49 protein-coding genes (1 of these 49 only partly in view) are annotated in these 57,671 nt (G+C 45.5%); 23 read left to right on the forward strand and 26 right to left on the reverse strand.

The features are described from left to right. A protein-coding gene (locus F0265_RS07695; protein WP_019276064.1) for a MurR/RpiR family transcriptional regulator crosses the window boundary here: on the forward strand, window positions 1-133 show its 3' end. 722 nt of this gene lie to the left of the window's left edge; 133 of the gene's 855 nt are visible here — the last part of the coding sequence; its start codon lies beyond the left edge, outside the window; the stop codon is at window positions 131-133. 36 nt (window positions 134-169) lie between these two features. On the opposite strand, the gene F0265_RS07700 is transcribed toward F0265_RS07695, so the two are convergent. After that, window positions 170-1,417, reverse strand: a complete 1,248-nt coding sequence (locus tag F0265_RS07700; protein WP_171748446.1) for an iron-containing alcohol dehydrogenase — start codon at window positions 1,415-1,417, stop codon at window positions 170-172. A 278-nt stretch (window positions 1,418-1,695) separates the two neighbouring features. On the opposite strand from F0265_RS07700, the gene F0265_RS07705 reads away from it, so the two are divergent. Both F0265_RS07705 and F0265_RS07710 read left to right on the forward strand, forming a co-directional pair. Then, complete coding sequence (locus F0265_RS07705; RefSeq protein WP_065740392.1) at window positions 1,696-1,962, forward strand: GrxA family glutaredoxin; 267 nt, start codon at window positions 1,696-1,698, stop codon at window positions 1,960-1,962. A 189-nt stretch (window positions 1,963-2,151) separates the two neighbouring features. Continuing rightward, a complete protein-coding gene (locus F0265_RS07710) occupies window positions 2,152-3,834 on the forward strand; it encodes an aspartate:alanine antiporter (RefSeq protein WP_019276062.1) in 1,683 nt (560 codons plus the stop codon). Window positions 3,835-3,893: 59 nt separating this feature from the next. Here the strand turns inward: F0265_RS07710 and F0265_RS07715 are convergent, their stop codons facing one another. The 4 genes from F0265_RS07715 to F0265_RS07730 form a co-directional block, all read right to left on the reverse strand. Continuing rightward, window positions 3,894-4,571, reverse strand: a complete 678-nt coding sequence (locus tag F0265_RS07715; RefSeq protein ID WP_065740393.1) for an ABC transporter permease — start codon at window positions 4,569-4,571, stop codon at window positions 3,894-3,896. Window positions 4,572-4,574: 3 nt separating this feature from the next. After that, on the reverse strand, window positions 4,575-5,315 hold the full coding sequence (locus F0265_RS07720; protein WP_171748447.1) for an ABC transporter permease: 741 nt from the start codon (window positions 5,313-5,315) through the stop codon (window positions 4,575-4,577). A gap of 124 nt (window positions 5,316-5,439) precedes the next feature. Then, complete coding sequence (locus F0265_RS07725) at window positions 5,440-6,210, reverse strand: ABC transporter substrate-binding protein (protein WP_171748448.1); 771 nt, start codon at window positions 6,208-6,210, stop codon at window positions 5,440-5,442. A 69-nt stretch (window positions 6,211-6,279) separates the two neighbouring features. Continuing rightward, complete coding sequence (locus F0265_RS07730) at window positions 6,280-7,050, reverse strand: ABC transporter ATP-binding protein (RefSeq protein WP_006959044.1); 771 nt, start codon at window positions 7,048-7,050, stop codon at window positions 6,280-6,282. Window positions 7,051-7,727: 677 nt separating this feature from the next. Here F0265_RS07730 and F0265_RS07735 point away from each other — a divergent pair. The 3 genes from F0265_RS07735 to F0265_RS07745 all read left to right on the forward strand — a co-directional run bounded on the left by F0265_RS07735 (window position 7,728) and on the right by F0265_RS07745 (window position 13,023). Beyond that, on the forward strand, window positions 7,728-9,275 hold the full coding sequence (locus F0265_RS07735; RefSeq protein ID WP_171748449.1) for a DUF3360 family protein: 1,548 nt from the start codon (window positions 7,728-7,730) through the stop codon (window positions 9,273-9,275). Window positions 9,276-9,574: 299 nt separating this feature from the next. Continuing rightward, window positions 9,575-11,851, forward strand: coding sequence for a formate C-acetyltransferase (pflB, locus tag F0265_RS07740; protein ID WP_171748450.1), 2,277 nt, complete (start codon window positions 9,575-9,577; stop codon window positions 11,849-11,851). 170 nt (window positions 11,852-12,021) lie between these two features. After that, window positions 12,022-13,023, forward strand: a complete 1,002-nt coding sequence (locus F0265_RS07745) for a lipid A deacylase LpxR family protein (RefSeq protein ID WP_171748451.1) — start codon at window positions 12,022-12,024, stop codon at window positions 13,021-13,023. Here F0265_RS07745 and F0265_RS07750 read toward each other — a convergent pair. Then, a complete protein-coding gene (locus F0265_RS07750; RefSeq protein ID WP_171748452.1) occupies window positions 13,020-14,900 on the reverse strand; it encodes a methyl-accepting chemotaxis protein in 1,881 nt (626 codons plus the stop codon). The genes F0265_RS07745 and F0265_RS07750 overlap by 4 nt on opposite strands. Before the next feature lie 226 nt (window positions 14,901-15,126). Here F0265_RS07750 and pflA point away from each other — a divergent pair, with 226 nt between their 5' ends. The 3 genes from pflA to F0265_RS07765 all read left to right on the forward strand — a co-directional run bounded on the left by pflA (window position 15,127) and on the right by F0265_RS07765 (window position 17,228). Continuing rightward, entirely contained in the window at window positions 15,127-15,867 is a 741-nt protein-coding gene (pflA, locus tag F0265_RS07755; protein WP_029236135.1) for a pyruvate formate lyase 1-activating protein, read from the forward strand. A gap of 93 nt (window positions 15,868-15,960) precedes the next feature. After that, window positions 15,961-16,602: an energy-coupling factor ABC transporter permease gene (locus tag F0265_RS07760; protein ID WP_229630103.1), complete on the forward strand. Its 642-nt coding sequence runs from the start codon at window positions 15,961-15,963 to the stop codon at window positions 16,600-16,602. A gap of 125 nt (window positions 16,603-16,727) precedes the next feature. Next, window positions 16,728-17,228 carry a YfbU family protein gene (locus tag F0265_RS07765; protein ID WP_171748453.1) on the forward strand — a complete coding sequence of 167 codons (501 nt, stop codon included), beginning with the start codon at window positions 16,728-16,730 and terminating at the stop codon, window positions 17,226-17,228. A 64-nt stretch (window positions 17,229-17,292) separates the two neighbouring features. On the opposite strand, the gene F0265_RS07770 is transcribed toward F0265_RS07765, so the two are convergent. After that, window positions 17,293-18,030 (reverse strand): MipA/OmpV family protein, encoded by a 738-nt coding sequence (locus tag F0265_RS07770; protein WP_171748763.1) that lies wholly within the window; start codon window positions 18,028-18,030, stop codon window positions 17,293-17,295. 368 nt (window positions 18,031-18,398) lie between these two features. Between F0265_RS07770 and F0265_RS07775 the strand changes: the two genes are divergently transcribed. The 3 genes from F0265_RS07775 (at window position 18,399) to F0265_RS07785 (ending at window position 23,290) form a co-directional block, all read left to right on the forward strand. Then, a complete protein-coding gene (locus F0265_RS07775) occupies window positions 18,399-20,333 on the forward strand; it encodes a PrkA family serine protein kinase (RefSeq protein WP_006959053.1) in 1,935 nt (644 codons plus the stop codon). 136 nt (window positions 20,334-20,469) lie between these two features. Further along, the gene (locus F0265_RS07780; protein WP_006959054.1) at window positions 20,470-21,741 is read left to right on the forward strand and encodes a YeaH/YhbH family protein; all 1,272 of its coding nucleotides are present in this window, start codon (window positions 20,470-20,472) and stop codon (window positions 21,739-21,741) included. A gap of 10 nt (window positions 21,742-21,751) precedes the next feature. Next, window positions 21,752-23,290, forward strand: a complete 1,539-nt coding sequence (locus F0265_RS07785; protein WP_006959055.1) for a SpoVR family protein — start codon at window positions 21,752-21,754, stop codon at window positions 23,288-23,290. A 30-nt stretch (window positions 23,291-23,320) separates the two neighbouring features. Here the strand turns inward: F0265_RS07785 and kdsB are convergent, their stop codons facing one another. From kdsB to F0265_RS07810, 6 genes are read right to left on the reverse strand one after another with little or no spacing between them, the layout of a single operon-like run. Beyond that, window positions 23,321-24,073, reverse strand: a complete 753-nt coding sequence (gene kdsB / locus F0265_RS07790; protein WP_171748454.1) for a 3-deoxy-manno-octulosonate cytidylyltransferase — start codon at window positions 24,071-24,073, stop codon at window positions 23,321-23,323. Next, window positions 24,073-24,252 carry a Trm112 family protein gene (locus F0265_RS07795; RefSeq protein ID WP_006075338.1) on the reverse strand — a complete coding sequence of 60 codons (180 nt, stop codon included), beginning with the start codon at window positions 24,250-24,252 and terminating at the stop codon, window positions 24,073-24,075. The genes kdsB and F0265_RS07795 overlap by 1 nt, the downstream gene beginning before the upstream one ends. Next, window positions 24,233-25,240, reverse strand: a complete 1,008-nt coding sequence (gene lpxK, locus F0265_RS07800) for a tetraacyldisaccharide 4'-kinase (RefSeq protein ID WP_171748455.1) — start codon at window positions 25,238-25,240, stop codon at window positions 24,233-24,235. The genes F0265_RS07795 and lpxK overlap by 20 nt, the downstream gene beginning before the upstream one ends. Before the next feature lie 3 nt (window positions 25,241-25,243). After that, window positions 25,244-26,992 (reverse strand): lipid A ABC transporter ATP-binding protein/permease MsbA, encoded by a 1,749-nt coding sequence (gene msbA, locus F0265_RS07805; protein ID WP_065740399.1) that lies wholly within the window; start codon window positions 26,990-26,992, stop codon window positions 25,244-25,246. Between the two features lie 31 nt (window positions 26,993-27,023). Beyond that, the gene (locus F0265_RS24585) at window positions 27,024-27,380 is read right to left on the reverse strand and encodes a hypothetical protein (RefSeq protein WP_253809374.1); all 357 of its coding nucleotides are present in this window, start codon (window positions 27,378-27,380) and stop codon (window positions 27,024-27,026) included. Between the two features lie 18 nt (window positions 27,381-27,398). Further along, entirely contained in the window at window positions 27,399-29,261 is a 1,863-nt protein-coding gene (locus F0265_RS07810) for a DNA internalization-related competence protein ComEC/Rec2 (protein WP_345775862.1), read from the reverse strand. An 8-nt stretch (window positions 29,262-29,269) separates the two neighbouring features. On the opposite strand from F0265_RS07810, the gene F0265_RS07815 reads away from it, so the two are divergent. Then, window positions 29,270-29,800 carry a DUF2062 domain-containing protein gene (locus tag F0265_RS07815; RefSeq protein WP_006959060.1) on the forward strand — a complete coding sequence of 177 codons (531 nt, stop codon included), beginning with the start codon at window positions 29,270-29,272 and terminating at the stop codon, window positions 29,798-29,800. Window positions 29,801-29,909: 109 nt separating this feature from the next. On the opposite strand, the gene lolE is transcribed toward F0265_RS07815, so the two are convergent. Genes lolE through lolC form a run of 3 tightly spaced genes read right to left on the reverse strand, consistent with a single transcriptional unit; the run spans window position 29,910 to window position 33,043 of the window. Next, window positions 29,910-31,154 carry a lipoprotein-releasing ABC transporter permease subunit LolE gene (gene lolE / locus F0265_RS07820; protein ID WP_171748456.1) on the reverse strand — a complete coding sequence of 415 codons (1,245 nt, stop codon included), beginning with the start codon at window positions 31,152-31,154 and terminating at the stop codon, window positions 29,910-29,912. Window position 31,155: 1 nt separating this feature from the next. Further along, window positions 31,156-31,842, reverse strand: a complete 687-nt coding sequence (gene lolD / locus F0265_RS07825; RefSeq protein WP_171340285.1) for a lipoprotein-releasing ABC transporter ATP-binding protein LolD — start codon at window positions 31,840-31,842, stop codon at window positions 31,156-31,158. Then, a complete protein-coding gene (gene lolC / locus F0265_RS07830; RefSeq protein ID WP_064488376.1) occupies window positions 31,835-33,043 on the reverse strand; it encodes a lipoprotein-releasing ABC transporter permease subunit LolC in 1,209 nt (402 codons plus the stop codon). The genes lolD and lolC overlap by 8 nt, the downstream gene beginning before the upstream one ends. Before the next feature lie 165 nt (window positions 33,044-33,208). Here lolC and F0265_RS07835 point away from each other — a divergent pair, with 165 nt between their 5' ends. The 5 genes from F0265_RS07835 to F0265_RS07855 all read left to right on the forward strand — a co-directional run bounded on the left by F0265_RS07835 (window position 33,209) and on the right by F0265_RS07855 (window position 39,127). After that, window positions 33,209-33,778, forward strand: coding sequence for a PilZ domain-containing protein (locus F0265_RS07835; protein ID WP_171748457.1), 570 nt, complete (start codon window positions 33,209-33,211; stop codon window positions 33,776-33,778). Window positions 33,779-33,784: 6 nt separating this feature from the next. Further along, entirely contained in the window at window positions 33,785-37,246 is a 3,462-nt protein-coding gene (gene mfd / locus F0265_RS07840; RefSeq protein ID WP_171748458.1) for a transcription-repair coupling factor, read from the forward strand. 55 nt (window positions 37,247-37,301) lie between these two features. Further along, complete coding sequence (locus tag F0265_RS07845) at window positions 37,302-38,075, forward strand: peptidoglycan binding protein CsiV (protein WP_171748459.1); 774 nt, start codon at window positions 37,302-37,304, stop codon at window positions 38,073-38,075. 59 nt (window positions 38,076-38,134) lie between these two features. Continuing rightward, entirely contained in the window at window positions 38,135-38,683 is a 549-nt protein-coding gene (locus tag F0265_RS07850; protein ID WP_171748460.1) for a GNAT family N-acetyltransferase, read from the forward strand. Between the two features lie 126 nt (window positions 38,684-38,809). Continuing rightward, a complete protein-coding gene (locus F0265_RS07855) occupies window positions 38,810-39,127 on the forward strand; it encodes a hypothetical protein (RefSeq protein WP_171748461.1) in 318 nt (105 codons plus the stop codon). 71 nt (window positions 39,128-39,198) lie between these two features. On the opposite strand, the gene F0265_RS07860 is transcribed toward F0265_RS07855, so the two are convergent. The 7 genes from F0265_RS07860 to hinT all read right to left on the reverse strand — a co-directional run bounded on the left by F0265_RS07860 (window position 39,199) and on the right by hinT (window position 45,315). Beyond that, window positions 39,199-40,488, reverse strand: coding sequence for an FAD-dependent oxidoreductase (locus F0265_RS07860; protein WP_171748462.1), 1,290 nt, complete (start codon window positions 40,486-40,488; stop codon window positions 39,199-39,201). A gap of 409 nt (window positions 40,489-40,897) precedes the next feature. Then, the gene (ycfP, locus tag F0265_RS07865) at window positions 40,898-41,440 is read right to left on the reverse strand and encodes an alpha/beta hydrolase YcfP (RefSeq protein ID WP_171748463.1); all 543 of its coding nucleotides are present in this window, start codon (window positions 41,438-41,440) and stop codon (window positions 40,898-40,900) included. A gap of 99 nt (window positions 41,441-41,539) precedes the next feature. Continuing rightward, the gene (locus F0265_RS07870) at window positions 41,540-42,394 is read right to left on the reverse strand and encodes a phosphotransferase (RefSeq protein WP_171748464.1); all 855 of its coding nucleotides are present in this window, start codon (window positions 42,392-42,394) and stop codon (window positions 41,540-41,542) included. Between the two features lie 18 nt (window positions 42,395-42,412). Beyond that, the gene (gene lpoB / locus F0265_RS07875; protein ID WP_006959073.1) at window positions 42,413-43,003 is read right to left on the reverse strand and encodes a penicillin-binding protein activator LpoB; all 591 of its coding nucleotides are present in this window, start codon (window positions 43,001-43,003) and stop codon (window positions 42,413-42,415) included. A 73-nt stretch (window positions 43,004-43,076) separates the two neighbouring features. Continuing rightward, entirely contained in the window at window positions 43,077-43,466 is a 390-nt protein-coding gene (locus F0265_RS07880) for a YcfL family protein (RefSeq protein ID WP_171748465.1), read from the reverse strand. After that, window positions 43,463-44,857 carry a hypothetical protein gene (locus tag F0265_RS07885; RefSeq protein WP_171748466.1) on the reverse strand — a complete coding sequence of 465 codons (1,395 nt, stop codon included), beginning with the start codon at window positions 44,855-44,857 and terminating at the stop codon, window positions 43,463-43,465. The genes F0265_RS07880 and F0265_RS07885 overlap by 4 nt, the downstream gene beginning before the upstream one ends. Window positions 44,858-44,964: 107 nt before the next feature. Beyond that, complete coding sequence (gene hinT / locus F0265_RS07890) at window positions 44,965-45,315, reverse strand: purine nucleoside phosphoramidase (RefSeq protein WP_171748467.1); 351 nt, start codon at window positions 45,313-45,315, stop codon at window positions 44,965-44,967. A 224-nt stretch (window positions 45,316-45,539) separates the two neighbouring features. On the opposite strand from hinT, the gene F0265_RS07895 reads away from it, so the two are divergent. Continuing rightward, a complete protein-coding gene (locus F0265_RS07895) occupies window positions 45,540-47,531 on the forward strand; it encodes a methyl-accepting chemotaxis protein (RefSeq protein WP_171748468.1) in 1,992 nt (663 codons plus the stop codon). Window positions 47,532-47,678: 147 nt separating this feature from the next. Further along, window positions 47,679-48,848 carry a DUF1887 family protein gene (locus F0265_RS07900; protein ID WP_171748469.1) on the forward strand — a complete coding sequence of 390 codons (1,170 nt, stop codon included), beginning with the start codon at window positions 47,679-47,681 and terminating at the stop codon, window positions 48,846-48,848. Window positions 48,849-48,914: 66 nt separating this feature from the next. On the opposite strand, the gene fadR is transcribed toward F0265_RS07900, so the two are convergent. Beyond that, window positions 48,915-49,754 carry a fatty acid metabolism transcriptional regulator FadR gene (gene fadR, locus F0265_RS07905; protein WP_171748470.1) on the reverse strand — a complete coding sequence of 280 codons (840 nt, stop codon included), beginning with the start codon at window positions 49,752-49,754 and terminating at the stop codon, window positions 48,915-48,917. 694 nt (window positions 49,755-50,448) lie between these two features. On the opposite strand from fadR, the gene nhaB reads away from it, so the two are divergent. Continuing rightward, on the forward strand, window positions 50,449-52,038 hold the full coding sequence (nhaB, locus tag F0265_RS07910; RefSeq protein WP_171748471.1) for a Na(+)/H(+) antiporter NhaB: 1,590 nt from the start codon (window positions 50,449-50,451) through the stop codon (window positions 52,036-52,038). 94 nt (window positions 52,039-52,132) lie between these two features. Beyond that, on the forward strand, window positions 52,133-52,654 hold the full coding sequence (gene dsbB, locus F0265_RS07915; RefSeq protein WP_171748472.1) for a disulfide bond formation protein DsbB: 522 nt from the start codon (window positions 52,133-52,135) through the stop codon (window positions 52,652-52,654). Window positions 52,655-52,734: 80 nt separating this feature from the next. On the opposite strand, the gene F0265_RS07920 is transcribed toward dsbB, so the two are convergent. Then, window positions 52,735-55,662: a DNA translocase FtsK 4TM domain-containing protein gene (locus tag F0265_RS07920; RefSeq protein ID WP_171748473.1), complete on the reverse strand. Its 2,928-nt coding sequence runs from the start codon at window positions 55,660-55,662 to the stop codon at window positions 52,735-52,737. Between the two features lie 192 nt (window positions 55,663-55,854). Then, a complete protein-coding gene (lrp, locus tag F0265_RS07925) occupies window positions 55,855-56,349 on the reverse strand; it encodes a leucine-responsive transcriptional regulator Lrp (RefSeq protein WP_006959094.1) in 495 nt (164 codons plus the stop codon). Window positions 56,350-56,505: 156 nt separating this feature from the next. Here lrp and ald point away from each other — a divergent pair, with 156 nt between their 5' ends. Next, complete coding sequence (gene ald, locus F0265_RS07930) at window positions 56,506-57,630, forward strand: alanine dehydrogenase (protein WP_006959097.1); 1,125 nt, start codon at window positions 56,506-56,508, stop codon at window positions 57,628-57,630. Window positions 57,631-57,671: the final 41 nt, after the last annotated feature.

Below are 57,671 nucleotides of genomic sequence, written 5' to 3' on the forward strand. Positions count from 1 at the left end.
TGTACAAATGACCGTGATTGACGTGTTAGCTACTGGCTTTACACTTCGCCGAGGTTCTGGCTTTAGAGAAAACCTCAAACGCGTCAAAGATGCGTTGAAAGACTCTCGGTACGATAAGCTGTCCCAGTTTTAAAAAGGAGCGCATTAGCGCTCCTTTTTGTTTCTCGGTTTAAGAATTCTGCAATCGGACTTCTACATCACTCAGACCACTGTTCACCACCCGAGCACTTGACTGCTCACTTGAGTCTTCCGCAACACAATCATCATTACAATTGCATACCTGTTGAAGAATATAAGTTAATCTCTGCTTGGTAAGTGGCAAGGGATTTCCTTTAATTGCCACAGATTTAAGTGCATCCTCCGCAACAACATCAAAAGACGTACTACACACGCCAAACTGGCTCAACGTGGGCAAAGAGAGTTTATCAAGCATCATGTTGGCCCACAGCACCCCATCTTCCCGTTTAGCATTCACTCTGCCCGTCAGCAAAATCGCCATCTTCTTGTAACGAGCTAATACATCATGCCTTTCTGCATCCTGTGCTGCTTTTATGTTTTCCATCATCACATGGGGCGCAAGCCTCGCTGCAATCACACTATGGGGAGCTTCCAGCTTGCCACCCAAAGCAGAAGCCAACCCATGCGCTGCGCCAAGTTTGGCATTAGTGCTAGCCATTCCCCCCAGCATAGCGACAAACGAGAGATCAGAACGTGCTTGCGGTTTATCTTCAAGGCACCCGGATAAAATCGAAGCACTCAGCCTGCGAAGTCCTTCTTCACATATCATATCGGTTAGTGGGTTTGGGTCACCACAAACATAGGCTTCCATTAAACGAGTAAAAGTCTCCATTGCTCCACGGCCTGATTTGTAAGAGTCGGTCCCATAGGTCAATGTCGGATCAACAATGGCCACATCCGCCAGCATCTCAGGGCTACGTAAACTCACTTTAACTTTGTCCTGCCCTGAGCGCAGGACAGCGTTACGAGTTACCTCAGAGCCAGTGCTAGCTGTCGTCGGAATAGCGATAAAAGGGATCGGTTTAGCCTTTAATGGCACATTCCGCCCGACAACTTCCACATAGTCATACACGTCACCTTGGTTAGGAATGATCGCCGCTAAAGCTTTCCCCATATCTAAAACACTTCCGCCCCCCATTGCAACAACCATATCTGGTTTGAATTTCCGCCCCACTAAAGCGGTTTCTTCAATCATAACGATGTTGGGTTCACCACAAACGGAAACATGTTGATAGCGCATCCCCTGTGACTTGATGTAGTCGACAACCATCTCGACTCTTTCTAGACTTTGGCCCGAGACAAGCAACACGCTGTAACCGTATTGGTTAAGAATAGAAAGAGATGACTGTAAGGCACCTTCACCAAAGACAATTCGGGTGGAGGTCATAAACTGGAACATAGCCGAACACTCCTTGCTAATGACTTTCAATAGAGTGCCCTGAAGAGAAAGGAATTAAATTGACACAGTGCAATTTGTGACGATTAACCTCATAGAAAATAAGACTTTCGCGAGCAACTCCACGAGTTAATTATGTCGCTTATTTGGCAAAATTGTATAGATTACGTGCAAAAATCATTCAATAGATTTTACCTATCAAACCAAGAGGTAATTGCGACTTTATTTCCGACTTTGATTCGGGCATAGTTGCACGTAACAAAATAAAGGAGAAAGACAATATGTTCGTAGTTATCTTTGGTCGCCCAGCTTGCCCATTCTGTGTACGCGCAAAAGAGCACGCAGAAACACTAAAAGCAAAGCGTGACGACTTCAACTACCGTTACGTTGATATCCACGCAGAAGGTATCTCAAAAGCTGACCTTGAAAAAACAGTAGGTAAGCCAGTTGAAACTGTTCCTCAAATCTTCGTAGATCAGGAGCACATCGGTGGCTGTGATGACTTCGAAGCATACGCGAAAGAGCACCTAGGTCTTTTCGACGAGTAATCGTTCCGAATTGAAAAAAAGCCGCTGTAATAAGCGGCTTTTTTTTACTTTAAATTAAATCAATATTGTGAATTCGCAGCCCAAGTCAGCTAATAGTAAATTATAAAATTTTTCACTTATCATTTTGCAATATTCAGATACAATTCGCACACTTAACTTATCCTCTGGCACTGACATAAGAGCTGCCCCGTGAACATCGACGTTGTAAATTTGCTTGAGCAAAACCCCATCCTCCTCATTTTTGTAGTTCTCGCTATTGGTTTAGCTATCGGAAAAATTCGCTTTGGAAATCTGCAGCTTGGCAATTCAATAGGTGTTTTACTTACCTCCCTCATCATGGGTCATCTAGGCTTTACGTTTAATGCCGATGCTTTAACCATTGGGTTTATGCTCTTCATTTACTGTGTTGGTATCGAGGCAGGGCCAAACTTCTTCGGCATTTTCTTCAGAGATGGTAAACACTACTTCATCCTAAGCATGGTGGTGCTTGCGACCGCTGTATGTATCACCTATTTCGCTAGCCACAGCATGGGATTAGATTTTGGCTTGTCGGCAGGGATGATGGCAGGAGCGTTAACAGCAACCCCTGTTTTGGTGGGTGCGCAAGATGCGCTCAACTCCGGCTTAGCCACAACTCCACGTGGTATGGATTTTTCGCAGGTCATTGAGAACCTGTCCGTTGGTTACGCCATGGCGTATCTGATTGGCTTGATCAGTATGATCACATTCGCCAAGCTGCTACCAAAACTTCAAAAGCAAAATCTATCCGACTCTGCTCAGCAAATTGCTCAAGAGCGTGGTTTAGGCAGTACTGGGCAACGAAAGGTGTATTTACCGATCATCCGAGCTTACCGCGTCGGTCAGGAGTTGATCGACTGGATTGACGGTAAGAACCTAAGAGAACTCGGTATTTACCGACAAACTGGCTGTTATATTGAGCGTATTCGTCGAAACGGCATCCTCGCCCACCCAGACGGTGATGCTATTCTCCAAGAAGGTGATGAGATTGCACTGGTTGGCTTCCCAGATAGTCATGCGCGACTAGACCCTAGTTTTAGGAACGGCAAAGAGGTCTTCGATCGTAATCTACTGGATTTGCGTATTGTCGAAGAAGAGATCGTCGTAAAAAGTGATTCCATCGCAGGCAAACGCCTGTCAGATCTGAACCTGTCCGAATATGGCTGTTTTCTTAACCGTGTAGTACGCGCGCAGATAGAAATGCCGATGGATTTAGACATCGTCCTAGCTAAAGGTGATGTGCTGCAAGTGAGTGGTGAGAAGAGTCGCGTTCATGGCTTAGCAGAAAAAATCGGCTTCATCTCCATTCACAGTCAGATGGCAGATCTGTTGGCTTTCTGTAGCTTCTTCATCCTCGGCATCATGTTTGGCCTTATCACCATGACCTTTGGCCAGGTTTCGTTTGGCTTAGGTAACGCGGTTGGCCTTCTACTATCTGGTATCACACTAGGCTTCTTACGAGCTAACCACCCGACTTTTGGCTATGTTCCTCAGGGGGCGCTGAATATGGTCAAAGATTTAGGCTTGATGTTCTTTATGGTCGGTATTGGCCTAAGTGCTGGCGGTAAGATGTTTGAGCACTTAGCGCAGGTTGGCCCACAAGTTATTGGTCTGTCATTCCTGGTGAGTGTAGTTCCTGTCGCACTTGCTTACCTTGTGGGTGCTTATATTTTGAAAATGAACCGAGCACTGCTGTTTGGTGCCATTATCGGTGCTCGAACCTGTGCACCAGCGATGGATATCGTTAACGATTATGCCAAGTCAACCATTCCGGCACTGGGTTATGCGGGCACTTACGCTATCGCGAATATTCTGATGACACTCGCGGGGACAGTTTTGATAATCCTCAGTTGATGAGTTCCAGATGCAAAAAAGGCTTCCAATCGGAAGCCTTTTTAGATTTTGAACCACGCTTAGCTCAGCGGTCTCAAGTACGCTAGGAATCGCTTCTCAGCTAACTTGAAGCACCAGAGAATCATAAACGTCAGTGCCATGTAGAACAGGCCTGCTGTGAGGAAAGATTCGAACGGCGCGTAATAGCGAGAGTTCACCAAGCGTGCTGCACCTGTCAGGTCAACAATTGTAACGATACCTGCAACGGCACTACCGTGAAGCATGAAGATCACTTCGTTACTGTAAGCAGGTAATGCGCGGCGTAATGCACTTGGCAAAATGATACGGCGGTAGGTCATAAATGTTCCCATACCATACGCTTTCGCAGCTTCTACTTCACCTTTTGGTAAGCCGTTTATCGCTCCGCGGATAATTTCTGCTGTATACGCTGATGTGTTAAGCACAAACGCCACAAGCGCACAGAACCAAGCATTCTCCCACAACGTATCTTTAACCGGGAAGAACTGATCCATACCGTAGTAAATTAGATAGAGCTGAACCAGCAACGGTGTACCACGGAAGAAGTAGATAAATGCCCAGCTCGGTCCGTTAATAAAGTAATTCGTACTATTGCGCGCCACACCAAGAGGAATCGCGACACACAAGCCAATAATCAGCGCTAAGCCCACCAGCCATGCCGTCGTCCACAAGCCATCAAGATAAATTGGCAAACTTTCGATAATCAGTGAAAAGTCCATTTCTTACCTCGCATGAATACTGAATTTGCGTTCGACTAGCTTGAGTAAGCCCGTTGAGACACTGGTGAAGAAAAGGAAAATGATCGCAACAGCCATGTAGAAAGTGAATGGCATTTTCGTTGAGCCTGCGGCAAGCGAACTCATACGTACCATATCTTCCAGACCAATAATCGAAACCAGTGCGGTTGTCTTAAGCAGCACCAACCAATTGTTACCAAAACCAGGCAGCGCGTGGCGAATCATCTGCGGCAATAATATGCGTCGGAATGCTAGTACTGGGCTCATGCCATAAGCTTTTGCTGCTTCTAGCTCGCCCTTATCTACAGCCATAATCGCACCACGGAACGTTTCCGCCATGTACGCACCGAAAATGAAACCGATGGTCAAAACACCTGCAACAAATGGGCTCACATCGATGTAATCCGGCAGATAAGATGTCCATTCATGATTTGGGTCACTTGAAGTAAACCACTCATTCAATGATTCATTAATGGCATACAAGCTGTTGTTGAGAAGAATTTGTCCGCCGAAGAAAATCAGCATCATTAAAACTAAATCGGGGATACCACGAATCACTGTGGTGTAAAGCGTTGCAATTGCGCGTGCCCAGCGGTATGGCGCCATTTTTGCCAATGCGCCCAGCATGCCTAAAACCATCGCAAGTAGCAGTGAAAGTAGCGCTACTTCTATGGTCACTATGGCCCCTTTAAATATAGAGGCTTCGTATCCTTGTAAATCCAGCATAGGTGAGTTCCTGATCCCTAGACTCAAAGCTCGCTTACTGACTTAATAGCAATCAACAAGCCTTAGATATAATTCGACCGCTGGCTACTTCTAGGAACTAGAACCAGCGGTCGCTTTCCGATGATTACTGACCGTAAACGTCGTAGTTGAAGTACTTAGCAGCAATCTCTTGGTAAACACCTTTCTCACGTAGAGATAGGATTGCAGCATCTAGCTTCTTAGTAAGATCTTTATCTTGCTTACGTACTGCGATACCAAAACCTTCACCGAACCATTTTGGATCAGTTAGCGACGGGCCAACAAATTCGTAAGCTTCACCGCCAGCTTTATTTAGCACGCCTTCTTCAAGTGCAGATGCGTCACCAAGTACAGCTGCCACACGACCGTTTGCTAGGTCAAGGTATGCTTCGTCAAAAGAACCGTAACGTACGATTTCAACTTTGTCACCGTAGTTATCAGTTAGGTACTTATCGTGAGTTGTTGCACGTTGAACCGCGATTTTTTGACCATCTAGGTTGTCAAAATCTAGACCTGCGCCTTTTTTCGCGATGAACTTGTTAGGGATCAGAGCGTATTTGCCTGTGAAATCAACTTTCTTCTTACGCTCTTCAGTGATAGACATCGCTGCGATGATAGCATCGTATTTACGCGCTAGTAGAGAAGGAATAATGCCATCCCAGTCTTGTGCAACAATCTTACACTTAACCTGCATTTCCTTACATAGAGCACTCGCCATGTCTACGTCGAAACCTTTAAGAGAACCATCAGCTTCTGTCCAGCTAAATGGAGGATATGCCCCTTCAATACCAAAACGAACTGTCTTCCAATCTTTCGCTTGAGCTACACCTGTTGCTGCCGTAGCAGCCAATGCTGCAACTACTAACCACTTTTTCATTTCCATACTCCTGTGATTGTGATTTTTGTCTTATATTGTGTCTGTCTTTTGCCTGCTGTAAGTGCAAGCTTAGTAAATTGATGAGATGAACTGCTGTAAGCGTTCTGAATCCGGGTTAGTGAAGAGCTTAGCAGGGTCTCCCTGCTCTTCCACTAGACCTTGGTGCAAGAACATGACGTGGTTAGAAACATCGCGTGCAAACGCCATTTCGTGCGTTACAACCAGCATGGTTCGACCTTCTTCCGCCAGATCTCGCATTACACCTAACACCTCACCAACCAATTCTGGGTCAAGTGCTGAGGTAGGTTCATCGAATAGCATAACTTCAGGATCGACAGCCAATGCACGTGCAATCGCCGCGCGTTGCTGCTGTCCGCCAGATAAGTGACCTGGGTAGTAGTCTTTACGCTCGTAAAGGCCGACTTTTTTGAGTAGCAGTTCAGCGTTTTCCAAAGCCTGAGCTTTTGGTACGCCTAGTACATGCACGGGTGCTTCAATGACATTTTCAAGTACTGTCATGTGTGACCAGAGATTAAAACCTTGGAATACCATGGCAAGTCTCGAACGGATACGCTGTACTTGTTTTTCGTTGGCAGGAACAGCCTCACCTTGGCGATTGTTTTTCATTTGGATCAACTCACCGTTGACCCAAATTTCACCTTCGGTAGGCGTTTCAAGAAGGTTGATACATCTTAGGAAGGTACTTTTACCTGAACCTGATGAACCAATAATGGAGATAACATCTCCTTTGTGTGCCTCAAGCGAGATACCTTTAAGGACTTCATTTTGCCCGAATGTTTTGTGCAGTTCCTTTATGTCCAGCGCTGGTACATCATTCATGCGCTAATACTCCCTGTCTTTATTATAATTGCCGACTTAATAAACGGCTTTTCCGCCGGCTAATTGCTGGGTTCCACCCACATTTCGCTACAAACTAGCACTCCCCAGACCAACATGCAACAAATTATTAACCTTCATATTAGGGATATATAGCCACTTTATATGAGTAAACATTCAATTTATAGAGTAATTCGCTCCATAATACGCATAAATCATTTTAATAAACATATTATCTACCGAAGTGATAAATTAACATTTTTATAAAAACCAGATCTATCTCAACAATTCTCTCAATAATGAAAATTCAGGTGCTCTTTCCTCTCTATTCCTAAGTCATAAAACTCACAATGTGAAAATAGTTTTCACTTTATATTTCAATAACTCACTAATACGGCCTTAGCTGTGTAGTTTTCTTTCACATTCCTTCATAAAGTGATCTAAATCAATCACCCCTTAGGGTTAGCACGTTACACTCGCGTCAAAGATAAAAGCCTCAATAAGCGAATTTTTGTCTTTTCTAAACGCCTGAGTTAAGCACGTGACGCACACGCTACAGGCCAATAGTTCAAGGACCCAAATGCAGGACGCTAAGTCAGGTTTTTACAAGATCGTCCACTAAACAATAACTACGGGCGACTCTTAGAAGAATCATTAACTTTTTAGAATATGAGGAATCTATGTCAGACGCAGTCAACAAACCGCACTCTGATTCGGATATCGAAAACAAGAGCTATCGAGAGCTGCATCGCCCAGCTTCCGAATTTGAAAGCCGTTCAGATTATCTAGATCATGAACTTCAGATCATGAAGCCTCGTCGCTTCGGTTTAAACTTACCTGGTCGTGACTTCCGCTTTGAACTCGAAGATTTAGTCCCTGCGCTAGCAGGAACTATCGGCATTATCGCGATGTACTCCGCGGTAATGATGTCTTGGGCAGAAGGCCTGACCGCCGCTTGGGACCACATTAATCTAGGCAAAGACTTCGCCATTGAGGTGGCACGTGTAGAAATGCTCATCCCTGCCCTTCTGTTCTGTGTATTGGCGTCTGGTTTCGTCAACCCGAAAGCAAACCTCGCAGGCAACCACGGGCCAATGATCCCTCTTATCGGTACCATCGCATTAGCTGGCGCGCACCCTCTTGCATTGGCTATCCTGATCGGTGTTTTCGGTTTACTACTGAGCTTTCTTAAAGGTGGCTCCAAGTTAGTTAACCTTACATCGGAAGGCACCGCAGGTGGATTGCTGATATTCCTTGGCCTGACAGGCACCATGAGCCAGATAAACTCTATCCAGGCTTGGGCGGTAGGCCTGCAATCAGACACGGTTGCGGCTGGCAGCATGGGCTATGTTGGCCTGATTGTCTTGGCCGTAACCATCGCTCTTTATGCGTTCTTGGCAAAAGTAAACAAACGTTGGCTTGCTATTCCCGTTTGTGCATTTACAGGCTTAGCGATTGCACTCGTGCTTGGCGCAGGCTTCGACATCAAGTTCGTCACAGAAACTGGCTTGCCGAACCTAAACCCAGTTTACTGGTGGGGTAGTACCGAAGAAGGTTGGATGCTTGGGCTACCAAACATGGAGCACTTCATTGCGTCACTACCTTTCGCCATTCTGGCTGTCGCTATGTGGTCTCCTGATTTCTTAGGTCATCGTATCTTCCAAGAACTGAACTACCCTAAGAAGACAGAAAAAGTACTGATGGATGTAGATGACACCATGACCATGTGTTCTGTTCGTCAGATGGTTGGTACAGCCGTGGGTGGCGGTAATATTACGTCATCTTGGGGCACTTACATGATCCCAGCTGCGATTGCGAAACGTCCTATCCCAGGCGGTGCAATCCTTCTTGGCCTGTTAGTGATGATCATTGCAATTCTTGGCTTCCCGATGGACATCGCAGTATGGCCACCCGTGATGCGTGTAGCATTGCTTGTTGGTGTATCGCTGCCTCTACTTGAAGCTGGTATGCAGATGGTCAAAGACTCGAAAGATTCCCAAGCCGCAGGTATTTGTATCTTTGGTTCAGCTGTCGTTAACCCAGTATTGGCTTGGGCATTGACTATGCTTCTGGATAACAATGGCTTGATTGGTGATAAAGAACGTGCAGCTCGCTTGTCTTTCGTCGATAAAATCGTCATTCCAGTGGGCGTGCTTGTAATCTGTCTGATTGCTATGCTGGCAGTCGGTATGCTTGAAGGCCAATACGGCATTAAAGCCTGGCTATAGAAATTCAAAAAATTTGAGGGTGGCAAGCTATGCCACCCTCTTTTTATCGACTTTTTTGAGGATTTATTGATTTAGTTTAAGGTTTGCAATTTTTTTTTAGTTTAACCTTGAAACCAAGTTAATAAGAAACCATGTAAAAGTTAGTGACAATATTTATAGTTTAAAACGCACACAATGATCGATTTTAGAGACTATACATATTGTTATTCATAAAGAGTGTACCGCTCCTGTAAAGGAAAACTAACTAGCTCAATGGTTAGAAAGGTACGTGTTTTTTCTACTAAAAAGGTAGGTATGTCATGGCAGAGCAATTTGCTAAAGCTTGGGAAGGTTTTGCTGAAGGTGACTGGCAAAACGAAGTAAACGTTCGTGATTTCATTCAAAAGAACTATGCACCTTATGAAGGCGACGAATCTTTCCTTGTTTCTGAAGGTACTGAAGCAACAAATAAGCTTTGGGAAAAGGTAATGGAAGGTATTAAACAGGAAAACGCGACTCACGCACCTGTTGATTTTGATACTTCAGTTATCTCTACCATCACTGCTCACGATGCAGGCTACATCAACAAAGATCTGGAAACGATCGTTGGTCTTCAAACTGACGCCCCACTAAAACGCGCTATCATCCCTAACGGTGGTATTCGTATGGTGGAAGGTTCTTGTAAGGTTTACGGTCGTGAGCTTGATCCTAAGATCAAAGAAATCTACACAGATTACCGTAAAACACACAACGCGGGTGTTTTCGATATCTACACTCCAGACATCCTAAAATGTCGTAAATCTGGTGTTCTGACTGGTCTTCCAGATGCATACGGTCGTGGTCGTATCATTGGTGACTACCGTCGTGTAGCTCTATACGGTATCGACTTCCTAATTAAAGACAAGCTAGCTCAATTCGCTTCTCTACAAGAGAAATTTGAGAATGGCGAAGATCTTCAAATGACTATGCAGCTTCGCGAAGAAATCGCTGAGCAGCACCGTGCACTTGGCCAAATGAAAGTGATGGCTGAGAAATACGGTTGTGACATCTCTCGTCCAGCTGAAACTGCACAAGAAGCTATCCAGTGGACTTACTTTGGCTACCTAGCGGCTGTTAAGTCTCAAAACGGCGCGGCTATGTCTCTAGGTCGTACTTCTACGTTTCTAGATATCTTCATCGAGCGTGATATTGCTGCAGGTAGGATCACTGAAGAACAAGCTCAGGAAATGATCGACCACTTCGTAATGAAACTACGTATGGTTCGTTTCCTACGTACTCCTGAGTACGATGACCTATTCTCTGGCGACCCAATTTGGGCAACAGAATCTATGGGTGGTATGGGTCTTGACGGTCGTACGCTAGTTACTCGTACTAACTTCCGTTTCCTAAACTCTCTATACACTATGGGTCCTTCTCCAGAGCCGAACATCACTGTTCTATGGTCTGAGCAACTACCTGAAGGCTTCAAGAAGTTCTGTGCGAAAGTATCTATCGATACTTCTTCAATCCAGTACGAAAATGACGATCTAATGCGCCCAGACATGGAGTCAGACGACTACGCAATCGCTTGTTGTGTATCTCCAATGGTTGTTGGTAAGCAAATGCAGTTCTTCGGTGCTCGTGCTAACCTTGCGAAAACTATGCTTTATGCAATCAACGGTGGTGTTGATGAGAAGCTGAAGATGCAAGTTGGTCCAGAAATGCCTAAGATCACTTCAGAAGTACTAGACTTCGACGAAGTGTGGAACAACCTAGACCACTTCATGGATTGGCTAGCGAAGCAGTATGTTGCTGCCCTAAACAGCATCCACTTCATGCACGACAAGTACTCTTATGAGTCTGCGCTTATGGCTCTGCATGATCGTGACGTTTACCGTACTATGGCTTGTGGCATTGCCGGTCTATCTATCGCAGCAGACTCACTATCTGCAATTAAACATGCGAAAGTGAAGCCAATCCGTGACGAAGATGGTGTTGCAGTCGACTTCGAAATCGAGGGCGATTACCCTAAATTTGGTAACAACGATGCTCGCGTAGATGACATTGCTTGTGAACTGGTAGAAGTGTTCATGAACAAGATCCGTAAGCTTAAGACTTACCGCGATGCAGTTCCTACTCAGTCTATCCTTACTATTACATCTAACGTTGTATACGGTAAGAAAACAGGTAACACGCCAGACGGTCGTCGCGCAGGTGCTCCGTTTGCTCCAGGTGCAAACCCAATGCACGGCCGTGATGAAAAAGGTGCGGTAGCCTCTCTGACGTCTGTTGGTAAACTGCCGTTTGCTCACGCGAAAGATGGTATTTCTTACACCTTCTCTATCGTGCCAAACGCACTGGGTAAAGAAGAGACTTCACAGCGTGCTAACCTTGCTGGTCTGATGGATGGTTACTTCCATCACGAAGCAGGTATCGAAGGTGGTCAGCACCTAAACGTGAACGTACTTAACCGCGATACTCTAGAAGACGCTGTTAAGCACCCTGAAAAATACCCACAGCTAACTATTCGTGTTTCTGGTTACGCTGTACGCTTTAACTCTTTAACTGCAGAACAGCAACAAGACGTTATCGCACGTACTTTCACCGAATCACTATAAATTTGGTTGATTGACTCTAAAGCCCCGCTTAATTAAGCGGGGCTTTTTTATTGCGAAGCAAATCAAAAGTTAGACTCAAGCCACATTTATATTTCAATTTTCTTTCTTTCCTCTCTGATGAATACGATATGGAGTAATATCTAGGCTCCATTCAGAAATGATGTATTGAAATGAACCTATTACGCACTCTTCCTTTGATACTGTTGGCCTCAAGTGCTTTAGCTTCCGAGCGCTCAACCGTATCGTTTTCAATTGATAATGATGGCGTATTTGGTGTCGATCAGGATTATACCAACGGACTGTTTCTCACCTATACCTCGGGCGCTGTTACACCCAATTGGTTGACTAACCCCATGAGCTTATCATTCTGGGGCGGCGCCTCTCTGGACAAGTACGAATTTACACTTGGCCACAAAATGTATACACCGTCAGACATTAATGCCACCACACCAATGGTAAATGACCGACCTTATGCTGGTTATCTCCATGCTGAATTTAACTACATCAGCCTTCATCCTCAGCAAGCGCAACGTTTCAATCTTACACTAGGTACGACAGGTGAAAGCTCACTCGCGGATCAAGCACAAGATATTGTTCACGGAATTACAGGATCTGATGAACCTCGCGGTTGGGCATATCAGGTTGATGACGAGTTTGTTGGTAGCCTTGGTTACCTTAGCCACTTCAATCTTTGGCGTGAACGCGCCATCGCAAATACAGACTGGGAGATTTCAAACGTTTCCGAAGTGAACGCTGGTAATTTCCGCAGTGATGTATCAACAGGCTTCATGTTCCGTTGGGGAACGGACTTAGCGGGAAGCATGGGAGCGGCAAACATTGATAATGAAAACCCATTCCGCGCAGGTATGCTAGGGGCTTCACAAGGTGGTTGGTTTATATTTGGTGGTATTGAAGCTCGCTACCGCTTTAACGACATCACAATTGAAGGCGACCGCTCCGGCGTGGTCGACTACGCTAATCGCAACGGTGAAAACCCAAGTATCTATGATGTAACACTAGAAGAAAAACAAGCCAGCGCGGTGGCTGGCTTTGCTTGGTATAACGAGCATTTTGGTGCAACCGTTACGGCGACAGCGAAAACTCCTGACTATAAAGAAGCGAAAGATTCAATGTACGGCACAGGTGGCCTCGCATTGTATGCTTTCTTCTAAATCGTAAACCTCTGGCAGTCGCTATTAAGGCTGCCAGCTCTCTGCTCCACCACCTGACTGACAGAGCGCAGTTGTTCATTGTTTTCTTCCAGCTCTTTCATCGCACTTGAAATTTGAGTCATGCTGTCTGCCATTGATTGACTGGTCGTTGCTAATTCTTTAATGGACGCAAAGATGACGTCTGTCTGGTGCGAAGCTTCATCGGCTTTTTCTGTAATGGTGCGTAGTGCTTGCATCGCCTCGTGGCCTTTTTCCTGCCCCGTTCGCATCGACGTTTCAGATTGACCAATGTACTGGATAACTTCAGCACTTTCTTTTTTCATTGTGTCTATGGTTTCAGAAATTTCGGCGACCGCATCAACGGTTCTTACCGCCAAACTACGAACTTCATCTGCCACGACGGCAAACCCACGCCCTTGCTCACCAGCACGCGCAGCTTCTATTGCCGCATTCAAAGCCAGAAGGTTGGTTTGCTCTGCAATGCCGTTGATAATGTCCATAACCGAATCGACTTTGGAAGACGCTTCTTCCAACTGCTGAATATGTCCAGCCGCGGATGTGAGTATCGAACCGACCTCTTCAAGCGAGCCAATCGCAGCTCCAATGATTTGTGCCCCTCTCTCTGCCGAGTCAGTCGAAGAACGACTGATTTCTGACACGAATTCCAGTGAATTAGACACCTCTTGTGTCGTCACACTTACCTCTTCTGTAGCAGATGCCAATAATTGAGTCTGCCCCAGTACTTCAGACTGGTGATGAGCCAGCATATCTAGGCCTTGGTTAAGTTCAACTGCATTGCCAGACAATGCCTGCCCGCTGGATTGCACACCAGAGACCAGCTCACCCAAGTTTTCACAGCTTTCATTTATACTGATTGCCAGTTGGTTAAACTCATCATTGGGGTTCTTAGTCAAAGCCATCCGTTTCGACAAATCACCTGCCGAGACATTGTGCAAAATCTCACGAGTCTTGGTCAGAGATCGAGATAAGGAAGTGCTCTGCATGATGAAAATAGCTATGGTGAAAACGGCAAGAATGATGCAAGCGACTAAGATGGACCATAATGTTTGCTCAGAGGACTTTTCTGCAGACAGCTGGTACTGAGAACTGATACCGCCTAATTCACTTGTGACGGCTGCAATCAATTGAGTCAATTGCATCTTGGTTGAAATTAGCTGCTGCTCGACACTGCCTAATTGTTTGGAAAGCTCACTCACTCGGACGAATGTCGCTTTGTATTGCTCTATCTCTTTCTCATACAAATCCAACATGGCGTAAACATTGGACATGCTTTCAAATGCACCCATGGCACGATTGAACAGCTTTAGGTTTTCTTCGTTCGGTTGTAGTAAGTAGTTTTGTTGTGACTTAACCATCGCTTGGAAATCTGAGTTGAGCGTTACCATCCCAGTTTCAGCAATTTTCTGCTCGATAATATTGGCAAGCTTTTTCAACTCCCCTAGCTTGCCTTCATCGATATTAAAACCAAGTTCTTGCTTGAGCTCTAACCAAGGATTAGCTGCAGCTTGGAAGTCTCCTATACTTTGTTCCAGTTCGTTGGCATAGCTCTTTAGGTTCAGTACATTGAGGAAAGCGACATCATTGTTAACGGCTTCAACAATATCGCTAATATCTTGTTTTGCTTTCGCAACCTGAGCGCCCTCTAGATTATCCAGCTCACTACTTAAGGTAAGAATTTTACTTTGGGTCTGATAGATTGAAATGGAGCCAGAAGAAATATCACCACTGGAATGATACTGCTCACTCATTTGAGTAAGCCTAGAGGAGGTAAACACTGCGAGTATGACAAACCCTATTGTCAGTACAATTAAAAACAGTGTGACTTTCTGTTTTTGCGATAGCGCAAGCATATCCATAAGAAATCCTTAAACATCAATCGGATGCAACTAAAACTTGCCTAGCCTGTTTGTTTATTAATTATTATAAAAACCACATTTGGCAACATTTTTATAACATACATTTTAGTCTATGTGCGCTTTTTTTATTAGTCAGTAAAATCTTGATGATAAAAACCTGAAATGCTATTTAAACCCTACTTTTTGTAATAAAATAACGAACAAATCACTAATTAGAGATGAGCACATGTCAGCAACCGGTCGTATCCATTCTTTCGAGTCCTGTGGAACAGTTGATGGCCCAGGAATTCGTTTTATTGTCTTTATGCAGGGATGTTTAATGCGATGCATGTATTGCCACAATCGCGATACATGGGACACTCATGGTGGTAAGGAAGTCACGGTTGAAGAGATCATTAACGAAGCGAAGAGCTATCGTCACTTTATGAATGCATCTGGTGGTGGTGTTACTTGCTCAGGTGGTGAAGCGATGTTACAGCCTGAATTTGTCCGCGACTTTTTCCGCTCCGCCAAAGCAGAAGGAATCCACACCTGCCTCGATACTAATGGCTATATTCGTAAGCATACTGAAGTCATAGATGAAGTACTTGAAGCCACAGATCTAGTCATGCTGGATCTAAAGCACATGAAAGACGAAGTGCACCACGACTTTATTGGCGTTTCCAATCGACGCACCTTAGACTTTGCCCGCTACTTGCACCGTATCGGCCAAAAAACATGGATTCGCTACGTCGTAGTACCTGGTTATACTGATGATGAAGAAGCCGCACATATGCTTGGTGAGTTCATCAAAGACATGGACAACATTGAAAAGCTCGAACTTTTGCCATACCACAAGTTAGGAGCCCACAAATGGGAAGCACTAGGGTTGGATTATCCACTAGAAGGCGTTAACCCGCCGTCCAAAGAGACCATGGACAATATCGTTTCAATCCTTGAGCAGTATCACTCAAACGTAAAATATTGATACCATCTACTAAACATTTCATAAAAAATACCAACCAGATCGCGGTTGGTATTTTTTTAAGAGGTCATTTTGCTACTTCCCGAACTCTTCGCATTGTTTTTCATACTGCTCTCAGTAAATTTTATCTGGAAGGATGTATTTCGCGTATTGCTTCCGAAACTCTCCGATGAAAGAGGATTTCAGCACCTGACATTTGCCGTAATCTTTGCACTGTTCGCTTTGTGGTCAGCACAAGCAGGGGTGAAGGAAGGTTTATCAATCCATTTTCTGGCATTGACGTCCTTAACATTAATGTATGGCTGGCGAAGCGCTTACGCCATCTCAATCGTCGTTGCGCTGCTACTGGCCATCTTTGGACAATTAGCATTTAGCGAGTTACCTGAATACATCTTATTTTCTTGCTTACTCCCAATATCAATCAGCTACTTAGTCTTTCTGGTAAGTTATCAATACTTACCGAGAAACATCTTTGTGTTCATCTTCGTTGCTGGATTTTTCAATGGAGCCTTCACAGGTAGTGCTCACCTTATTATCAACTCTGTCTATCATGTCGTTCAAGGCACTCACGACTGGGAAACCATATTCGACAATTATATGGTTTTTGTTCCTCTTCTAGCGTTCCCAGAAGGTCTGCTCAATGGAATGACGATGGCAATGTTTGCGGTATTCAAACCGGAGTGGTTACGTGTTTTCTCCGACCGCGATTACATCTATAACCACTACCATAAAAAGTGACCATTTAAACTGAAATTTCTTTACATTTTTCATAATAAACATGTGTTGAGATCATGTTTCAGTGCGTACTGAAAAGATAACCTAAGCACATTAAAGATGTATTAGATTATTTTAGTGAGGCCACCATGGAAATGACCAACGCTCAGCGCTTGATCCTATCTAACCAGTACTACTTGATGTCTCAGATGGACCCGGAAAACGCGGCGAAATACAGTCGTTTACAGACTATCGTTGAACGCGGTTATGGACTTCAGATGCGTGAATTGGACAAAGAATTTGGCTGTCTGAAAGAGGCAGAATGTCGTGAGATCATTGATATCATGGAAATGTTCCATGCCATGCAAGAATCAACCAAAATGCTATCCGAAGCAGAGCAAGTCGATGTAGATCAACGCCGCCTGATGTTCTTGGGTTTTGACATTGCAACAGAAGCCCAACACGTTAACTACGTACAATTCCTAATCGATTCTGAAGGTTTATACCCACAATTTGATAAAGGCGACCACCATTTCAACGCCCAGATGCCAATGCTGGAAAAATACCGCCGCATGCTAACCACTTGGCGTAACTGCCCTCGTCAATACCATCTGTGCAACAACGAGTTAAAACAGATATTCAATGCCTAATCACAACGCATACATAAAAGGGTTGCTCATGAGCAACCCTTTTTATTATTCGCACATTAACTCACTAAAATACGTAAGCAATACCGATGTTGGCAGACGTTGTCACACCACTTTCAATAAGCGGACTGCTCTCAATCGACCCTTCTAAATTGGTATAACGAACCCCACCTGTTACGCGTACACTCGGCGTAATGTGTAAATAAGCAGAAGCACTAATAAAATACTGGCCATCCCAATCTGCTTCAAATGCACTAAAATTCGGGTCATAAGCCTGCGCTCGTGCCGCTTCTGCTGCGCTTACACCGTATAAGTGGTCATTGATTTTGTCACTGTTGTACGCATACCCAATCGAAGGAGTAATCCCCCAACCTTTCTGACGAAAAGGCAATCGCCAAGCGGCTTCAGCGTATAGGCCATTATGCGTACCACCTAAATCCGTACCGGCTGTAGCCTCCAGTACACCCGCTAGAGTGATCAACTGGTAACTAATCCCTCCTAAAACGGTCGCTTTACGTTCATCCATCTGTTGGATAGCGCGATTATCAGAATCACTCGGTTTTAACGTTCTTGAATCGTAAGCGGCACGAAAGATAATGTTTTGAGGCGAACCAGCAGGAAATAGACGATAGCCAGCACTAAAGCCACGTAAGAATAAATGCTCACCTTCATAACCCACTAGAGGGATCACGGTTTCATTAGACGGCGTATCTTTATACACAGCAGGAGAGTAGGAAGCCGCAACACCTAAAGACCACTGAGAGATTTTTGCGTGGGCAAGTGGCGCAGCCAAAAGAGCGGTCATCGCTGCGAACTTAAGCCAAGGAGTTTTCAATTTTTACACCTGATTGATTATGGAGCTTACTTCTGGGTGCCATTATATGGAATGATATACAGCAAAACAACACCCTCTTGAGTGAATAATCACCTGTTTTAACAAGCAATAACTATACCAATAGGAAAACATATTCACACTGCAGATATTAACTTATTTGCATTTAACGGAGCTCAAATTCTGCTTACGAGTAACAAGTGGTCAAACATCACAATTTGCAAATAAACACATATTTTTTAAGCAAAATTCTAAAAACCAACTAGTCTTTAATAGGAAAGGATTTGTTTTTTCTATGCGGGTTGATTGTCTATAAAGACAGGTTCAGAGGGGAATTCATTATGAGTATTTTCGACCATTACCAAGCGCGCTACGAAGCTGCCAAGGATGAAGAATTATCTTTACAGGAATTCTTGACGCTATGTAAAGATGATAAAAGTGCTTACGCTAATGCCGCAGAGCGTCTACTGATGGCTATCGGCGAACCAGAGCTAATCGATACTGCGCAAGATCCATGCTTAAGCCGAATTTTTTCAAATCGGGTCATTTCCCGGTATGAAACCTTCAAAGACTTCTATGGCATGGAAGAAGCGATTGAACAAATCGTTTCTTACCTAAAACATGCCGCACAAGGCTTAGAAGAACGTAAACAGATTCTTTATTTGCTCGGCCCTGTAGGTGGTGGTAAATCCTCCCTTGCAGAGAAGCTCAAAGCGCTGATGCAGCAAGTGCCTATTTATGTGCTTTCAGCAGACGGCGAACGAAGCCCAGTAAACGACCATCCGTTCTGCTTGTTCGATGTCGGTGAAGACGGCGAACTGCTAAAACGTGAGTATGGCATCGAAAAACGCTATTTGCGTTCGATTATGTCACCATGGGCGGCTAAGCGTCTCCATGAGTTTGGTGGCGATATCACTAAGTTTAAAGTTGTGAAAGTGCGTCCTTCTATTTTGGATCAGGTCGCAGTGGCGAAAACGGAGCCGGGTGACGAAAACAACCAAGATATTTCATCACTGGTCGGTAAAGTCGATATTCGTCAACTTGAGCATTATTCTCAGGATGACCCGGATGCGTACAGCTACTCAGGTGCTCTGTGTCGTGCTAACCAAGGTTTGATGGAATTCGTAGAGATGTTCAAAGCACCGATCAAAGTGCTTCACCCTCTACTAACTGCGACTCAGGAAGGCAACTACAACGGTACCGAAGGCCTATCAGCCTTGCCTTTCGACGGCATGATACTGGCGCACTCGAATGAGTCAGAGTGGCAAACTTTCCGCAATAACAAGAACAACGAAGCATTCCTTGACCGTGTTTACATCGTCAAAGTGCCTTACTGTCTGCGCGTTGCGGAAGAAGTGAAGATCTACCAGAAACTGTTGGATCACTCTGAACTGGCGAAAGCTCCGTGCTCTCCTAGTACGCTCGAGTTGTTGTCGCAGTTCAGTATTCTTTCTCGACTAAAAGAGCCTGAAAACTCATCTATCTTCTCCAAGATGCGTGTTTACGACGGTGAAACCCTGAAAGATACTGACCCTAAAGCGAAGAGTTACCAAGAGTATCGAGATTTCGCAGGTGTCGATGAAGGCATGTCAGGCCTATCAACACGTTTCGCGTTTAAGATCCTGTCTCGAGTCTTCAACTTCGATCAAACCGAAGTCGCAGCGAACCCAGTTCATCTGTTCTACGTTATTGAGCAGCAAATCGAACGTGAGCAGTTCCCTCAGGAAACCGCTGAGAAATATTTGGAATTCTTGAAAGGCTATCTGGTTCCACGCTACGTCGAGTTCATCGGAAAAGAAATTCAAACCGCTTACCTCGAGTCTTACTCTGAATACGGACAAAACATCTTTGACCGTTACGTCACTTATGCTGATTTCTGGATTCAGGATCAGGAGTATCGTGACCCAGAGACAGGCCAGCTATTCGACCGTTCTGCGTTAAATAACGAGCTTGAGAAAATCGAAAAAACAGCAGGCATTAGTAACCCTAAAGATTTCCGTAATGAGATTGTGAACTTTGTTCTTCGTGCTCGTGCTAACAACAATGGACAAAACCCAGTTTGGACTAGCTATGAGAAGCTTCGCACTGTGATTGAGAAGAAAATGTTCTCAAATACGGAAGAACTATTACCCGTTATCTCCTTCAATGCGAAAACCTCTTCTGAAGACCAGAAGAAACACGACGACTTTGTCGCTCGTATGATGGAGAAAGGCTATACCGAGAAACAAGTCCGCTTGCTATCGGAATGGTATTTACGCGTACGTAAATCATCTTAATAGCTGAGACAACCTTCCTCTGAACGAGAGAGGAGAGCCAATGAAGTACCTGCCGGAGCAAATTCTCTGGCAGGTTATTGGATGCGAACAAGATGCATGCGCTTGATAAGTGCATGTACCAAAAGAGGGGTGACTCATGGCGCAATTTATTGACCGACGACTGAACGGAAAAAATAAGAGCGCGGTAAACCGCCAGCGTTTCTTACGTCGTCATAAAGAACAAATCAAAGAATCTGTCGCAGACGCAGTCAATCGCCGTTCAATCACGAATACCGAAACAGGCGAAGATGTCGCGATTCCTCATAAAGACATCAAAGAACCTATCTTTCACCAAGGCAAAGGAGGCGTAAAAGAGCGCGTCCACCCTGGTAACGATCAGTTCATTACTGGCGATAAAATCGAGCGCCCTAAAGGTGGTGGTCAAGGCGGTGGCTCCGGTGAAGGCGACGCGAGCCCAGATGGCGAAGGTCAGGATGAATTCGTTTTCCAGATTTCAAAAGATGAGTATCTGGATATTCTGTTCGAAGATTTGGAGCTACCAAATCTAGAGAAAAACCAAATCAATAAAATTACAGAGTGGAAGACTCACCGTGCGGGTTATCAAACCGCTGGTGTGCCTGCCAACATCGCGATTGTAAAATCCCTCCAGCAATCTCTTGCGCGTCGAACGGCAATGACCGCAGGTAAAAAGCGTATGTTGAGAGAGCTGGAAGAAGAACTCGATCAAGTGAAAATGAGCGAACCCGCTCAACTACTGGAAGAAAAAAGACTCAAGAAGGAAATTAAAGATCTCAGACGAAAAATCGACACCGTCCCTTTCATTGATACCTTTGACTTAAGATTTAAAAACTACGAACGCCGCCCTATTCCATCCAGCCAAGCTGTAATGTTTTGTCTGATGGATGTATCAGGCTCAATGGACCAAGCAACCAAAGATATCGCCAAGCGTTTCTACGTACTGCTCTATTTATTCTTGACCCGTACTTATGAAAACGTTGATGTCGTATTCATTCGCCACCACACTCAGGCAAAAGAAGTCGATGAGCATGAGTTTTTCTACTCTCAAGAAACAGGTGGCACAATAGTTTCAAGCGCCTTAAAACTAATGAAGGAAATCGTTGAAGATCGTTATCCTGTCGGTGAGTGGAACATTTATGCCGCACAAGCTTCCGATGGCGATAACTGGGCCGACGACTCTCCACGTTGTCGTGAGTTGCTTACCAAAAACCTATTACCAAATTGTCAGTACTACTCCTACATCGAAATCACGCGACGCTCTCACCAAACCTTGTGGCATGAGTACGAGAAACTGGAAGGTGCCTTCGACAACTTTGCAATGAAGAATATTCGCAGCGTTGAAGACATATTCCCAGTATTCCGAGAGCTCTTCAGAAAAGAAACTGCTTAGGGAGGCCACTATGACAACAAAAACCAAAAAGCCAACCAAGAAAAAGACACTGCCAGATGGCCCAGATTGGACATTTGATCTGCTCGAACGCTATCACGTTGAGATCAAGCGTGTTGCAGAACATTATCGATTAGATACCTATCCCAATCAGATCGAAGTCATTACTTCTGAACAGATGATGGATGCCTACTCAAGTATTGGTATGCCAATCAATTACAATCACTGGTCATTTGGTAAAAAATTTATCCAAACCGAGCAAGGTTACAAGCACGGCCAAATGGGCCTAGCCTACGAGATCGTGATCAATTCCGATCCTTGTATCGCGTATCTGATGGAAGAAAATACGGTCACCATGCAAGCATTGGTAATGGCGCATGCCTGTTACGGCCACAATTCATTTTTTAAAGGCAATTACCTATTCCAAACTTGGACTGATGCCAGCTCTATCATCGACTATCTATTGTTTGCCAAAAAGTACATTGCGGATTGTGAGCAAAAGTACGGCGTGAAAGAAGTTGAAGAGCTTCTCGATTCCTGTCATGCCTTAATGAACTTCGGCGTAGACCGATATAAACGCCCAGAGAAAATCTCTATCGCGGAAGAAAAGATGCGTCAGGAAGAACGCGAAGCTTATCTCCAATCCCAAGTGAACGATCTATGGAGAACCGTCCCTAAAGGTAAAGTCGAACAGGAAGAATCCAAGATTCGCTTCCCTTCTGAACCTCAGGAAAACATCTTATATTTCATTGAAAAACACGCGCCGCTGCTAGAGTCATGGCAACGAGAGATCGTACGTATCGTTCGCAAAATCAGCCAATACTTCTACCCTCAGAAACAAACTCAGGTAATGAATGAAGGTTGGGCTACATTCTGGCATTACACCATCCTTAACCATATGTACGATGAAGGATTGGTGACAGAACGCTTCATTCTCGAGTTCCTACATAGCCATACGAGCGTTGTCGCGCAGCCTGCGTACAACAGCCCTTATTTCAGCGGAATCAACCCTTATGCGCTAGGGTTCGCGATGTTCCGTGATATTCGCAGAATTTGTGAAGAACCTACAGATGAGGACAAAGAGTGGTTCCCAGAACTAGCGGGAACCGATTGGTTAGAAGCCGTTCATTTTGCAATGAAGAACTTTAAAGATGAAAGCTTCATCAGCCAGTATCTATCTCCTAAGCTAATGCGCGATTTTAAACTCTTCGCAATTACTGACGACGACAGAAAGAACTACATCGAAGTCACCGCGATTCACAATGATCTGGGTTACCGAGAAATCAGAGAGAAGCTCGCCGGCCAGTACAACCTCAGCAGTTTAGAGCCTAATATTCAGGTCTTTAATGTAGATGTACGAGGCGATCGATCACTGACTCTTCAATATGTTCCGCATGATCGTATTCCACTTGATGATAGCTACGACGAAGTATTAAAGCACATGTATCGACTATGGGGGTTTGACGTCATCTTAGAAGAAGTTAAAGAGTCAGGGCGACGTGAAATTCTCGGGACTTGCCCAAAACGCAACGATTATGATGGAAAGATATAGCAACAAAAAAGGCCCTAACGGGCCTTTTCTTTATTGATTAGCAATGAGCTTCCTCACTACCTCTAAATCTTCTGGTGTATCAACGCCTGCAGGTGGAGCTTGCTTAGCCACCTCGACATGAATTTTCTCGCCATACCACAAGACTCGAAGCTGCTCTAGACTCTCAATTTTCTCTAGAGCAGTTGGTTCCCAGTTGATATAGGTATTGATGAACCCTGCTCGATAAGCATAGATACCGATGTGACGCATCAGAGGTTGAGCAATCACCTTACCGCCATTAGCAAAATTATCTCGATCCCACGGGATAGTCGCACGACTAAAGTACATCGCATAACCATCTTTATCTGTCAGAACTTTCACGGCATTCGGGTTGAAGACTTCATCTTCATGGGAAATTTCAACCGCTAACGTTGCCAAAGGAGCTTGGCTGTTCGCTAGATTATTTGCAACTTGTGTGATAATGGCTGGCGGAATCAGTGGCTCATCGCCCTGTACATTCACGATCACATGATCATCCGGAATGTTCATGACTTTCACAACTTCAGCTAAACGCTCAGTTCCTGACTCATGCTCAGAAGATGTCATGCACACCACCCCACCGAATGCTTGTACCGCACTTTCAACTCGCGCATCGTCGGTCGCAACGATAACTTTTTCAGCACCAGCCTGCAATGATTGCTCGTAGACCCACTGAATCATTGGTTTACCACCAATATCAGCTAATGGCTTACCCGGTAGACGTGTGGATTCATAGCGTGCAGGTATAACGACGGTAAATGCCATTATCGCCCCTCTTCCATGCTCATTTGGCGTGCTTCAGGCTCCAATAGGACCGGAATACCTTCTTTAATCGGGTAAGCGAGACGATCCAACTTGCAAATCAGCTCTTGTTTATCTTTGTCGAACGTAAGCTTACCTTTGCATACCGGGCAAGCCACAATCTCAAGCAGTCGATGGTCCATACTTTTCTTTAACCTCTTTAATCTTAGTTAAAATGCGCGTCTCATCTTGGGGACTAAAGCTAGCAGTCACTGGAAGATACCACCAGTTTTCTTCTGCGTAACTGGCACATTTTACTGCATCTTTTTCTGTCATGATCAGATGTTGCCCGCTGCTAGCCAAGGTTTGCAACTCTGATGGTTCAAAATCTTTATGATCGGAAAAACCTTGGGTAACGACAGGGCTCGCACCAAGACTTTCCAATGTGTGAAAAAACCTTGGTGGGTGGCCAATACCGGCCATCGCCACCAGCTGTTCAAGCTGACTGACAGGGGCTTTCTCTCTGGTTTTTAGGTTCACTGCCAAACTCGGTGTTAGAGTCATGGCGGCTTCATTCTCGTGAGCTTTTCCACCATTAGTGATAACGAAATCGACTTCGCTCAACCGTTCGGTTGTCTCACGCAGAGGCCCAAGTGGTATCAACTGTTCACTGCCAAAGCGGCGGTTACCGTCCACCACTACGATTTCAATGTCTCTTTGTAACGCATAGTGCTGTAGGCCATCATCTGTAATGACAATATCAACGCCAAGAGGCAGTAAAGCTTTGACAGCATCACTTCGTACCGGAGATACCGCTACAGGTGCTGCTGTACGTTTGAAAATCAACTTGGGTTCATCACCACAATGCTTGGTCGGTGTTTGTTCTTCAACAATGAGTGGATAGCTCGGCGCTTTAGCACCATATCCACGAGACACCACCCCAGGTTTGTAACCCATGGATTGTAATTGCTCCACCAGCCAAATAACGACGGGAGTCTTGCCGTTGCCACCAGCGGTAATGTTGCCAACAACAACAACAGGAACTGGTGCTTTGTAACTGGCTTTATTCCCAGACACAAATGCTTGGCGCCTCGAACGACTGATAACTCCAAATACTAAACTGAGTGGCCATAACAATGGCCACAAAAAATAGCGTAGGGGATGGTTTTCAAACCAGATTTTTTCAATCACGGTTTAAGCACCAAACTGTATCCGGTGAAGCTGTGCGTAGGCGCCATCTTTTTCAATCAAAGTGCTATGGTCACCGCGCTCAACGATTTCACCTTCATCAACGACCAAAATCTCGTCAGCGCTTTCAATCGTTGACAGCCTGTGTGCGATAACAAGTACCGTTTTATTTTTCTGCAATTCATCCAACGCAGATTGAATCGCTTTTTCAGATTCAGTATCAAGTGCAGATGTTGCTTCATCCAAGATCAACACTGGCGCGTCACGTAACAAAGCGCGCGCGATAGCGATTCGCTGACGCTGACCACCGGAGAGACTCGTGCCATTTTCACCAATAACGGTATCAAGCCCATCGTCCATATTGTCGATAAAGTCCATCGCATACGCTAAGCGAGCGGCTTCTTCAATCTGCTCTCGGCTGTATTCATCCGTCGCAGCATAGGCGATGTTGTTGGCAATGGTGTCGTTGAATAAGTGGACATTTTGCGACACTAGCGCAAAATGGCTGCGCAGATTGGTCAGCTTGTAATCACGCACATCATGTCCGTCGAGCTCAATGTTACCTGAGTCAACGTCATAGAATCGGGTAAAGAGGTTCGCAATGGTGCTTTTACCAGAACCTGAACGACCAACTAGCGCGACCGTTTTTCCTTTCGGTATGTCAAAGCTGACATTACGCAGCGCCGGTGCTTCTTTGCCTTGATAAGTAAATGTGACATCTTTAACGGCAACTTCACCACGAACGGCCTTAGCTTCGTACTTACCGTTATCTTGCTCGGTTTCCAGATCCATCAACGCAAACAAGGTCTGGCTTGCTGCCATACCACGCTGAAACTCCGACGTAACGTTGGTTAGCGCTTTAAGTGGACGCAGTAGACCGAACATCGCAGAGAAAACCACAGTAAACGTACCTGGAGTTAGCTGCTCTTTGATTGAATCAACACTCGCTAGGAACAAAACAACAACAAGAGCAATCGATGCAATAATCTGAATCACTGGGTTTGCAATCGCTTGAGCGGCGACCAGCTTCATCGATTGCTGGCGCATCTGGTTGCTCACGGTATCAAAACGCTCACGTTCAACGTTCTGACCACCATAGCTTAGTACCACTTTGTGCCCCTTTAGCATTTGCTCAGCGGAGGCCGTCACATGCCCCATAGTATCCTGCATACTCTTAGAGATCTTACGGAAACGCTTTGACACGATACCAATAGCCCAAGCAACGACAGGCGCCACAACGAAGAGCACCAATGAAAGCTGCCAGCTGTTCCAGAACATCAGAACCAGTAAACCTATGATACTCGCGCCTTCACGTACAATACTCACTAAAGCTCTGCTGGTCGCACCCGCAACTTGCTCTGAGTCATAGGTAATGCGAGACAGCAATCCACCTGTCGACTCTTTATCGAAATAAGACACTGGCATGTGCATGAACTGGCTGAAAATTCGTCGACGCATCAGCATCACAACGTTGCCTGAAACCCAGCTCAAACAATATGAAGAAACGAAGCCACTCAACCCTCTAATAACCATCATACCGAAGACAATGAAAGGCAAAGTGCGAAGAAAATTAGACTCGGTATCACCAAAACCTTCATCTAACAGAGGCTTTAGGAGTGACACCATATATGTGTCAGCTACCGCATTGATAATGAGAGCAACGACCGCTACGGCCAAACCTGCTTTGTATAAGCGAATGTAAGTCCATAAACGCTTAAAAGTTTGCAGGGTCGTTTCATCTTGATTAAGAGACATAGAACTGCTTATTTTTCTTACAATATTCGGTCTATTCTACTCCCTTACGTAGCGTCTGCCTATACCAAGCCAATCCTTTCCACTCTCTTATCGCGTCAATTTTCCAATGGTTTGAATAGAAATTGACACTAATTTGACCGTGAGCCCCGGTATCAAACCATTGTACGTCTCTGTCTGTATAACGTTTGACCACATTAGGAGCTGGGAGTCGCCACTTTCCATACAAAGCAGATGAAGCGATGGCCACCTTGGGGCTAACCGCTTCAATAAACCGCGGTATGGAAGACGTTTTACTGCCATGATGTGGAACAACCAAAACATCGCTACGAAGCGCATCAGGTTGTCTGACAAGAAGCCATTCGACAATCGCATCAATGTCTCCGGGCAACAGAATCGATTGTTTGTATTATGGGTGGGACACTCTCACCACGCACGAATGAGGGTTGTAGGCTCGGCGCACCGATTCAACCGGCCACAAAAACTCTAATGTTAACTCGCCCCAAGCGAATATATTCCCCTTCAAGCACATTTGAGCTCGGGTAAGTTGTTGGCTAGCCATAAGAAGCTCCGGCTGCCAGTCGCGTAGCAACACCTCTAGGCCACCAGCATGGTCACCATCGGTATGAGATAAAATTAACATATCCAGCTTACTCACACCGTGATACTGAAGAAAAGGCGTAATCACCTGCGCAGCAATGCTGCTCCCCTCCCACGCAATTCCGGTATCGTAGATAATGGCTCGCGAACCTTGCTTCACTACAATAGCCAAGCCATGACCAACATCCAAAACAAAGACCTGCCATGCCGACTTCTCTTTCCAGTCAATAACCCCAACCAACGCACACAATATAAGTAGCGCTTTTCCGTAATTGCTAAGCAAAGTAAAGGATAACAGCAGCAACAGCCCCACGACGGACAAACTTACTAGGGAGTGGCTTAATGGAACCCAACTGCTGTCAGCGAAAGAAAGTGCATAGAACACAGGTACAATAGTGATATCAACCCATTGCCAAAACACGGATACATTCAAAACAGCTTCAGCCACTAATGCCAACAAACTTAGCGGCACGACAACGAAGCTGAACCACGGAACGAAGATAAGGTTGTATGCAAAGCTGGCTAAGCTCAGGCCTTGAAACGATATTGCCACTATTGGTGTCATCCCGATAACCAAAGCCAATTGCAGCACAAATACATTTACCCAAGGTGACCACGATCTATTCTGCAACGAAACAAACATCAAAATTATCGCAACTGCCCACATAGACAGCCAAAGGCCTGATGATGCCGCTGAAAACGGGTCAATCAGTAAAAGCCAAGATAGGATAATTAGCCATTTATAGCTTGCTGGGAGACGCTTAGAAGAGGTTATCAGCAACACTGCCAAACAACATGTCCACAACGCTCGTTGGGTGGGGATAGAAAATCCGGCTAACCAGGCATAGGAATAAGCACACACTATTGCTAGAACAAACGGGGCGGCTAATGCCGTGGGGAAAAGCCTAAGGAGTAATTTGCCAAAGCACCAACCAAGGTAAAACACGATACCGATATGCAAACCGGATATCGCGATAAGGTGACTCAGTCCACTCGCTTTTAGCTGCTCTTTCAGCTCGAAAGACAAGCTTTCTCGTACGCCAAACGTCAGTGCTAAAATCAAACCTTTGCTTGGCAGAGACTCTACCGAGTTCAACACTTGCTGATACAGCTCATAACGTACCGAACCAGCATGACGAGCCCAGTAAGGCGTCTTGATTACAACACTCGCTCTACCCACTATACGCTGCTGTAGTGCATATTTTTCTACATCAAAGCCAACATCATTGAGTAGACCCACGATAGGTTTAACCCTGACTCTGGCCCCAATCTCATCATCGGGAGAAAGCACAATTGGCGAAACAAGCCTTATTCGCGGCTGGGCAAACGTGTTTAATTCTTCACCATTAATTGATCTCACCACGACTTCCCCTTGAAAGCCGTGACTTATTTGCGTAAAAAAGCTGTCAACCTCCGCATTTATGGTAATATCCTGACCTGCTTGGAAAAGCATTGCTTGCTGATGGCGTAAAAGGTTACTGTGTATCACTAGTATCAGGCATGCGAACACAGGACCAACACACCACCTTAGCGATTTTGACCTTATACTGAGTATCAGGGTCAAGATACAGGGAAACAACCACTCCCATGATGGCATATACCACCAGAACTGAGCGGTTGATATAAGGAAAGAGAACGATATAAGCGTCCAGTAATTTAAGTAGAGAGTCATATTTCCCTATGCCAAGAAAATTCATCAAACGCTTTATGCCTGACCACGAAGTAATAAAGCGTCAGAAAGCACTCAAAATTTTTGGCAACGTGCTGTACAACCCAAACCTGTGGTGTCTCAATCGCCGCTCAGCGTCTGGGGCATTTGCTGTCGGCCTGTTCATGGCTTTCGTTCCCCTACCCAGCCAGATGATTATGTCCGCAGGTTTAGCCATTCTTTGTGGCGTAAACCTTCCGCTCTCCGTCGCCTTAGTATGGGTCAGTAATCCCATTACCATGCCTGTACTGTTTTACTTTGCTTATAAAGTTGGCGCTTGGGTGATGCATATCCCACCTCAGCCATTCCACTTTGAGCTTTCTTGGGAGTTCATCATGCACCAGATGAGTACCATTGGGCCTCCTTTCCTACTTGGTTGCATGATTTGCGGTATCGTATCGGCCATTGCAGGCTACTTCGGTATCAAAGCTCTGTGGCGCTATTCTGTTGTGCGAAGCTGGCAGCAAAGAAAGATCAGATTAGGTGGGTTACTTAAAAAGTAAAAATCGAACTGCTTGGTATTCGACGGTACAGTCAGACAATTGCAATTACGATGTTGTTTAAAAATGAAAAAGGACCATAACGGTCCTTTTTTGTTTTCTAGCGGAAGCGTTATTTCGCACTAAGCACACTCGCCGGATTGAGTTTGCTAGCACGCGACGCTGGGTACCAGGTTGCAAGCAAACTTAACACTATCGCCGTCCCCGATACTAAGCAGACGTCTGATATGTTGACTTGAGAAGGAAGAAAGTCGACAAAGTAAATATCACCTGACAAGAACTGGTGACCAATTAAATTTTCCAGCCCTTTAATCAGCTTGGTTAGATTCATTGCAACCGCTACGCCAAGAATACTGCCTACAACACTGCCTAAAACACCAGAAAACACACCCTGCCAAACAAAAATCCGCTTGATTAGCCCATCGGTACCGCCCATGGTCCTCAATATCGCAATCTCTGAGGCTCGATCTTTGACTGCCATCATCAGTGTCGACACAATATTGAAGCTAGCAACACCAATCACCAGTACCATGACCAAATACATAATTGTTCTGACGAGCTGAATATCTCGATATAAGAAGCCATAGTTTTGCTGCCAACTACGTAAGTAGACATACACATTTAGCGTGTTTCCGGCCTCTCGAACAATTTGCGTCGCATTCAAAACATCAGACACTTTCAACGACACACCTGTAACGGCCTCACCCAATTTGGCGTATTGCTGAGCATCTTTCAGAGGAACTAAAGCGAGGTTATGGTCAATCTGACCATTGAGTTTTAGCAACCCTGCGACTCTCACACGCACCCGCTTGGGAGCCTGTACTTTAGCTGTTGAACCCGAAGTTGGTATCATCAAGGTGATGTAGTCACCTTGCGACACCCCAAGCAAGTCAGCCACACCTTGCCCTAGTATCACTTGCTTATCGCCCGCTTTAAACTGAGACCAGACCGCTTTATCGATATACTGGCTCATATTCGAAACGGCAGATTCTTTATCGGGATCTATGCCTCTGACTTCAAGCGCTTTAAGTTGTTGGCCTTTCTCGGCCAATGCTGTGATCTTGACATAAGGTGCAGCAGCTTCAACTTTAGGGTGTTTCTCTGCTTGTTCAATAACCGACTGCCATTCCTCAATCGGGCCACGAACCCCCTCAAACTCTCCATGAGCAATAACGGACAATACTCGATCTTTGAGTTCACGCTCAAAACCATTCATCGCCGATAAGCCGATGATGATCACCGCTACACCCACCGCGATACCAATCGTTGAAGACAGTGAGATGAATGACACCATTTTATTACGCTGCTTAGCACGACTAAAACGGCCGCCAATAAACAGTGAAAGTGAAGAGAACAAATTACGCCTCCTCAACATTTAGCAATAGGCCATCTTGCATATGCAGTTGGCGATCCATCTTGCTCGCCAGTTCACCATCGTGCGTGACAACTAAAAATGCGGTCCCGGATTGTTCATTAAGCTCGCGCATCAAATCGTAGATTGCCAACGCGGTCTTATGATCTAAATTTCCGGTCGGCTCATCGGCCAATACCAAGTCTGGGCTGTTAACTAATGCGCGTGCGATAGCAACACGTTGACGTTCACCACCAGATAGCTCAGACGGGCGGTGATCCATGCGATGACTCAAGCCGACTTTATCCAGCAGCGCTTTCGCCGCCTCTTTCGCCTTAGCTGTTTTAGTTCCGCCGATAAGCAATGGCATGGCAACATTTTCCAGCGCACTAAAGTCCGCCAAAAGATGATGAAACTGATAAACAAAGCCAAGATGCTGGTTGCGAAGCTTAGCTTGCTTATTCGAACTCAGCTTAGAAAGGTTTTGGCCAAGAAAAGTGACTTCACCCTGAGTAGTATCATCCAAAGCACCTAAAATATGCAGTAAAGTACTTTTTCCTGAACCCGACGAGCCAATGATAGACACCAGCTCCCCTTTCTTTAAATCAAAACTCACGCCTTTTAGCACTTGAGTATCAAGAGAGCCCTCGCGGTATGTTTTACATATATTGTGACATTGAAGCAGGTTACTCATATCTCAAAGCCTCAGCTGGTTTAACGGAAGATGCACGATAAGAAGGGAAAAGCGTTGCTAATAGGCTTAGTGCAATAGCCAAAGCAACCACGATACTGATTTGAGTAGGGTTGATCACAATCGGTAGTTCGCCTCCTACGGCAAACAGAGCAATGCCCGCGCTCTCAAGTAGCGCGTTAATATTACTGGCTAGCAGCACGCCTAAAGTGCCACCAAATAAGGCACCAATGACTCCACTGCTTGCCCCTTGAACCATGAAAATCGCTAGAACTTGTCTATCTGTCATTCCCTGAGTTTTCAAAATCGCGACTTCAGACTGCTTTTCCATCACGACCATAATCAGAGCTGAAATAATGTTGAATGCGGCCACACCAACAATCAGACCTAGCATTAAGCCCATCATGTTTTTTTCCATACGGACGGCTTGAAACAGTTCGCCTCGTTGATCTCGCCAGTCTTGCCATTGCCAACCTTCTGGTAATGGCTGCTTACTCAGTTCGCCCACCACAAATGGGTCATCGAAAAACAAACGCCACCCAGTGATGGTGTCCTTCTTGAAGCGCAGTAAGCGCGCTGCATCATCAATATGAGTCAGCATGAGTTGACCATCAACATCTGAGCCTGTGTTGTAAATGCCTGCCACAGTAAAGATACGCTGACTCGGTATACGCCCCAGCGGTGTAAACTGACTCGCACTGGTCACCATCAGGCGCACTTTATCACCAAGCGATACATCCATCGCTCTTGCGAGAGTGTGACCAATGAACACTTGATACTTGCCAGCCTGAAGAGAAGATAATCGGCCTGCAATTAAATGGGATTCAATCGGGTCATGATCACTAGGCTTGATACCAATCAGTAGACCCGCGGAAAGATTGTCTGAGCTTTGAATCACCGCTTCACTTTGTACAATCGGCTCAGGGTGCGCCGCGGTAGACAATTGTTTGGCAAAATCAGGGATTGTTTCGGTATAAGGCGTTTTGCCATCCGCTTCAGACACAATAGCCTGAGGCAGTACGCCTAAAATGCGGCCTTTGAGCTGCGCTTCAAAACCGTTCATCACTGAAAGAACTGTCACCAGAGACATCACGCCAATTGTGATACCTGCGGTCGACATATAGGAAACAAAACGACTGAACCTATCACCGGAACGCCCGCGCAAATAACGCAAACCGATAAAGGTGGAAACCGGATGGAACATATATAAAACCAATAACGTTTGATAGGCGTTACTGTAACGATTTATAGCAGGCGGTTGTAGCCCCTAATTGCTAATTAGGCGTCAAAATGTGTGATAAACAATGACATACCTTGATTAGTTGCTTCTTATGACGATAATCAAAGGATAACTTAAAGGAATTTCCACATGTCTGATCAAGAATACTTTACTGTACACCACAAAATGACCGTGAATGTTGAGCCTCTGGCTCAAGATAAGGCATTTCCAAGCTTTGATCAGTTTGAAGGAGAAATTCCAGCGCCGTTTTTGGTGGCCAGCGAGTTTAGCCATCTTGATCTTCTTAATGATAATGCTCGTACTGAGTTGAAAAACAACGACTTCAGACATGTTATCGAACTGCTTGATACTCAAAATGCCAAACTGAACCTATTGCTGACGTTTATGCTTTCTCAACAAGATGACGAACAGTATCGACACCTCACTCAGTCGTTTGGTGCCAGCAAGTTCAGTTACACCGCGGACAGCGCGCTGGCAGTCGATACCAAAACACGAGTCAAAATGTTTATGGAGCACCCCTCTGCCGCTATCTATTGCTATGGCCATGTTGAGAGCTGCGAGCAACAGGATGATCAATACATTATTACGGTCAAATACGATTTATTGCGCGATCAGGATGAAGATCTCCTGATCAAAGCCGCTCTCTATCAGCAACAAAAATTACTTCGTCAGCGTTCACTGAATCGCGACAAACAATAATCCATTATGTCTAATACATCGCTTTTTAATCTGGCTAACCCATCTAGAGCCGGAGACAAAAAACAGGTCGGCAATTTACAGGGGGCAAGTTTAGCCCTTGCGATTGCTGAACTTGCTAATCAACATTCTAGTCATACCCTGCTCGCTGTTGCTGACCCGCAAACAGCCTTAAAACTGTTACAAGAAATCGAGCAGTTTACTCAGCAGGAAGTTTCCCTTTTCCCAGACTGGGAAACCTTGCCGTACGATAACTTTTCTCCCCATCAGGAGATCATTTCGGATCGTATCGCACGCTTGTACCAACTGCCGACACAAAACAGCGGGATTACCATCGTTCCCATCAACACATTGCTACAAAGACAGTCTCCTAGAGACTTCCTGATGCAGCATACCTTGATGGTCAAAGTCGGCGACCTTTACTCGTTGGAAAAGCTGCGTATTCAGCTGGAGAAATCCGGATACCGACACGTTGATCAAGTCTTTGGGCCTGGCGAATATGCCAGCCGCGGTTCCATCTTAGACCTCTTTCCTATGGGGGCCAGTGACCCATTCCGCATCGATTTTTTCGATGATGAGATTGATACGATTCGTACTTTCGACCCAGAAAACCAACGTTCAATTGACGACGTTCAAGAGATCAGGCTACTACCGGCTCATGAATTCCCGACCTCAGAGAGTGCGATTGAAGACTTCAGGATCCGCTGGCGTCAGAGGTTCGAAGCCAGACGTGAGCCCGAGTCCGTCTACATGCAGGTGTCTAAAGGAACTTGGCCTGCGGGTATTGAGTACTGGCAACCGCTGTTTTTTGAGCACACCGAAACCTTGTTTGACTACATTGCCGATGACAGCCAATTAATCACAGTCGGTGATTTAGAAGGCGCTATCGACCACTTCCTCAGTGATGTCGACTACCGATACGACCAACGCAAAGTAGATCCATTAAGACCTCTGTTGCCGCCAGAAGAATTGTGGCTAAAGAAAGATGAGCTCTATAGTCGCTTTAAAACGCTGCCTCAGGTACAACTCTCTGCTGATGCGGTTGTGGAAAAACAAGGGCGTACTAACCCAGCTATTCAACGGTTACCAGAGTTGGCTGTTCAGCACCAAAACAAGGAACCGATGTCGGCGCTACGCCAGTTTAGCGAAAACTTCACTGGTAAAATCGTTTTCTCAGTCGAATCTGAAGGCCGTCGCGAAGCACTCCTTGAACTGCTGCAACGCATAAAGCTTCGCCCGGTCGAACACGAAAGTTTCTCTGCCGCGACAAAAAGCAACGATAAATTCACCTTAGTACTGGGCGCCTCTGAACACGGTTTCCTGTTTGGAGAGAATCAGGTTTCTTTGATATGCGAAAGTGACTTACTCGGTGACCGAGTCATCCAGCGTCGCCGTAAGGATCGCAAAACCACCAACAGTGATGCCGTCATACGCAACCTTGCCGAGCTTAAGCCCGGTCAGCCTGTCGTTCACATCGACCACGGTATTGGCCGCTATATCGGGCTACAAACGCTGGAAGCAGGTGGAATGACAACCGAATACGTCACACTGGAATACCAGAATGACGCTAAGCTCTACGTACCGGTTGCGGCATTAAACCTGATCAGTCGCTACTCCGGTGGTGCAGAAGAATCCGCGCCACTACACAAACTGGGTGGTGAAGCTTGGGCGAAAGCGCGTCGCAGGGCTGCTGAAAAAGTCCGAGATGTGGCCGCAGAGCTGCTTGATGTCTACGCTAAACGAGAACTTAAGCCGGGTTATAAGTTTGCCCTCGATCGCGACCAGTACGCCACTTTCAAAGCTGGGTTCCCTTTCGAAGAAACCGATGATCAGTCCACGGCGATCAACGCGGTAATGTCCGATATGTGCCAAGCCAAAGCGATGGATCGTCTAGTGTGTGGTGATGTGGGCTTCGGTAAAACCGAAGTGGCGATGCGTGCTGCCTTTCTTGCCACGGACAACGGTAAGCAAGTGGCTGTCTTAGTCCCAACAACACTACTTGCCCAGCAACACTTTGAAAACTTTAGAGACCGCTTTGCCAACTTGCCGATTCGAGTCGAAGTACTGTCACGCTTCAAAACGGCTAAAGAGCAAAAGCAAGTACTGCAAGATATCGAAGACGGCAAAGTCGATTTGGTAGTCGGTACTCATAAGCTGCTTTCGAATGACATCAAATTCAAAGATCTTGGCTTGTTGATTGTCGATGAAGAACACCGCTTTGGTGTGCGACAAAAAGAGAAAATGAAAGCGATGCGCGCAGACGTTGATATTCTGACATTAACGGCAACGCCTATTCCAAGAACGCTGAATATGGCGATGAGTGGGATGCGTGATTTATCGATCATTGCAACACCACCAGCAAGACGACTGGCGATTAAAACCTTTGTTCGTCAACGCGATGATGCCGTTGTAAGAGAAGCCGTGCTACGTGAGATCATGCGTGGTGGGCAAATCTACTTCCTGCATAACCAAGTCGAAACGATTGAAAAAGTCGCTGCTGACTTAGAAAAGCTCATTCCTGAAGCGCGCGTTACCGTAGCGCACGGTCAAATGCGCGAACGTGAGCTTGAGCGCATCATGAATGACTTCTACCATCAGCGATTCAATCTATTGGTATGTACGACCATCATTGAAACCGGTATCGATGTCCCGACCGCCAACACCATCATTATGGATAGGGCCGACAACCTCGGGCTGGCGCAGTTGCACCAATTACGCGGTCGTGTTGGTCGTTCTCACCACCAGGCATACGCCTACTTACTCACGCCTCACCCTAAAGCCATGACTAAAGACGCCATTAAGCGTCTGGATGCGATTGCGTCACTGGAAGACTTAGGTGCTGGCTTTACGCTAGCCACTCACGACCTTGAAATTCGAGGTGCGGGTGAACTGCTGGGTGATGAACAAAGCGGACAAATTCAATCTGTCGGTTTTACGCTGTATATGGAGATGCTGGAACAGGCTGTTGAAGCACTTAAGGAAGGGAAAGAGCCTTCCTTAGACGAATTACTCAGAGAACAAACTGAGGTTGAAATGCGTCTACCGGCCCTTCTGCCAGATGACTATATTCCAGATATCAACACGCGCTTATCTATGTATAAGCAGATTGCCAGCGTATCAGACAAGGCCGAACTGGACGATCTTAAGATTGAACTGATCGACCGCTTTGGACTATTGCCAGATGCAACCAAGAATCTCCTTTCTGTATCAGAAATGAAACTTGAAGCCGGTTCTCTCAAAGTGAAGAAAATCGAAGCCCACGACAAAGGTGGATTCATCGAGTTCTATCCGGACGCTGACATTAATCCAATGTATTTGGTTAAACTATTGCAATCTCAGCCACAAAAATTCGCGATGGAAGGCCCAACTAAGTTCAAGTTTACGGTACCATTGGTCGACAGACGTAAGAGAATTCAATTTGTTGGTGATATGTTGGGCGAGTTCCAGCAGAACCTTTTACCACAAGCCTGATTTGGTCAGGCTTAACTAATTTTCCAAGGTGCGCTCACCTTATGATGGAGTTGTAATGAAAAAGCTGATCCCGCTACTACTTCTTGTTGTCGCGATGCCTTCATGGGCCCAGCGCCAATTTGATATAGAAGTGATCATTTTTAAGCGTGCGGTAAACCCAGAACAGACCGCTGAGTCTTGGCCAAATTCTGTGCCTGAAATTTCGATGAAACGAGTCGGTAATTTCAATGACGCCAGCTACCGCCAACAAAAAGGCGTTGAAATGCTACCCGCTTCATCTTATGAGTTAAACCCTCAAGCTCAGAAGCTAAAAAGTCACGCTGGCTTTAAAGTGCTCTTGCATACTGCATGGAGACAAGGCGACGGTAACCGCTATGTTGCGCCAACCTTCCATATTCAGGCTGGTCGAGATTTTTCAGGTCAATTCAATGCTGACGGTTCGCAGAAAGGTTCGGATATTGGTACAGAGGTCATCGACGGAGTCACTGAAGAAAGCATTGCAAAGCCACTGTATGAGTTGGACGGCAAGTTGCAAGTTTACGTCGAGCACTACCTTTATGCGGACGTTAAACTGGACTTGAAAGCACCAAGCGTACGTGATGTGACATTCGAAGCAAAACCTCTTGAGTTCACCCCCACAGACGACACGGTTGCCGAAGACACGGTTCAAGTCGGCTTGATGGAAGATGTGACGCCAACAGTACATACCGAAGAGTTTCTAAAGAGCTACCGCATGGACCAAAAACGCCGTATGCGAAGCACAGAAACCCACTTCTTAGATCACCCTCTGCTAGGGATGATTATTCAGGTCCGCCGTGTCGCACAATAATCTGAAATAAATAGCGTTCAACAGCCCTTTCAAGGGCTGTTTTTCTATAATGGAGCATTATGGGGCCGGATTACCACATCATCACACCCAGATTAGTTTTGAAGCTGATTCCTCAAGAAGATGCTGAAAAGCTAGCTCAATGTGTCGTTCAATCTCCCAGCCTTCACCGCTGGATAGATTGGTGCCATGATAAATTCACGATTAAAGAGGCAGAACGCTTTGTGCTTGCCACTCGATTGAACTGGGTGAAATCAGAAGCTTACGGTTTTGGCCTTTATCGTCGCAGTGATAATGCGCTGATTGGCATGGTCGCGATCAATGAGCTTTACCACACCTTTAATATGGCCAGTTTAGGCTATTGGCTGAATGACTCGTATCATAAACAAGGCTATGCGAAAGAAGCCTTAGATGCGCTAATCGAGTTTTGCTTCGCGCAACTTAAAATCACGCGTATTGAGGTCGTTTGTGATCCCGACAATATTCCAAGTCAAAAACTGGCCGAATCCTGCGGCGCACAGTTTGAAGTAAGCGCTGCAAACCGCTACCTATTCAATGGACAACCCAAGCAAGGGCTCGTGTATTCCATCATCCCAACAAAAGACAAATAATCTCAATAAAAATGATTAACAATAACTTTAGAGGTTTTAACGTTTAGTAAAGTTATTTAACTCTCCGATATTCGAACATGTCAGATAGTATGATCGTCCGATTAAAAGAAAACTAAGAAAAACAAAATGATCATCTTCAACTCAGACTCAGTAGGCTCACTGCTCAAACTACTCTTAGACGATACCAAAGTATCAAAAAGCTACTACTTCAATGATGGTTCGGACAACCACAAGTTGGCTTGTTTTGATGAAGTTACTGACTTGTTTGACGTAAATGGTTGTATGCAGAGCATTGTTACCAGTTACCAACTCCACTTTATTGGCGGACTATCGCTCAAGGTCAAGCGCTTAGGTAATGAGTACCAGATTGTCGGTAAGCTTTCTCTCAATACCAAGAATAAAGAGGAAAGCCCGCTAGCGCATGTAGCTGAGTTCCATTTCTAAATATTCGTTAATTCACTGCCTTTGAATAAACGAAAAAGAGCACCCTCGGGTGCTCTTTCTTTTCGTTGTGATTAGTGCAGCTTGAGATTAGGGCGAAGCACTCGGTTTATCCGCCCCATCAAAATAATCAATGCGGTTTTGAACAAGCCATGTAGAGCCATCTGATGCAGGCGATACAAGGAAATGTACACCACTCGAGCAATACGCCCTTCTACCATCATAGAGCCTTTGGTTAAGTTGCCCATTAAGCTTCCCACGGTCGAGAACTGGCTCAAAGAAACCAAAGAGCCTTTATCTTTGTAGACATAAGCTTTCAGTTCACGTCCATTGAGCTTAGCCACTATATTAGAAAACGCGCAGCTCGCCATTTGGTGCGCCGCTTGAGCTCGAGGTGGCACAAATGATCCATCGGCTTGGGTGCACTGAGCCAAATCACCAATCACGAAAATGTCATCATCGAGAGTCGTTTGCAGTGTGTCTTTCACGATGAGCTGATTGATTCGGTTAGTTTCCAATCCACCAATATTTTTCACAAAGTCAGGCGCTTTAATCCCCGCAGCCCAAACCATAATTTGAGCAGGGATCTTTTCGCCATCTTTAGTAGTAAGGCCATCTGCACCCGCTTCCGTCACCATGGTTGTGGTGCGTACATTCACACCTAACTTAGTTAACTCGTGGTGCGCAGCGCTGGAAATTCTTGCTGGCAGTGCAGGTAGGATACGCTCACCGGCTTCAATCAGGTTGACGTTTAACTTGCTGGAGTCAAGGTCGCCAAAACCATAGGTACGAAGCTCTTTCACGGCATTATGCAGTTCTGCCGACAATTCAACACCTGTTGCGCCCGCGCCTACAATGGCAATATCAACGGAGCCATGACCATGCTTGGCGTGTAGCTTGAGGAACTCATTGTTCATCTCAGTTCTAAATTTATAAGCCTGCTCTGTACTATCAAGGAAAATACAGTGCTCTCTTACGCCAGGGGTATTGAAGTCATTAGAAGTGGAGCCCAACGCCATAATAAGGATGTCATACTCAAGCTCACGGCCTGGCATCAAAAGCTCATCATGCTCATCTCTGAGTTCGCCCAGCGTGATAACTTTGCGCTCTCTGTCGATGTCTTCAAGGCTACCCATTTGGAAGTCAAAGTGGTGGTTTTTCGCATGGGCGCGGTAGCTCAACGCATCTACACCTTCATCCAAAGAACCTGTTGCCACTTCGTGTAAAAGCGGTTTCCATAAATGACTGGCTTTGCGATCCACTAGGGTCACTTTTGCCCGTCTTTTACGACCTAATGTACGACCTAGTTTGGTAACAAGCTCCAATCCGCCTGCACCGCCGCCTACTACGATAATTCGAGTCACAGCAACTTTCCTCTAAAGATAAAAACTATGTTTCGAGTCGAAGAGTTCGCCCCGATGAAATTGTGTAATGTTGGCCAATCTGCTGAATCAAATTCAGTCTTACGATTCGAGGGCCATTAGAGGTTTTTTCGTCAAATACAACGCGATAATTGGAATTACAGTCTGATGACTCAAGGCTAACGTGCTCGGGCATTAGCTCAAAGTGGGCAAACTTATTGTTCGCTCTCAATTTTTTTTGACATTTATCAAAAATTTATAGTTGATTCATTATATAGGGCAGAGTGTGCCGCGCAACAAAAGATTACGCTAATCACACTTAATTTTTCCTTAATTTCTATTCGAGTGAATAACAAAAAAGCGACGTGCTGGATTGACGTCGCTTTTGTAGAAATTTGGCTATAAATGGCGTTTAGCTGTGAGCTTTAAACGCCTTAATGGTCTGCAGATGTTGAGAGATTTTCTTAAACTTATGGCTCTCATTTTCATCCCAGATAACTTGGTAGTGTTTCTCAAGTGCCTGAGCCGTCTGGCGGTTGTCATGCACCTCATCATCTTTAGATAAGATCACCAGACAACGATCTTTGTTTTTGCTACGAAACTCTTCAACACATTTTGTGGCGATATCTTCATACTCTTCAGGACGATCAATACGTCCCTGCATGTTATTTTCTGGATGCAAGTTAGGGTTAAAAATCACCTGCTTGATACCGCATAAGAAGCCGATTCGCTCAGACCAATAACCGCCTAGCCCGACTCCACAAATAATGGCGTTGCGATCACCAGATTGCTCGATCGCTTTATGCACCTCTTTGAGCAAATGCTGCATATCATGCTTGGGATGCAAAGTGCTGTAGTTAACAAAGCGGACGTCTTCGTCAATGAACTGCAACTGGAGTACTTTTTCGTGGTTTCCCGGACTGGTGGAGTCGAAACCATGTAAGTAAATAATCATTCTATCACCCTCGATTCTTATCGGCTTAATCTACCACGAATATTAAGGTTTTAAAGCCAGCGTATAGAATTTAATGTACGAGGGGCTCAAACAGTGATCTTAGCTACAAAACGTGTCGCGCAAAGTTTGCGCTTGAGCGAGGTACTGTTCATCACCCCATAGCTGATAGGCAAGCAAATACCACAGCATCGCCATCATAGTCGCTCTAGGTTGCCATGCCATCACACCTTCAACCCAATCATCGACACCTTCTATTTCTCTAAGTTGGCAATATCGATAAACGGATTCAAGTGGCTTTTCTCCCATCACCCCAATACTTAACGTAAGATCCAGTCTGGGGTCAGCCATTGAGGCATACTCCCAGTCGATAACCATATTGCCTTCCGAATTCTTGACCATATTATAACCAGCCAAATCAAAGTGACATAAGGTGCTACCAATGTCAGCGAGGCTCGGAGCACTTCGCCACCGCTGGTAGATATCCAGATAATCATCAGACTTTAGGTCTTCTCGCAGCAGCATCCAGTAGTGATCGACACGAGCGGTAAAGTTAAATGGAGCGACAGGGATTCGAGTCGTCTCTAAGCTGTGGATTTTGATCATTGTTTTGAGCAAAGAGTCAAAAGGCAAACAATCAGTCAATGATTCACCTTCTATCCACTCCACCAACAACCCTTGTTCGTTGATGTGAATAGCTTTAGGTGCAAGGTGGGAATCTTCGATCGCTGTCAGGATTTGATATTCCTGAAAACGTGAAATGGAAAAGGCTTTGGTTATCGAAGTGTTGGGGCGCCAGACAAAACAATCGCCGCTTTGGGTTACAACCTTCCAGCAGCGATTGGTCAGGCCTCCGGTTAGCGTTTGAGCGTAATCCGGAGAGATAGAAAAGAAGTGATCTAATGACTTCAATGAACCGTCTAGTTGACATGCCTCATGCCACGACATCCTTGCCATAAATCACTCCTCTATCGATTAAAGACCTAAGAAGCTCTTAGACTCTTGTTTGCGGATTTCAGTTTCATCTGCCCATTCAATCAGGCCTGTTTCCAAATCCATCAGACGCATTGTCATCTTGTAGTATACGTCTTTGTCACTACCACCTGCTTTAGCAATGCTCGACAAGTTGCCGTATAGCATGTACTGGGCGCCAACCATTTTACCAAACTGAATTGCAGTGCTTTGGTTTACAAGCTCATCATTGTTTTGGAAGTTAAGTTGCTCGCGAACAGATTCAACGCGGTCCATATCAACAAAGCGGAACTTACCAGAGTTCAACATCTTAGTACTGATAGTATCGGTAATCGATTCAGTATCAATGTGTTCGCTTGTCTTATTCTTGATACGTTCAACAAAAACAATCGGACGAGAGTCACGGGTAATAGCTGATACAGAGCCCGACATCATCATGCTATCGACCATTTCGCCCGCAATTTTCTGCAGATCTGTTGAGCCAAAATCAATCGTTGTAGTCTCAACCGCCTGTGCATCACCGTAGCTGACTTTGTTCGAACAACCGCCCAGGATGACAGCCAAGCCAAGTAATGCGATAACACTTTTTTTCATTCTTGGTTCCTCAAATCTTTATAGAATCTTGTGTTATGAGTGTATGACTAAAGTTAGTGGACTTTAGTTCGATTTAGTTATCATTTTCGCGAATCTGAACGCGGAACTGCGTGCCATTCGGATTCACTGAAACTTCAGAAATAGCGATCGTTTCCATACCTCGAATGATCGCTTGACGCCATGGGCCCAGCTTGTTGTTTACTTCAAGGCCGTTATCGTCGTACCAGTAAAATCTGTACTGAATATGCTGGTCACCTTTGTATTGGCTAGCGAGTCGAACAATACCTCGAGCACGACCATCGACCTGGGTAGTAGAGATATCTTCAATTTGTAGGCGACCCGCTAACACGTTGTCTCCAAACAAAACGGTTTGCGACTCACCGTCAATACGTAACCCAGCCGTGTTGCTAGAACAACCTGCCATTACTAACGCAGCCACTGCTGCAATAAGCCACTTTTTCATCGAATTTTTCCTAACTGTTTATGCCAAATTGTAGCATTGCTGCCCTGACGAGAGATCCAAACGATAGTGGTTCGCCCCGCCTCAACGTCAAATTGGTGTTGCTGTTCACCAACAACGATAGTTTGAGTACCCGGCTCAACTACAGAGCTGCTACTGCGAATTTCACCCGGTAGTGTTAACCAACTGCGCGTATCTGGTTGCTCTGTCAATGTATTCCAGATGTTCAATATTGCATTGCCTAGCTCATCGTCTTTCGCAGCGCCTTTGCGTAGCTCGTCTTTAGCCCAAACACGAAGCGCCTGACGGATGATAATAGTCGGCATTCGCTCTGACAGGTCACGCTGTGCCATTAAGTTAACATCCGTCAGTAAGTCACTTTGAAGCTTTTCGCCGTTAAGCTGCATAGGCGAAAATGATTGGCTTACTTGTTTAGGGTAATAAGGCAACGCAATGGTATACAAAGCACCGTTCCCACGGCTGTCATACAGCGGCAGAGTTTGCTTCCAACCTTGCAAAGCATCTACTACACCCTGCTCTTCCAATACAATGACTCTTGCTTTGTCACTATCAAGGAAATGAGCTTTGCCATAACGTTTCTCCAGTTGGACGAGGTCTTCATTCATACCCAAGCGTTTAGCGACACGTTTCGCGCCATCAATCACTTGAGCATTATCAGGCATCACCGCCAATGCGCGTCGATAGTCAACGTAGGCATCATTCAATGCATTATCGGCTTCGTACAAAAGCGCTGATAAGTACAGCAGATAGCCATTCTGCACTGCCTGCAAGGTTTTACCTGCATCAGGATAATTAGACAGCACACTACCCAGATTAGGACTTAATCCCTGCGCTTGCATGTCATTTTGTGCAGACTCCAGCTCTCTTTCTCGGTCTTTGCGCGCTTGTTCCTGCACTTGGTTTGCTCTGCGCATTTCAATCAAGGCACCTTCAAGGCTGTTCTTCTTGAGGTAATTCAATCCTAGATAGAGATGCAAAAAGCCCAATTCATAGTCGGCTGGTTTATAGATATCCAAGTTATCGTTAACAGCCAACGCGCCAACACTGGTCGCCGTTTCTGTCACCGATATTGTGGCTTTGTCTTGTTGAACTCGAACCGCGTTATCACTTGCTTCAAATGCAGACTTACTGTCTTCGTACTGCTGGTTAAGCAAGTACACTCGCCCTTTTTCGAAGTTATCAAGAATGTCACCTGCCACCTCTTCAGGTAAGGCTTCTTCCGCCTTTTGATACTGGCCCGTTTTGACCGTCTGATAGACTTCGTTGTTTTGAGCACTGTAGTGGCTAAATAAGTTTCCAGCCGATAGATTGGCACATGCAGAAAGAGCAGCAGAGCTGAATATCACGAATGCGAGTCGAACGTGTTTACGCACTTCGTACTCCGAATTATTTATTAGAATTTCATCATCGTCGCGATTGGACAACGGTATTGATAAAAAGTTTGCATGAATACCGCTATCCTCAAAAAAAGTGTTTAACCTTAACTCATCAACATTGGGCCAAGTGGTCGTCCACCGACCAAATGCATGTGGATGTGATACACCTCCTGACCACCATGAGAGTTACAGTTAACAATCAAGCGGTATCCATCTTCGTCAATGCCTTCTTCTTTCGCCAATTTACGAGCAACAGTAAACATGCGTCCCATTGTCGCTTCATCCGCTTCTTCGATGTCGTTTGTTGTTGGAATCAACTTATTAGGGATGATCAAAATGTGACTTGGCGCACGTGGGTTGATATCGCGAAATGCCGTGACCAGATCATCTTGGTACACCACGTCGGCAGGGATTTCTTTGCGAATAATTTTACTGAAAATGGTTTCTTCGGCCATGAAGCACTCCATTAAGTGTTGTTTTCGTTGAACGTTGCAAAGGAGTATGCGCTAAGCTTGCCCAGATCACAATAAAAAACAGTGTTCACTTAACATATACACCGTACTGATAGTAGCAGATGGCTAAATTTGTATTATGCGTCATAAAATGCGTGTCTCGCTATCAATACAATGACTCTCTTTTTGTTAATTTTTTAAGACATTAAGTATTTAGGGAGAGATCTATGAAAGGCTCAGTGATCAAGCGTATGTACGCTGGGTTTGCATTGATCATCATAATGTTTGTTATTTCAACCATTATGACAATGCGAGGAATGCAACAAATTCACACCAACTTTGGCAGTGTGTCTAACACCGCTTTACCTTTGGTATCGCAGTCTAACCAAACCAGTGTTTACCTGCTCTCTGCTGACAAACTTTTTAAAGACTTTTTGACAACGCAGAGCTCTGAGCGAATGGATGAAATTCGTGCGCAGTTTGAAGAGGCGAAAAGTCGCTACGACCAAGCTCTTCAAGATTTAGCTAAAGCTAGTGCAGGCAACGCTGAACTCCAAGCAAGCATCGAACAGCTAAAAGAGATGGAGCTGCGATACTTTACCGAAGCCGATGCCGCAATGAACAATTACCGCAATATGTTTGCCGCCCAAGCTGATGTTCAGAAATCATCACGCCGCTTCCAGCGCCTGCATTCAGAGCTCGGTGTTGGAATGAAAGAGTATGTCGATGACCAGAGCAGCATCTCAGTGAAAGTAATGGCTAAAAGCTACTTTATTAAACTGAAAGATGCAGAGGTTATTACGTCTGACGCTCTCGCGAGCAGTGATTTAGAGCTAGTAAATAAAGCGGTCGCCAAAAACAAAAAAGCCGTCACACATCTTAATTACGCTTATCGCGGCCTAACCACGCAGATGCCTGAAATTAAGAAGGTATTTGATGAGTCAGTACAGCAGTTCACCACGGATATTGGTAAAAAAGGTGGCGTACTCGATCAACACGCTTCGTACTTGCAAGCTAAAGCGGCATTGTATGCCAATATTGCTAACCTGACTCTGGAAGTGGATAACACGATGGCAGTGCTCACCTCCTTCAGTGAAGCTGCGCAACAAGGCCTGCATGCTTCTCTAGCGGAGGCGAGCGAAGTTTACGACCAAGGGGTGATCAATTCAGTCGCATTGGGCGTTCTTGTCATTGCCTTAGCTCTGGGTATCGGTTATCACATCGCGCATAGTGTGCGCACGCCACTTACTCGTATCCTTTCAACACTTGAAAGTCTGACACAAGGCGATATGACTCAGCGCATTGAAAATCGCCACAACAATGAGTTCAGCCGTGTAAGTGGCCATATCAACTCACTGGCAGACAATCTTCACGACATTTTGAAGAAGCTCAACAGCGCTTCAGATAACCTAACCGATACTGCTAACATCAACCAACAAACCTCCTCCCAAGCGCAATCACAGCTCAGTCAGCAACGTGAACAAACCGCTAACGTCGCTACTGCGATGACGGAAATGGCGCACTCGGTTCAAGAAGTCGCGCAAAGTGCACAAAGCTCACAACAGATGGTTGAGCAGGTTGAAACCGCCTCTGAGTCTGGTCGTCAGATCATGAATGACAACATAACCACCATTAACCAACTCGAAAACCGCCTCACCCAGTCGGTCGACGCCGTTAAAGATCTCCAGAGTATGAGTAGCCAGATTGGCTCGATTTTGGATGTGATTCGTAACATTGCTGAACAAACGAACCTACTGGCGCTCAATGCTGCGATTGAAGCCGCGCGAGCAGGTGAACAAGGACGTGGGTTTGCCGTTGTAGCAGATGAAGTTAGGGTGTTAGCTCAACGAACGACAGAATCAACGTCAGAGATTGAAAACATGATCAGTAACCTGCAAAACAGCTCTACATCTGCCAACAAGGTGATTCAAAGCTGCATGGATGATATGGATCAATCGGTGGCTCAAGCTTCCAATGCCAACAGCGCAATGGAGGAAATTCAGGCATTGATTATTGAAATCAGCCAAATGAGTGGACATATCTCTCAAGCCGCCGCTGAACAAAGTGAAACTACTGGAGAAATTGCTCGCAACATTGATGAAATCAATCAGATTGCTGACACCAGCTACCAAGCCATGGCTCAAATCGCACAAACTAGTACGGATTTGACTCAGTTAGCCAATCAACAAGGCGAACTGGTGCATCGCTTCAAACTCTAGTTTTGTAAAGACAATGCAAATTATTCACTCAGGGCGGTTAATTTCATTAATCGCCCTTGTTTTTTATATGCGCTGTCGTTATATGGTTAGTAAGGCTTGCCCACTTCTCACTTCACATTTTTCGCAAGCCAAGCATGAGGAAGGTTTATGGCAGTTCATGTTGGCATCATTGATCAGGACCCAATTCGATTAGTCACTCCATTATTGGATAACCGGACCGTCAGTGATCACATCGTTTTTATTGGTGTTAAGGGCCAGAAAGATATGTACCATCGCTTGCATAGTGTTCTGGCTAAAAGAGACATTACATCAGAGTTTTTTGAGATTCCGAATGTCGCAAATACTTCACGGATTAAGCGTGCTGTTGGCATTCTGGCTGACGACCTTAATGCACGTGGTGAAGACGTTAAGTTAAACGCCAGTTGTGGACTGCGTCATCGTCTGCTGTCTGTTTATGAGGTATTTCGTACTTTTCATTGGCCGATTTTTGTCGTCGAGCCAAACAGTGACCGTCTTTGCTGGCTATACCCAGACGGCAAAGAAGATACTCAAGTGGAAGACCGAATTACGATTGACGACTACCTAACGGTATTTGGGGCAAGGGGCGAATTTAACGACCAGCAACTTCCACCACAGCTGGATCAGAAACTGTATGAACTTGGTGAGCGATGGGCAAGTAATGCGCTTGAGCTTGGTCCAGGCTTAGCAACGCTTAACTATCTCGCAACAACGTGTCGTAAAGAGCAAAAGCTCGATGTTGCACTGTCAGAGAAACAACAAGGCTACCGCGAGCTCAACATGCTGCTCAGTGACTTAGTTGAAGCCGAGATTGCGACTTACGAGAATGGCGTACTGACCTTTGCAGATGAAGACGCTCGTCGTTTCTCAAATGGTGAATGGCTAGAGACGTTAGTTCACAGTACCGTACGTCAGATCCAAAAAGATATGCCAACCATTCAGGATCATTCACTCAATGTGCAGGTTTATCGTCAGCTTGGTGATCGCGAAGTGCGTAACGAGCTTGATGTCGCCTCGGTTGCCAATAACAAGCTGCATATTATTGAGTGTAAAACCAAAGGTATGCGCGATGATGGCGACGACACCTTGTATAAGCTCGAATCCTTGCGCGATCTGCTGGGTGGTCTTCAAGCGCGAGCCATGTTGGTCAGCTTCCGTCCTTTGCGCTACAACGATATTACACGAGCTGAAGATCTTGGATTAGCTCTGATCGGCCCAGATGAATTGAAAGACTTAAAAACGCACTTAACCAACTGGTTTAAAGAAGCGGGAGGATACGACGATTGCGATGTCTGCTAGATAAATTCAGACCTAAAAGACAAAAACCCGCCAATCGGCGGGTTTTCTTTTATTCGATTACAACTCTTAGCTGTCATCTTCAGTGAAGCTTGTTGGCAGCGAGGTTTTCATCTCGTTCCAAATCTGCCCACTTTCAATACCATAGTGACGAACAACAACGATGATTCGGTCACGATCACCTGTCTCGCAAACTTCAAGTAGATCACGGTAAAATTGCAGTGCTAGATTACGTGCTTCCGGGCTTGAGAAGTAGTAACTTCCGACGCGGTCGTACAGTTTTTTAAGACCGTTAAAAATCAAACCGTAAATCTGGTTGCCTGAGTGGAACGCCAGACGTTGGAACAGCATGTAATCATAGAAGTTAAAGGTTTTAGCAATCAAAGTTGCCTGACGCTTAGCTTCGTCCTTCTCACCGTCATCTTTGATATGTTGTTGGATTTTCTCCGCATAAGGTGAAGACTCCATAAACGTATCCCAAGAGTCTGCAGCAAGCAGGTTCTCACAAGATTCGATAACACCACTAATGGTACGCTCAGCACTTTCTTTATTCGCTTTAAACGCGTAGCGCATAAAAATAGGGCTGATATTTGTTCGTGCCGCAAGCAAATCTTCAACAATCGAAGTTGCGTTATCCGCATCCAAGGTCATTAGCGTGTCGAGGATATGTAGCCCCGATGTTTCCATGAACTGGTTAACCTTGGTCGGTTTGCCGTGTTGGATGGTTAACCAGCCGTCACGCGCCAAGCGCTGTAGCACTTCACGCAGTGTCGTTCGGGTAACCCCTATTAATTCAGAGAGCTCGCGTTCAGCGGGAAGAATAGAACCTGGAGGGAAGCGCCCTTTCCAAATACTCTCAATGATGTATTTTTCTGCGAAACCTGCAGGGCTCTTTGCCTTGATGACCATTAATTTAACTATCCAATATTTTTATTTATAGGGTCGAATAGAACTCATCATACCACTAGTTCTTAGTTATCGGAAACAAACCGAAAGTAAACTTGACGCAAAACACCAATAGAGTCACAGCTCTAATTTATACTGAGCGATTGCGTTATTATGTCTTTGAGTCAAAGCTAATTTATTATAAATTTAATAAAAACTTCACACTTGCTAGCCCTTATGGGTATTGACTTAGTTTGCAAAACATAAGTTTTTAATTTTGCAACATTAAACTGTCATTTCCATTCAATATAATGACATAATCTATCTTATTCGACCTTTTCGAGGCCGAGCTGCCACGAATTGTTTTTTTTCACAACTCTTATCCCGCCTTAACGCCACTCTGATCGCGTTTTTAAACAAAAGTCCACTGAGTGATTTATCAAGATAAACTTTATTATTGACTAAATTAACTTGAGGAGTACAGTTGCGACCAAAGTAAGGAGTGCTTGTCTTTCTCAGGGAGTGACTTGGCAAGGCCACATATCATTTTGCTTTATGTTGTTTTTCTAAGTCACTGTTGAATCAGGTCTGTTTCAGCGTTTTTTCTTGTCATTCGCCACAATTAATTTGGTGATGTTCTAAGCCCACAATGACACAGATATATAGATACAAGCACACGCAGTGTCTATTCATAACAACATTTAAGAGTATTAGTATCATGCCGATGTCACTCGGGAATGCTTTCATTAAGAATTTCTTAGGAAAGGCCCCAGATTGGTATAAAGTTGCCATCATTTCATTTCTTGTCATCAACCCGATTGTCTTTTTCCTTATCGACCCATTCGTAGCGGGTTGGCTTCTGGTCGCCGAGTTTATTTTTACTCTCGCTATGGCCCTCAAATGTTACCCTCTTCAACCGGGTGGTTTATTAGCCATTGAGGCTATTGCGATTGGAATGACCAGCCCAGAGCAAGTCAAACACGAGCTAGTCGCCAATATCGAAGTGCTATTGCTTCTGATCTTCATGGTAGCGGGCATCTACTTCATGAAACAGCTTCTGCTGTTTATCTTTACGAAGATACTGCTTGGTATTCGCTCAAAAAGCCTGCTCTCTGTAGCCTTTTGTTTTGCAGCAGCTTTTCTGTCTGCGTTCCTTGACGCACTAACCGTGATTGCAGTTGTCATTAGTGTCGCGGTCGGTTTCTACGCGATCTACCACAAAGTCGCTTCGGGCAAAGGCTCAACAGCATCACACGACCACACGCAAGACGATCACCTTTCAGAACTAACGCGCGATGACTTAGAGAACTACCGTGCGTTTTTGCGTTCTCTATTGATGCATGCAGGTGTTGGTACGGCACTGGGTGGCGTAATGACCATGGTTGGTGAGCCACAAAACTTGATCATTGCAGATCAGGCTGGCTGGCAGTTCGGCGAATTTATTATTCGTATGCTACCAGTTACAGCACCCGTTTTTGTCTGCGGCTTAATTACTTGTGTACTTGTTGAAAAGCTTAAAATCTGTGGATACGGTGCTCGCCTACCTGATAACGTTCGTCAAATCCTAGTCGACTTTGACAACGCAGAACGTAAAACACGTACTAAGCAAGATGTCGCGAAGCTGTGGATTCAAGGCGCAATTGCTATCTGGCTTATCGTCGGGCTAGCACTTCACCTTGCGGCTGTTGGCTTGATTGGCTTGTCTGTCATCATTCTTGCTACCGCATTTACTGGTGTCATCGAAGAACACTCAATGGGTAAAGCGTTTGAAGAAGCATTGCCGTTTACTGCCCTACTTGCAGTCTTCTTCGCTGTTGTTGCCGTCATCATCGACCAGCAGCTATTTAAGCCTGTTATCGATGCGGTGCTACACGTCGAAGACAAGGGGGCTCAGCTTGCGCTCTTCTATATTGCTAATGGCATACTTTCTATGGTGTCAGATAACGTATTCGTCGGTACCGTTTACATCAACGAGGTAAAAACAGCATTAATTGAGGGAGTGATCACTCGCGACCAGTTCGACCTACTCGCAGTAGCAATCAACACAGGTACTAACCTTCCTTCAGTAGCAACGCCAAATGGTCAAGCAGCCTTCTTATTCCTGTTGACCTCTGCTCTAGCACCTCTGATTCGCTTGTCTTACGGCCGCATGGTTATCATGGCTCTGCCTTATACTATCGTCCTTGCGCTTGTTGGTCTTGCGGGTATTGTGTTCTTTGTTGAGCCGATGACAGCGTGGTTTTACGACGCAGGTTGGATTTCTGCACATGTAGGTGAGCTGACTCCAGCGGTCTCTAGCGGACATTAATCAAGAAAACTTAAAAGTTTTAGTTGAAGCCGAAACTTTTCCACGATAAAAAGCTCTGATTAGTCAGAGCTTTTTTTATAAACAGGATATCTCTGTGAACATTCTTTCTACTATTAAGTCTTTTTCTCAATCACGCCTGTCTTGGTTACTGCTATTAGCCTTTGTCATCTTCTTTGAGGCAGCAGCATTATACTTTCAGCACGTCATGATGCTGGCACCTTGTGTTATGTGTATCTACGAGCGCGTCGCTATGCTTGGAATCGGCGCCGCTGCAATAATCGGTTTGATAGCACCGGACAACACAGCAATACGCTGGCTGGGGCTCACGGCATGGGGAGCGAGTTCATATAAAGGCTTAATGCTAGCTCTGGAGCACGTTGATTACCAATTCAACCCTTCTCCGTTTGCAACCTGCGATTTGTTTGTTACCTTCCCCGACTGGGCACCTCTCAACAAATGGGCGCCATGGATGTTTGAAGCATTTGGTGACTGCAGCAAAGTCGTGTGGCAGTTCCTGTCACTCTCTATGCCTCAGTGGTTAGTCGTCATTTTCGCGGCAAACCTAGCTGCATTAGCTGTTATCGTTATTGCGCAATTTGTAAAAGCTAGAAGCTAGAAGCTAGAAGCTAGAAGCTAGAAGCTAGAAGCTAGAAGCTAGAAGCTAGAAGCTAGAAGCTAGAAGCTAGAAGCTAGAAGCTAGAAGCTATAGTTCATCTCACGGCCAGGTGCAGGGGCCAACACTTCTCTGTTTCCATTATGCCCCGGCGCACTTACAATCCCTTGAGCTTCTAATTGCTCAACGATACGAGCGGCACGGTTATAGCCAATCTTAAAGCGTCGTTGCACACCTGAAACAGAGCCTCTGCGTGACTGCACGACGTGTTCGACAACCTGGTCAAACAGCGGATCCATCTCTTCCTCACCTTCAGGTTTCTCACCCGGTAGTAGGCCCTCCGGCCCTTGGTCGCCATTGGTGATTTCATCAATGTAGTTTGGCTTACCACGCGCTTTCCAGTTGTTTACCACAGCATGTACATCGTCATCTGAAGCAAACGCACCATGTACACGTACCGTGTGGCTGGAGCCCGGAGGAAGGTAAAGCATGTCACCCATACCTAATAACGACTCAGCACCACCTTGATCAAGAATGGTTCTAGAATCCGTTTTAGTTGATACAGTGAACGCAACACGCGTTGGGATATTGGCTTTGATTAAGCCAGTAATGACGTCAACAGATGGGCGCTGCGTCGCAAGAATCAAGTGAATACCAGCGGCTCGCGCTTTTTGAGCGAGGCGGGCAATGAGCTCTTCAACCTTTTTGCCTACCACCATCATCAAGTCAGCAAATTCATCGACGATAACCACAATGTAAGGAAGTTTCTCCAGCAATGGCGGAGTTTCGTCCATGCTATCGCCCGGTTGCCATAATGGGTCGTGAATCGGATGCCCAGCTTCTGCCGCCATCTTGAGCTTGTCGTTAAAGCCCTTGATGTTACGTACGCCAAGTGCGGACATCAGTTTGTAACGACGCTCCATTTCGCCCACACACCAACGCAGCGCATTCGACGCATCTTTCATGTCAGTAACCACTTCAGATAGAAGATGTGGAATGCCTTCGTATACCGATAGCTCGAGCATTTTCGGGTCAATCATGATGAAACGCACTTCTTCAGGCGTCGCTTTGTACAGCATACTCAAGATCATCACGTTTACACCCACTGACTTACCTGAGCCCGTGGTACCCGCGACCAGCACGTGTGGCATCTTCGACAGATCTGCGACAACGGCCTCACCTGCGATATCTTGACCAAGTACGACCGTTGTGGGTGATTTGGCTTCGATAAAGTGCTGGCTACCAACAACATCTGAGAAGTACACCGTCTGGCGACTCATGTTTGGTAACTCGAGTCCTACGTAAGGTTTGCCCGGTATCACTTCCACAACACGAACCGCCATCGCTGACAAAGAGCGAGCTAAGTCCATCGAAAGGCCCGAAATACGGCTTACCTTAACCCCTGGTGCCAAGTCCAGTTCAAATCGTGTAATGACGGGACCAGGGAAAATATCGACGACTTCAGCCTTAATCTTGTAGTCTGCAAGCTTAGCTTCAACCAAGCGAGCAATCTCTTCCAACGCAGCGCGGTCAATAAAGTTCTCGCGTTTTTCTGGGTGATACAGTAGCTCCAATGTCGGCATTGGCTCTTTTGGCGTAGGGAGGTTGGCTTCTTGCTGGACAAGGAACGGGTTCTGCTGAGCAGCAACTTTTGCCTGAGCATCCGAGACGATATTCTGGAACGCTGCGACATCCTCATCGCCCTCTTCAACGTCTTCTACCTCTACCGAGGCTCTAATATCACTGTCTTCATCAGCGACTTCAAATGACGAGATAACAGGATCTTGATGACTACTGTCTGGTTCCACCTCAGTCGATATCTGCTCGAGCTCTGTAGGGTCAATTCGAGGCTGAACTATTTCTTGTTCTTCATGAACCTCTTCAGTGCTCCACGGCATACCTTGAATAGGGTCGGCGTTAACAGGAGGCTCCGCAGTTTCAGGTTCTCTACCTGCTGCATCGATATTTTCAGTGGTGCCTTCTTGCTCTTGAACCGCAAAATCATCTTCGCTTTGAGCCGCCGCTTCGAGTTCTTCTATCGTCGAACCAAGCTGTCTGGTGCGCTCTTCTTTAGGTTCTTGTTCATATATGTCGTTTTGAGCGACTAGAGGCGCTTCGACAATAGGCTCAGGAAGCACTTGCGGTTCAGGTTGATACGAACGAGGCTCAATGTTGATTCTTTCTACTGCTGGGTCACTTACCGTTGGCTCTTTGTGAGTATCAGGCATGTGAATATTGAAACGGCGAGGCTCCTCATCCACATTCGCTGCAAACAACGCATCTTCATGTTCAGTATCATCTACCGGAGCTTTCTTTACGTCGTCACGAGGTGTCGTTAATTGAGGCTCTAGAAGTTCTTCCTTTTCACCACGTGCTTTATTCACTAGGTTAGTAATCAAGTGGATAGCACCTTCACCTAGCCAATCGACAATCGATAACCATGAAATCCCCGTTAGTAGGGTGAAACCCGCTCCCCACAAAAAGAGAAAAACTAGTGTAGTACCTAAGATATTGAGCGTGGGGAGCGATAAGCTGGTCAGTACATCACCAATTACCCCACCAGAAGAGAAATACCAAATATCATCGAAGTTAATATCTGCAAGACCACAGCTGGTCAGAATAAGTATCGCTAAACCAAGAAGGCGTGTGCCCCAAAGCATCAAGTCGATAGGCTCGTTTTCACCTCGCTTTCTCAACATAACCCAAGCAGTAATCGTGATAATGATTGGAATCGGGTAAGCCATCGAGCCAAAAGTAAAAAATAATGTATCGGCAATCCAAGCACCGACCAAACCACCTGCGTTATTGATGTCTCCACCCCAAGCGGTTTGAGACCAAGAAGGGTCAGCAGGATTAAACGTGAGTAAGGCGACCGACAATAATATAGAAGACAGCACAATCACGATAAGACTGCACTCTTTTAGACGTTGAGGGCCATCAAGACGAGAAGACTGAGGCTCTTCTCCGGTTTTGATTATTGTTTCAACTTTATTTTTGTTCTCTTTGAACATAACCAACTTATCAACTGCGTGATACTGACCCGAATGCAACACCCTTGCTTGAACATCCACCCGGTTAATCAGTAAGGAAAAAAATAGTCCGAGCAGCTATGCCACTCGGACTATCGATTTAACCATATCGGGACTTAAAACCCAATTACCTTAAGTCAGAATATCGAAAGGTATTACGCTACTCTGCAAAGATTAGCGCGTTTTGATAACTAACTGGTTTGTCTGCTTAACTTCTTCCATAACAACATACGTACGTGTGTCGTTAACCCCAGGAAGACGTAGAAGCGTATCGCCAAGGAGCTTTCGATATGCACTCATGTCCGACACTCGAGTCTTCAATAGGTAATCGAAATCACCTGATACTAGGTGACATTCCTGAATATCATCGAGCTTCTGCACTGCTGCATTAAATTGTTCAAACACATCTGGCGCACCACGGTTTAGCGTAATTTCTACGAAAACCAATAGTGATGCGTCAAGGAACTGCGGGTTTAACAAAGCTGTATAGCCCGTAATGTACCCTTGACGTTCCAGACGACGAACACGTTCTAAACACGGCGTTGGTGATAGACCAACTCGTTTAGACAGTTCAACGTTTGAAATACGACCGTCTTTCTGCAGTTCGTTTAGAATGTTGCGATCGATACGGTCTAGATCCTTAGACGGCTTCTTATTGTTGTCTGCCATTTTTTATTCCACCTTATTACTTCCTTGCAAAAAAATATACTACAACTTTTTAATATTCAGTATCAAATTTTATTCAATCGTATCTATACTAGATATTAATTCGACAGAATTACCCTACACATAGTTAATACAACCAAAATAAAATGAGGAGTCAGGATGATCATTGGCGTACCTAAGGAAATCAAAAACCACGAGTACCGTGTTGGTATGATCCCAGCGAGCGTTCGCGAGCTAGTATCTCAAGGTCACCAGGTTTTTGTAGAAACCAATGCCGGTTCTGGCATCGGCTTTTCAGACGATGATTACATCGCTGTAGGCGCATCCATTCTTCCTACCGCTGCTGACGTTTTCGCGCAAGCAGAAATGATTGTAAAGGTTAAAGAACCTCAAGCTGTTGAGCGTGCTATGCTCCGCGAGGGACAAATATTATTTACTTATTTGCACCTAGCACCAGATTTTCCACAAACTGAAGAGCTAATCAAGAGCAAAGCTGTCTGTATAGCGTATGAGACTGTAACAGATAATATGGGTCGCTTGCCACTACTTGCTCCAATGTCTGAGGTAGCAGGTCGCATGTCTATTCAAGCGGGTGCACAAACTTTAGAGAAATCTCACGGTGGCCGTGGTCTTCTTCTTGGTGGTGTACCAGGTGTTGAGCCAGCAAAAGTTGTTGTTGTTGGTGGCGGCGTAGTAGGTGCAAACGCAGCACGTATGGCAGTAGGCCTACGAGCTGACGTCACTATCCTAGACCGCAATGTAGACACGCTTCGTCGTCTAGATGAAGAATTCCAAGGTCGTGCAAAAGTGGTTTACTCTACAGAAGATGCAATTGAGAAGCATGTTCTAGAAGCAGACCTAGTCATCGGCGCTGTTCTAATCCCAGGTGCTGCTGCTCCTAAACTAGTGACAAAAGAGCACATCGCGAAGATGAAGCCAGGCGCGGCTGTTGTTGACGTTGCAATCGACCAAGGTGGTTGTTTCGAAACTTCACACGCGACAACTCACGCAGATCCAACGTACATTGTTGATGACGTTGTTCACTACTGTGTAGCAAACATGCCAGGTGCTGTTGCACGCACTTCTACTTTCGCTCTAAACAATGCAACACTGCCTTACATTGTTAAGCTAGCGAACAAGGGCTACCGCGAAGCACTTCTTGAAGACAACGGCTTCCTAGAAGGTCTAAACGTTATTCACGGTAAAGTAACGTGTAAAGAAGTAGCAGAAAGCTTCGACCTAGAATACGTAGACCCAGCAAATGCTATCGCAATGTTCAACTAATGTTGAATCGCAATGAATAGCAAAAAACGCTCACTTCGGTG

The sequence above is a fragment of the Vibrio sp. RE88 genome (genome assembly GCF_013113835.1).
Lineage (GTDB): Bacteria > Pseudomonadota > Gammaproteobacteria > Enterobacterales > Vibrionaceae > Vibrio.

Bases quoted from the DNA above. Each gene is read 5' to 3' on its own strand.
- kdsB (WP_171748454.1), bottom strand. From the start codon at position 24,073: ATGGCATTTACCGTCGTTATACCTGCACGCTATGAATCCACACGTCTA.
- F0265_RS07785 (WP_006959055.1), top strand. From the start codon at position 21,752: ATGACAACAAAAACCAAAAAGCCAACCAAGAAAAAGACACTGCCAGAT.
- F0265_RS07700 (WP_171748446.1), bottom strand. From the start codon at position 1,417: ATGTTCCAGTTTATGACCTCCACCCGAATTGTCTTTGGTGAAGGTGCC.
- F0265_RS07735 (WP_171748449.1), top strand. From the start codon at position 7,728: ATGTCAGACGCAGTCAACAAACCGCACTCTGATTCGGATATCGAAAAC.
- F0265_RS07745 (WP_171748451.1), top strand. From the start codon at position 12,022: ATGAACCTATTACGCACTCTTCCTTTGATACTGTTGGCCTCAAGTGCT.
- F0265_RS07815 (WP_006959060.1), top strand. From the start codon at position 29,270: ATGCCAAGAAAATTCATCAAACGCTTTATGCCTGACCACGAAGTAATA.
- F0265_RS07845 (WP_171748459.1), top strand. From the start codon at position 37,302: ATGAAAAAGCTGATCCCGCTACTACTTCTTGTTGTCGCGATGCCTTCA.
- F0265_RS07720 (WP_171748447.1), bottom strand. From the start codon at position 5,315: ATGCTGGATTTACAAGGATACGAAGCCTCTATATTTAAAGGGGCCATA.
- F0265_RS07895 (WP_171748468.1), top strand. From the start codon at position 45,540: ATGAAAGGCTCAGTGATCAAGCGTATGTACGCTGGGTTTGCATTGATC.
- pflB (WP_171748450.1), top strand. From the start codon at position 9,575: ATGGCAGAGCAATTTGCTAAAGCTTGGGAAGGTTTTGCTGAAGGTGAC.
- F0265_RS07725 (WP_171748448.1), bottom strand. From the start codon at position 6,210: ATGAAAAAGTGGTTAGTAGTTGCAGCATTGGCTGCTACGGCAGCAACA.
- ycfP (WP_171748463.1), bottom strand. From the start codon at position 41,440: ATGATTATTTACTTACATGGTTTCGACTCCACCAGTCCGGGAAACCAC.
- fadR (WP_171748470.1), bottom strand. From the start codon at position 49,754: ATGGTCATCAAGGCAAAGAGCCCTGCAGGTTTCGCAGAAAAATACATC.
- F0265_RS07730 (WP_006959044.1), bottom strand. From the start codon at position 7,050: ATGAATGATGTACCAGCGCTGGACATAAAGGAACTGCACAAAACATTC.
- lrp (WP_006959094.1), bottom strand. From the start codon at position 56,349: ATGGCAGACAACAATAAGAAGCCGTCTAAGGATCTAGACCGTATCGAT.
- hinT (WP_171748467.1), bottom strand. From the start codon at position 45,315: ATGGCCGAAGAAACCATTTTCAGTAAAATTATTCGCAAAGAAATCCCT.
- F0265_RS07795 (WP_006075338.1), bottom strand. From the start codon at position 24,252: ATGGACCATCGACTGCTTGAGATTGTGGCTTGCCCGGTATGCAAAGGT.
- pflA (WP_029236135.1), top strand. From the start codon at position 15,127: ATGTCAGCAACCGGTCGTATCCATTCTTTCGAGTCCTGTGGAACAGTT.
- F0265_RS07715 (WP_065740393.1), bottom strand. From the start codon at position 4,571: ATGGACTTTTCACTGATTATCGAAAGTTTGCCAATTTATCTTGATGGC.
- F0265_RS07900 (WP_171748469.1), top strand. From the start codon at position 47,679: ATGGCAGTTCATGTTGGCATCATTGATCAGGACCCAATTCGATTAGTC.
- mfd (WP_171748458.1), top strand. From the start codon at position 33,785: ATGTCTAATACATCGCTTTTTAATCTGGCTAACCCATCTAGAGCCGGA.
- F0265_RS07835 (WP_171748457.1), top strand. From the start codon at position 33,209: ATGTCTGATCAAGAATACTTTACTGTACACCACAAAATGACCGTGAAT.
- ald (WP_006959097.1), top strand. From the start codon at position 56,506: ATGATCATTGGCGTACCTAAGGAAATCAAAAACCACGAGTACCGTGTT.
- F0265_RS07855 (WP_171748461.1), top strand. From the start codon at position 38,810: ATGATCATCTTCAACTCAGACTCAGTAGGCTCACTGCTCAAACTACTC.
- F0265_RS07770 (WP_171748763.1), bottom strand. From the start codon at position 18,030: ATGACCGCTCTTTTGGCTGCGCCACTTGCCCACGCAAAAATCTCTCAG.
- F0265_RS07870 (WP_171748464.1), bottom strand. From the start codon at position 42,394: ATGGCAAGGATGTCGTGGCATGAGGCATGTCAACTAGACGGTTCATTG.
- F0265_RS07810 (WP_345775862.1), bottom strand. From the start codon at position 29,261: ATGACTCTCTACTTAAATTACTGGACGCTTATATCGTTCTCTTTCCTT.
- msbA (WP_065740399.1), bottom strand. From the start codon at position 26,992: ATGTCTCTTAATCAAGATGAAACGACCCTGCAAACTTTTAAGCGTTTA.
- lolD (WP_171340285.1), bottom strand. From the start codon at position 31,842: ATGAGTAACCTGCTTCAATGTCACAATATATGTAAAACATACCGCGAG.
- F0265_RS07880 (WP_171748465.1), bottom strand. From the start codon at position 43,466: ATGAAAAAGTGGCTTATTGCAGCAGTGGCTGCGTTAGTAATGGCAGGT.
- F0265_RS07705 (WP_065740392.1), top strand. From the start codon at position 1,696: ATGTTCGTAGTTATCTTTGGTCGCCCAGCTTGCCCATTCTGTGTACGC.
- F0265_RS07765 (WP_171748453.1), top strand. From the start codon at position 16,728: ATGGAAATGACCAACGCTCAGCGCTTGATCCTATCTAACCAGTACTAC.
- F0265_RS07750 (WP_171748452.1), bottom strand. From the start codon at position 14,900: ATGGATATGCTTGCGCTATCGCAAAAACAGAAAGTCACACTGTTTTTA.
- F0265_RS07850 (WP_171748460.1), top strand. From the start codon at position 38,135: ATGGGGCCGGATTACCACATCATCACACCCAGATTAGTTTTGAAGCTG.
- nhaB (WP_171748471.1), top strand. From the start codon at position 50,449: ATGCCGATGTCACTCGGGAATGCTTTCATTAAGAATTTCTTAGGAAAG.
- F0265_RS07780 (WP_006959054.1), top strand. From the start codon at position 20,470: ATGGCGCAATTTATTGACCGACGACTGAACGGAAAAAATAAGAGCGCG.
- lpoB (WP_006959073.1), bottom strand. From the start codon at position 43,003: ATGAAAAAAAGTGTTATCGCATTACTTGGCTTGGCTGTCATCCTGGGC.
- F0265_RS07775 (WP_006959053.1), top strand. From the start codon at position 18,399: ATGAGTATTTTCGACCATTACCAAGCGCGCTACGAAGCTGCCAAGGAT.
- lolC (WP_064488376.1), bottom strand. From the start codon at position 33,043: ATGTTCCATCCGGTTTCCACCTTTATCGGTTTGCGTTATTTGCGCGGG.
- F0265_RS07920 (WP_171748473.1), bottom strand. From the start codon at position 55,662: ATGTTCAAAGAGAACAAAAATAAAGTTGAAACAATAATCAAAACCGGA.